We start from the raw sequence: 54,897 nt of genomic DNA, 5'->3' as shown, positions 1-54,897 counted from the left end.
TGGCGTTCTCCGCACCGGACGTGGTGCGGGCCGTCCTGGAGGCGGGCCTGGTCAAGGCCAGCGAGCGGAGCGTCACCGCGCCCGGCCTGCTGGTCAAGGAGCTGGAGACGATCAGGCGCGAGGGCGTCGCCTACGACCGGGAGGAGTCGGGCAAGGGGATCGTGTGCGCGGCCAGCCCGGTCCTCGGCCCGGACGGCCTTGCCCTTGGCGCGCTGTCGGTGTCGGGCTGGTCCACGGTGCTGCGTCCGGCGGTGGTCGCGCCCGCCGTGCACACCGCCGCGCTTACCCTCTCCCGCACGCTGATCGGCTGACTTTTTCAGAACACACAGGGCGCACGCCGGGCGGCTGACGCCTTTCAGAAATGCGCAGGGCGCACGCCGCGACGGCGTGCGCCCTGCTTTCGTTCGGCTGACCCTAGAAGGTCACCGGCGGAGGCCGGAGGTCTTCGGGTAGTCCTGGGTCAGCGCGTAGGACTTGCCTCCGAACGTGAGGACGTAGTTGGACGGCGTCGCGATGGGCAGCTGGTAGCTCAACGCGACGGTCGCCGTACTCCCGCTCGGGATGCTCGACCAGCTCGGCACCGTGAGGGTGACCTTCTGGAAGTCGCCCTTGAGGCCACCGGTGTTGTTTCCGGTGTGGCCCGCCTTGACCGAGAGTGTCCAGCCGGTCTGCTGGGTCATCGAGGCCGGAGCGGACGTGCCGTAGTCGAACGTGAAGGTGGCGCCACCCGGAATGGTCTGGCCCGAATTGTTGGTGATCTTCATCTTCGGGCTGATCGGGTAGTTGCTGTCGCCCACCGGGAAGTCGCCCAGGTCGACCTTCACGTCCAGGACGTCGGCCGGCGGCTTCTGGTCGGACTTCTGGTTCCCGTACGGGCTCGCGCCCTTCAGGTTGTCGTAGATCGTGTTGATCAGGGTCTTGCCCATGAAGTACTCGCCCTTGCCGTCATTGCGGGCGGGGTCCCAGGCGTAGTCACCGGCGAGTTCCCAGATCATGATTCCGCCGATGCCCTTGCTGGCGACGTACTGGGCCTTGGCGGCGATCGACTCCTCGTCCTCCGTGGACAGGAACACCTTCTCCTGCGAGTTCCACAGCCACGGGGCCTTCATCGTGCTGTCGTAGTTGCGGGCGTACGTGCCGACGAGACGGTCGTCGGGGTCGTTCGCCGGGTCGAGGCCGTACGCGCCGATGTAGCTTCCCGCGATCCCCTTCTCCAGGTTCTTCGCGTGCCACATCGGGTTGCTGCCCGAACCCATTTCCTTGCCGTTCTCGTCAAGGTCGTGCCAGATGTTGTCGATACCGACACCACCGTCGCCGCAGGGCGTCGTGGAACCCACGTCACCGGCGGTTCCCTTCGGGCACTTCTTCTGGTCGGGCAGTGCGGACTTGCCCCACATGCCGTTCGTGCCGCCCGTCACGTTCTGCCAACCGCGCGTGTAGAAGGGAACGCCGATGTTGATGCGTCCCGACTGCATCGCGCCTCGGAAGTAGTGGTAGGCCCAGTCGGTGTCCAGATACCCCATTCCGTAGGCGCTGTAGACGCCGCCTTCCTGGAGTTCGTTGTCCTTGCCGTTGTCGTACAGCGCGGCGTTCGGACCGACGAAGTGGTTCCACGTTCCGTGCAGGTCGTAGGTCATGAGGTTGGCGTAGTCCAGGTACTGGGTGACCTGGTAGGTGTCGTGCCCGCGCAGGATCCAGCCGGACGCCGACACGGCGGCGGTCAGCATGTAGTACTTGCCGTCGGCGGCGCTCGCCGCGTCCAGCTTCTCGCGCAGGGTCTTCATCAACGCGACGTAACCGGCCATCAGCTTGGCGCGCCGCGGGTTGGAGAAGGTGAAGTCGTCCGGGTGCCCGGCGTACTTCATCGAGGTGGCGTACTCGTAGTCGATGTCGGCGCCGTTGAACCCGTACTTGCGCAGGAACTCGACCACCGAGTCGGCGAACGTGTTCATCTTCGCCTGGTTGTCGGTCAGCGTGTAGAAGCCGCCGGAGGCGACGCGCTTACCGTTGTCGTCGAGGTAGCCGCCGGACTCCGCCCAGCCGCCGATCGAGATCAGCGTCTTGACGTTCGGGTGCTGCTTCTTGAACTTGTTGAGCAGGTTGAAGTGGCCCTTGTACGGGTACGCGGGATCCATTTCCGCGCCCTTCACGTCCGGCCACTCCATGCCGGTCGCCGGGTTGGACGCCGAGTCGCCGCCGACCGAGACCTTGCTCTGGTCGTCGATGTGGGCGAACGCGTAGTTGATGTGGGTGACCTTGTCCCACGGAATGTCGCTGGCGAGGTACCGGGGCGTGTTGTTCGCGCCGGTCCGCCAGCTGGTGAAGTAGCCGATGGTGCGACGGGGGTGGCCCTCGCCCATCTTCTCCCGACCGGCCTCGTCGTAGACCTCGCAGTACGGAGGCGTGACACCGGGGGCCGTGTACAGCCCGTCGGGGCGGCAGTCGGCGTTGGCGAGGGTGGTCGAGCTGGCGGGGGGCAACACGGCCAGGGAGAGGCCGAGTATCAGGGTGAGCGCGGTACACACGGCCAGGAACGGCCGGAGTGGGAGACTGGTGCGCACGGCGGGGGAGTTCCCTTCCATTAATTAGGAAACTATACTAATTGTGAGGAACATAACCGCACTTCAAGCGCTGTGCAAGCCTCAAGTTTCAAGGGTCCCATTCGATGGGAACCGGTCCAGCAAGAAGACCAGACCAGTCCGGCTCGGCCCGTCGACCGATGGTTGCGACCGGTCGGTCAGGCGCCGTCCGGGAGGTGCCGGGCGAGGAGTTCGGCGAGATGCTCGCCGTCGCGGGACGCCAACTCGCGGAGCTGCGTCCGGCAGCTGAACCCATCGGCGAGGACGACGCCGTCCGCCCCCGTCTCCCGCACCGCCGGGAGCAGTTGATGCTCGGCGACCGCGACCGACACGTCGTGATGGCCCTTCTCGACCCCGAAGTTTCCGGCCAGCCCGCAGCAGTTTCCGAGCCTGCGCACCTCGGCCCCGGCCTTCTTGAGAAGGGCGGCGTCCTTCGTCCAGCCCATCACAGCGTGGTGGTGACAGTGGGGCTGCGCGATCCCGGCGACGCCGGACAGGTCGGGCGGCGTCCAACCCGGGGTCTCGGCGAGCAGCTCGGCCAGCGTGCGGGTCGCGGCGGCCACCTCGCGGGCGGCGTCGGCGTCCGCTCCGGTCAGCAGTTCCTCGGCGTCGGACCTCAGCACGCCCGTGCAGGACGGCTCCATGCCGACGACCGTGGCGCCCCGCCGCACATGCGGCAACAGCGCCCGGACAGTGCGCCTGACCTGCGCGCGCGCCCCGTCGAGCTGCCCCGTCGAGATCCACGTGATCCCGCAGCACACGGGACGTTCGGTGACCGTGACGCGATAACCCGCGTGTTCGAGCACCTTCACGGTCGCCTCGCCAACCTTGGGAGAGAAGGCGTCGGTGAAACTGTCGACGAACAGGACGACATCTCCGTGACGCCCCTCGACACTCCGATGGGACGCGAACCAGCGCCGGAACGTCGTGGGCGCGAACGCGGGCAACGTCCGCCGCCGGTCGATGCCCGCGCCCCACGCGACCAGCGGTTTCAGCGCCCTTGACCGCATCGCCGCGTTCATCACCCTGATCGCTGGAGGCACCTTGGCGGCGAACCGCGTCCATCGAGGCAACCAACCCAACGCGTAGTGCGAACGCGGCCGGACCCTTCGGCGATACCGCTGATACAACGCCTCGGCCTTGTAGGACGCCATGTCGATACCGGTCGGGCAGTCGGACGCGCACCCCTTGCACGAAAGGCACAGATCGAGCACGTCATGCACGGCCTTGGACTTCCAACCGACTGGCCCGAGGTCGCCGGTGGCGAGTTCTTGGAGGACCCGCGCACGGCCACGCGTGGAGTCCTTCTCCTCCCTCGTCGCCAGGTAGGACGGGCACATCACCCCGCCCGCGCCGGTGTTGTCGGCACGGCACTTGCCCACGCCCGTACACCGGTGCACGGCGCGGGCGAAATCGCCGCGATCGTCCCGATAGGAGAGCCCCAGCTCCCGCCGTATCGGGACGACCCGCGCCGCCCGCAGCTCGGCGTCCACCGGCGCCGGACGGACGATGACCCCCGGATTGAGCAGATCATCAGGATCGAAGACGTCCTTGACGGCCGAACACAGCGCCAGCGCCTCGGCCGAGTACATGTGCGGCAGCAACTCGCTCCGGGCCCGCCCGTCGCCGTGCTCACCCGACATGGTGCCACCGTGCCGCGCCGCGAGCGTGGCCGCCTCGGTGAGAAAACCCCGGAAAACACGAACGCCGTCGTCCCGCCCCAGCGGAAAGTCGATGCGGACGTGAATACATCCGTCGCCGAAGTGCCCGTACGGCACACCGAACAACCCGAACTCCCCGAGCAACGCCTCAAGCTCCCGCAGATACTGGCCGAGCCGCTCGGGCGGAACCGCCGAGTCCTCCCAACCCGCGTGCGCCTGCTCGCCGCCCGGCGTCCGCGCGACGAGCCCGGACCCGTCCTCCCGGATCCGCCACAGCGCGTCGCCGAGCGCCATGTCCTCGACGAGCATCGAGTCGACGCACCCCGACTCCTTGACGACCTGCCCCGCCGTCGCGCGCAACGCCCCGATCTCCGCCCCGGCCAACTCCACGAGCATCCACCCGGACCCACGCGGCAACGGCGGCACCGCGTCGGCGCCCCGCCGCTCCCGCACGACCCCGGTGATCCGCGAATCCAAGCCCTCACACGCCACTGGCCCGTAAGGCAGGATCGCGGGCACCGCGTCGGCCGCCTCCGCCATCGACCCGTACCCGAGAACCACCAGCAACCGGCACGCGGGCTCCCGCACCATCCGAATCCGCGCCGCCAGCGTCAACGCCAGCGTCCCCTCACTCCCCACGAGGGCCTTCGCGACATCGAACCCGTTTTCGGGCAACAGATGCTCAAGCGAGTAACCGGACACCTGCCGCCCGAACCGCCCGAACTCCGTCCGCACCACCGCGAGATGGTCGCCCACCACTCCCCGAAGCCGCTCAAGAACCGCACTCTCGGTTCCGCTGTCGGGCACATCACCAAGCCGCAGCCGCTCCCCACTCCCGGTCACCACATCGAGCCCCAGCACGTTGTCGCTGGTCCGCCCATACCCGAGCGCCCGCGACCCGCAGGCGTTGTTGCCGATCATCCCGCCGAGCGTGGCCCGCGTCCGCGTCGACGGATCGGGCCCGAACCGGAGCCCGTGCGCCGCCGCGATCTGATGCAGCCTCGCCTGGACGATCCCGGGCTCGACCAGCGCCGTCCCCGCCTCCGGATCGACCTCCAGGACCCGGTTCACATACCTACTGACATCAACGACGACACCCGGCCCGACCGCGTTGCCCGCGATGGACGTCCCGCCGCCCCGCATCGTCAACGGCACCCCGGCGTCCCGGCAAACCCCAAGAACGACGGGCAGTTCGCCCGCCTCCCGAGGCGTCACCACCACCAGCGGCGGCACCCGGTACAACGAGGCGTCCGCCGAGTACATCGACCGAGCGAGCACGGAGTCGTCCACCCCACCGACCCCGGCCCCCCGCAAGGCCGCCACCAACTCACCGCACTCGACACGATCGGTCACCCCACCCACGTTAGGCCACCGGTGAACACCGCTCACAGCCCGTAGGCTGACCAAGCCCCGTCCCCCACCCGAGAGCGTGCCTGTGCGGTGTAACCCGATCACCTGGGAGACGTTCCTGGGACTCGACCAGGACGTCCAGCGAGACCTGGAGATCGTGGACGGTGTCCCAGTACCGCGCGAAGAACGCACCCGCGAACACCAGAAGGTAGGCGCCCGCCTGGCCCAAGCCCTGGAACAGGCAGCCGCGCACCCGACGGAGAACTACGAAACCGACACCCAGGTCGATGTGCTCCTGTGGCAGGCGCCGCCCACGGCCCGGAAACCAGACGTGGTCTTGCATCACCACATCCCGGCGTCCACCCACCTGGCGGCCGAGCACGCGGTCGTCGTCGCCGAGGTGCAGTCGACCTCGTCCAGACGCCGCGACCGCGTCCACAAGATGAGCGACTACGCCGACGCGGGCATACCGCACTACTGGTTGGTGACGTTCGACAAGATCGGGGCATTGTCGATCGAACGCTACGCCTCGCCACTCGGGTCACACCGTTACACGCAAATCGGAACGACGCACCGGGACATGGGCCCGGTCGCTGTCACGGTGACGGACCCGTTTCCCATGGAGATCCTGTGGGAGCACCTTGAGGTGGCGCCCCGCGTGTGATCCGGCGTTCGGGTTAGGGGATGAACTCTATTTCGGGGTATCGGGGGGACGGGCCGGAGAACAGGTGGTTGTCTCGGTGGCGTAGGTGGAGGTCGAAGAAGGCGCGTAGGTAGGCGCGTTGGGCGGGGATGGCGCGGTTCGCGCTGATCGTGCCGATGTTGTTGGTCAGGGCGGCGGTCACCTCGGGCCGCATCGGGACTCTCCTGATCAGCTGCTGGGCTAGCGGGGCGAGGTCGGTGTAGGTCTGGTGTCCCGAGTCGCGGAGGAGCAGTTCGCGGCGCCAACCGCGCAGGCGTGGCCAGAAATCCGCCCAGGTCGGGTCATTGTCACGGCCGTGTCCGGCGCTGGCCATCAACAAGAAGGGACGGTCCAGGCCCGTCTTGGCGACTGGCCCGATGACGCTGCCGTCCAGATTGACACCGGCGAGGATCCGAGGGTCCTGGGCCATTGTTTCGGCGGCTGCGGCACCGCCGAGAGAGTGTCCGAACATGCCAACCCTGGACAGGTCGAGAGAGGCCGACAATCCAGGAGGCAGGCTGCGACGGGCCGAGAGAGTGTCCAGAACGAAGCGGGTGTCGTCTCGGCGGACGCGGAGTGCCAGCGCGTATTCATCATCGGTCGGCTTGGCCGGTTGCCGACTCAGTTCGAGTCGACGTCCGGGGAACTCAACGATTTCAGCTTCATGGGTGTGGTCGATGGTGACGACGACGTAACCGTGGCTTGCCAGATCCTCGACCAGCGAAGTGCCGAATGCACGCATCGTGCGAAAGCCTGGAGAGAAAAGCACCACTGGATGACGCCGTCTGCGCGCGTCGACGGGGCCGTTCTGGCGGGCGTGTGTCTGTGGAAAATCGACATTGTCCAGCGATGTCTGGAGGTCTTGGGCGGTCTGCTGCCTGTAGAGCGCCATCGTCGCGGGTGGGAGCCAGGGAGCGAGCTTGGCGCCGCCGCCGTTCCGAGTCGGGTACCACAGGCTGACCATCAGTTCGCGTGGCGTGGACGGCGACGTCCACGGGTCTCGGCGTGAATGGTCGATCAGGTGGAGTGACGTCGTCCCAATCCGGTGCGGCCCGGTCGGTCTTGGCAACGTCAGCCGAACACGGCGGTCCGCCGCAGCCGTTCCGGTGGTGGCGAACAGCAGCCCGGCTGTTCCGGCCGCGGTCAGGACAGTTCGCCGTGTCGGGCCGGGAGTGAGTGCGCTCATCGGAGCCTTTCATCCGCAGGTGATGAAACACGAGGACGTTCCACCGATGGTGGCGGTGCGGGCGAAGACAGCGATAGGCCCGGACGTGATCTCAGGGTTTAGCCAGGGACATTCCCCTAGCGCTCTCAGGGTCCAAATCCGGCAGATCCCGGAGGCGACAATGAATCGGCGGCCGGAGGTGGTGGGATCGGTGGCTCGGGGTGGGCGAAGAGGTCTAGCCGGTCGCGGCGGGTCCGTTGAGGCCGTGACCGAGGAGGTCGAGGAGGCGGCGCGCCTGGTCGACGTCGGTCTGTGCGGCGGCGACCGCGTTCACGAGTGTCAGGACCTCGGCCACGGTCAGGTCGGCGCGGACGGTGTTGGCCTCCTGGGCTCTGGTGAGCAGTTTCTCGGCGGTCGAGGTCAGCGAGGCGTGCCAGCGGTCGAACAGCCAGGAGGAGCGATGACCTTCACCGCTGATGACCGTGTCGCGGTCACCGACCTGATCTCCATGCACGGCCATCTGTGCGACAGCGGGGAGCTGGATCGGCTGGACGAACTACTCACGCCGGACGTCATCTACGACATCTCCGACGTCGGCCAGGAACCCTTGCGGGGCGTGGCCGCGTGCGTCGCCGCCGGACGCGCGTTGGGCGAGCACAACCCGGTCGGTCATCACGTCACCAACGTCGTCCTCTCCGAGATAACCGACGACCGGGTGCAGGTGCGGTCCAAGGGGATCGCCGTCAACGCCGACGGCACCACCGCGAGCGTGACCTACGAGGACACCGTCCTGCGCACGTCAGCGGGTTGGCGGATAAGCCACCGCAAGTTGCGCGTCCACCGCGCGCCCCTTGGTGGACGAGTCTGAGCCCTGGGGCCGGTGGGACCTACGCGGTCTCGGTTCGCTGCGGGAGTCGCACGCCCAGGGCGGGAGTCTCGGTCCTCTCGGCGAGGAGGGCCTCGCGGGAAATCCGTCCACCCGTCGCGAGGGAGCGGCCGACGGGGTAGGCATGCGCGCTCGCCGGAAGGTCCCCGGCACGCCCGCTGAGCATCACGTCGACACCGCCCACGGTGCCGTCCGACACGACGGGCTGGGGCAGACGCCGCAGAGTCTGACGAGCAACGGCCTCCGCGCTGTCGTAGAGGGTCGCCCCGGCGCGCAGACGCCGCAGGATCTCGGGCGCTACCAGGGGATAGTGCGTGCAACCCAGGACGACGGCGTCGCAGTGAGAAGGCGTCCGCGAGGCCGCGTCGTCGATGGCCTTGGACGCGGCGTCCACATCCCCGTGGTCGATCGCCTCGGCCAGCCCGGGACAGGCGATCTGTTCGACCGGCTTCCCGTTGGCGAAGTCGGCGATCAGACGAGCCTGGTAACTGCTCTCCGTCGTCCGGACGGTCGCCCACACCGCGATGCTCCGTCCCGCCGCCGCAGCGGGTTTCACCGCCGGGACGGTTCCGATCACCGGCACCCCGGGCTCGAACTCCCCGCGCAGGACGTCGATCGCGGTGACGGTGGCGGTGTTGCACGGAACCACGATCGCGTCCGCGTCCTGCTTGAGTGCGCTACGAGCCGCGCTGAACAGCCGATCGGTGATGAAGGGCGTACTCTGCGACCCCCAGGGCGCGCCATCGGGGTCCATGAGGAGCAGCAGATCAAGCTCCGGCGCGAGATGCCGCAGCCAACCGGCAGTGGAAAGCAGACCAAGCCCCGAGTCGATCAATGCCACCTTCACGACAGCCAAGCTATCAAGCCCGCCGATCACCCTCCTGGCGTGAGGTGATGTGTCTGTCACAGTGCTTGCATGGCTTTACCGCTGGGCGACAGGGACAGGTTCGCCGTAGAGGTCGGTGACGAGGCCGACCAGCCGCTACGCCGTGTCGACCTGTGGGCCGCCGGTCACTGGTTGACCCGCGACGACAACATGGCCTTCGTCGAGCAGTTCCGAAGAGCCGTGGCCGACACGGCTGGTTGGGTGCGCTCCGGACAGGCTGAACCGCTCCCGTTCCCTGGAGTGTCTCCTGCGGCCGCCCACCGACGACTCCTTGACGGCATCCGTGACCTTGACGACGACTACCCGCAGTTTCGCCCTTTTGATCGCTGGGGTCCTACTACCGACAACGTTCTGGGCTTCCTGTTTCGGGACGGCGACAGCCTGGTTCTCACCTTCGAGTTCTGGCGTGAAGAGCATTTGCGCAAGCATCCTGAGCACGCCGGGACGGTGCTGGTGGCCGTGCTGTCAGTGGACGAGTTCGCTGGAATTCTTGACCAGCTGGTCGCGGTGCTCGGGCAGGGGCGTAATGCGGAGCCCCCGGGTGCGGAATGGCCTCGTTCAGGTGTTGGTGAGGTGGGCGGTGATGGTGCGGGGTTCGCGGTCCAGTAGTTCGGTTAGGAGGGGGGTGACTTCGGCGAAGTGGCCTGCTCGGGCTGCGTGGAAGAAGCCGAGCAGCATGTGGGCCATGGGTTCGGGGGTTCCGGTTTGCAGTCTTTCGGTGAGCCATTGTTCGTCCGGCACGGTGACTCGCTGAATCTCGCGGCCGGTTATTTTGGAGGCCCGAGTCGCGATGTCGTCGAATGTGACGGCCTCACCGGCGGTGAGTGTGACGGGGCCGTCGAAGGGGCGGTCGCTGAGGAGGATGGTTGCCGCTGCCTCGGCGGCGTCGGCGCGGTCCGTCCAGGAGACTGGGCCGTCGGCGGGGGCGGCGATGACGTCCGTTTCCCGCCAGGGGCCGAGTAGCCACGCGAGGCTGTGGGTGTAGAAGCCGTTTCGGAGTGAGGTCCATTTGACGCCGGATTCGGCGAGGAGTTCCTCGGTGGCGGCGTGGGCGGGGGCGGCGGCGAAGAGGCTGTCGTTGCTGGCCGCCTGATGGCTGGTGTAGAGGATGCGCTGGGCCCCGGCGGCGATCGCGGCCTCGATGCCCGCGCTGTGCAGGGCGGGTGCGTTGGCGTGTGGGTTGTTGGTGGAGACGAGGAGGACCTGTTCGGCGTCCTCGAAGGAGTGGCGCAGTGCGGCTGGGTCCTCGTAGGAGCCTTGGCGGACGCGTACGCCACGGTCGGCGAAGTGCTGTGCCTTCGCGACGTCACGGACGCTGACGCCGATTCGCTCGGCGGGAACGTGCTTGAGGAGATGTTCGACCGTTGCGCCGTTGAGTGCGCCGGTCGCGCCAGTGACGACGATCATGAGGGCGTTCCTTTCGGTGCGGGTCTGTGCAGGAGCGGCAGGAGGATGTCGTCGACGAGGTGCTCGACGAAGCGTTCGTCGCACGGCTCGCCGACGATCACGACGCGGCGCATGATGATGGCCGGGGCGACCTCGGCGAAGAGTTCGGCGGCCTGGGGCGTCAGGTCTTCGCCGACTCGGATCGCTTTGCGCAGCGGCTCGTCGGTCATCGCCGCCGCGTCCTGACGCCGGATGCGGCGCATCTCCTCCGCGAGTCTCGGGTCGCCGCGCATAGCGGCGAACAGGGCGCCGAGGAGACCGATGTCCTGCTCTGAGATCCGTTGCGCCAGCCATGAGACGAGTTGGATGAGGTTCTCGCGGAAGTCGTCCGCTGTGGGCTCCGGGGGAGTGGAGTGCGAGCGGTGCTCGACCGCGGCGGCGACGAGGGCGGCCTTGTCGCGGTGGCGGCGGTAGATCGTGGTCTTCGCCGCCCCGGAACGGCCCGCGACGGCCTCGATGGACAGCCGTTCGTATCCGACCTCGGTCAGCAGGGACAGTGTCGCGTCGAGAATGACCACGTCACGACTCGTGTCACGCGGCCGTCCCATGCCGGACGACCTGCCCCCCTCGCTGGACGCACTTTCCACGAGGACCGCCTACTTTCGCTACGCTACGGACTCGTATCGAAAGTAGCGCCGAGGTGGCGCCACGGTCAAACTTGTTGGTTCTGAACACCGACGACTTTCGTCGGGATTATGAGCGGATGCGGGCGGCCGGGGTTGTGTTTGAAGAGGCGCCACGGGAGGAGATGTACGGCACGGTTGCCGTGTTTCGGGATCTTTACGGGAACCGCTGGGATCTGATCCAGCTAGGCCGTGGCGATGAGGCGTCGTAGGGCGGCCTGGGCGGGTGGGCCCCAGCTGGGCTTGCCGCCTGGACGGCCATGGAGACCGGCGTCTCCGATGAGGATGCCGACGAGGGCGCGGGCCACCGCCCAGCCTCGGGCGCGGCGCAGGGTCGCGGCGTCGGGGGTCGGCTGGTAGGCGGCGTGGAAGCGGTCGGCGGCGCCGTCCGGGAGGAGAAGCCAGGCGGCGGCGAGGTCGAAGGCCGGGTCGCCCGCGAACAGGTCACCGAAGTCGACCACGCCGGAGATGGCGCCGTCCGTGGTGAGGACGTTGGCCGGATGCAGGTCGCCGTGAAGCCAAAGTGCGGGGCCGTCCCAGTCGGGCGCGGCGGTGGCGTCTTCCCAGATCGCGCGGACGGCCTCCGGGTCGGGGACGAGGTCCAGTTCGGTGGCTGAGGTGAGCTGGTCGGCGAATCCGGCGGTGTGGTCGCGCGGCGGTCCTCCTCGACCACGGCCCTCGGGTGCGTTGTTGGGGGCCGGTTGATGAAGGGCCGTCAGGAAGGCGGCCAAGGTGTCGGCGCTCTCCGCGGCACGGGTGGCGGAGGCGCGGTCGGCGGGCTCGCCCGGCACCCAGGTGGTGACGATCCAAGGCCGTGGAAACCGGGCGGACGGTTCGCCCAGGCGTTGCGGGACGGGCACCGGCAACGGAAGCCGCGGGGCGAGGGCGGGCACCCAGGTGTGCTCTTTGCGCAGGAGCGCGTCCGCCGACTGCGTCGCCCAGGGCAACCGGACGGCGAGGTCGTCGCCGAGTCGCCACAGCTGGTTGTCCCAGCCACGCGCGCCGAGACGCACGGGACGATCGGCCAGGTCAGGGTGCTGGTCGCGCAGCAGCTCCCGCACCAACTCGGCGCTGACCTCGGTCTCGGTCTCGGCGTGGGTCATGTGGGATGACGTTAGTCGGTGCCGGTGGTCGCGCCGTCGAGGGCCTGGCGGTGTGCGGCGAGCACGGAGTCGAGCAGGCCGGGGAACAGCGCGTCCAGGTCGTCTCGGCGCAGCCGGACGAGGCGGGACCTCCCTTGCATCGTTGTCCAGGTCACGCCTGCCTCGCGCAGCACCCGGTAGTGATGCGACAGCGTCGTCTGGTGGACGTCGACTCCGGCGCCGATCACGTTGCAGAAGTCCTCGCCCATCCGGTCGAGCCGCAGGACGAGGTCCAGCCGCACCGGATCGCTGAGCGCGCGCAGCACGTCCACCAGCCGGATGGCCTCCGTCGCCGGTTGTGACACCTCACGCATCGCCGCCCCCTCCGTTCCGCACAACCGCAGCCTAGCGACGCATGCATATATGGACAAGCATCCATATATTGCTTAGGGTTTCGCTTCGTACTTCGCGGCTTCCTCCGGAAAGGCGGCACCACCCGGTGTTGAGACGACTTCTTCCGCTGGCCCTGGCGACCTTCGCCGTCGGCACCGACAGCTACGTCATCGCGGGTCTGCTCCCCGCCATGGCCGCCGACCTGGACGTGTCCACTCCCGCCGCCGGGCAGTTGGTGACGGTGTTCGCCCTGGTCATGGCCCTGTCAGCACCCGTCATGGGCGCACTCACCAGCGCGTTGGACAGACGGTCCGCGCTCCTGATCGCGTTGAGCGTCTTCGTGGTCGGCAACGCGGCCACGGCGCTGGCCACCAGCTACGAGGTCGTGATGATCGCCCGCGTCGTCACCGCGATCGGGGCCGGGACGATCAACTCCGCCGCGTCCAGCGCCGCCGGGGCCATCGCGCCCCCCGAACGACGAGGGCGGGCACTCGCCTTCGTGCTGGGCGGCCTCACGTTGGCGACGGCGCTGGGGCTTCCGCTCGGCACGCTGATCGGACGTTCCGACTGGCACATCACCCTGTGGGCCGTCGCCGGAATCGGACTCGTCGCGGCCCTCGGAATCGCCGTCGGCCTGCCCAAGATGACGCTCCCCGCCGCCTCGCTGGGCGACCGGCTGCGTCCGCTCAAGCAAGGCCGGGTTCTCGCGCTGCTGGCCGTCACGACGCTGGCCTTCCTCGGCGCCTACACCCTCTACACCTACATCGGCCCCGCCCTACGGGACGCGACCGGCGGCTCCGAATCGTGGTTCACCGTCGTCCTGCTGGTCTGGGGAATCGGCATCCTGGCCGGGAACATCGTCGCGGGACGGCTCGTCGACCGGCACGATCCCGCGCGCGTGCTGACCGCGCCCCTCGCCCTCGCCGCCCTCGCCCTCGCGTTCACTCCGGTGGCGACGGACACGCTCGCGTCCACCTTGGTATGGGCGGCGATCTGGGGTGTGGCACTGGGCGTCATCGTGGTCCCGCAGCAGCACCGTCTCATCGCGCTCAGCCCGGCCGCCGCGCCGATCCTGCTCGGCCTCAACTCCTCAGCAATATACGTCGGGATAGCCCTCGGAGGCGGCCTCGGGGGAGCGGTGCAGGAGTGGTTCGCCATCGCGCCCGTCACGCTGGGGCTGCCAGCCGCCGGTGTCACGACCCTGGCGCTGCTCTACCACCTGACAACCACCCGCCGCCGCCCACCCGAACCCCGGCCGACCCCGTCCGCCCCGCCCTACGACTTCACCGACTGGCCCGAAGACTGGCAGGCCGCCGTCCGCGCCGAGCACCCCGCCTACGACCCGCGCGTGAGCGAGGCCGACCACAACAACGGCCGGTTGCCCGAGGCGCTGCGCCGCTGGCCGGGCGCGGTACGCAGCCGTCACCCGGACGCCAGCTTCGCCGCCCTCGGCCCGGCCGCCCACGCCCTGATGGACGACCACCCGTGGGACGACCCGCACGGTCCCGACAGTCCGCTCGCCCGGCTGGCCGCCAGAGGCGGCCGGGTGCTGATGTTGGGTGCGCCGCTCGAAGCCCTGACGCTCCTGCACCACGCGGCCACCTTTTCGAGGTGACCGACGTCGTGGCTTTCGGCGTCAGGTGGATGGAGACCAACCTCGCGTGACCCGCCCACCACAGCCGACGCCTTCGCGCGTGGTCGCGCCCAGCCACCGAAAGACGCGCTAGCGCTGCTGTTTGAGCCGTCCCACCAGCTCCGCGAACTCGTCGGCGTTCAGGGTGAGGTGACCCCCGTCCGGGTCCTTCGAGTCACGCACCCCGATCCCGGACGCAAGTCGTCCCAGCTCAACGCACACATCATCGTTCGCCGAGCCGCTGTAGGAACTCTTGCGCCACTGGGTGTTCACGGCTAGTGCTTGCGCTTGATCTCTTCGACCAGTTCCGTGAACTGGGTGCTGGTCAGGGTGAGATAGCCAGAATTTGGTGCCTTCGAGTCACGGACGCCCAACCCGGACGTGAGGCGTCCCAGCTCGACGCAGTGCTCGTCATTTGCTCCGCCGCTGTGAGAGCTCTTACGCCACTGGATGCTCATTCGTAACTCTCCAAGTATCGTTTGATGATCTCGCGAGAGCCCTCCTCGGAGAGCGCCTTCGCGCCGATACGATCGAACATAACCGACAGTTCGCGAACCTCGCCAGGCGTTTCGATCAACCGACCCCCGTTCTGGGCGCCCGAATAGGCGATGTCGCGGCTCTCCAGGCTGAGGAGCCGGAGTGACCCGTCGACGCCAAGGTGAGCGCCTGACTTGAACGGAACGATACGGAGAGTGATCTGCGGCAGGTCGGCCATGACGAGCAGGTGCTCTAGCTGTGCTTTCATCGCCTCCGGGCCGCCTACTTCACGTGCTAGCACGCTCTCATCGAGCGTGGCCCACATCTCGACGTCATCAGCCCTCTCGAAGAATGCCTTCTTCCGTTCGATCCGCCTGGCCATTGTCTCCTCGCGGTCTTTCCGGGTGCTGACCTGGACGTACGCCGAGGTGTAGTCGTCGGTTTGGAGGGCGAGGGGGATCACCTGGCCGTGGTAGGTCTTGATCAGGTTGGCTTCCTGCTCGTACTTGACGAGCTGCCTTCCCCAGTTGGGATCATGAGCCATTCGGGCAAACCACAGCAAGAGCTGAAATAGAAGGCCCGTCCCGTAGTGCCGGTCGAGAGCCCGCGCATGGTCATCTTGCAGGCGTCGTCGTCCCGCCTCGAAGTTGGATACAGTCCCCCGCGTTACCCCCATGATCTCTCCGCACTGAGTAAGTGAGAGGCCCGTCTTCTCGCGCCAAAAGCGCAGGTAGAAGGCCAGGAAGTGCCACATGGAGAGCTTGGGGTTGAGGGGATCGCGAACGATGGGCATTGCTTCCTCCCTGTATCCAGCTTGGGTGACTACAGGCGAAACGTAGAACACCCCGGTGATGCTTGTCACAGGAATTCGGAAATTCGGTCGGGGAGGGAACGATGGTGATGACGGCGACGGGGGAAATGATCGTTCCCCTCATGGGAACGGCGGCTTCGGTGGGGCTCGCGCGGACGCTTGCCGAGGCGCGACTGTGCAATTGGGACTATTCCCACATTCTTGACGATGCGCTTCTTGTCGTCTCCGAACTCGTGACTAATGCCGCACAACGGACGCCGAATCAGGAGATTCGGGTGCAGATCAGCCGGGATGCCGGTGGTGTCATCCTCGCTGTCTGGGACCGTGATCCTCAGTATCCGCGTGCGGTGCCGCAGCGGTTGCTCAGTCTGGATGACCTCGATCTGTCGAGTGAGGCGTTCGACGACAACGGGGGGTGGGGGCTGCATATCGTGCAGGCCCTGTCGGTTCAGTGCGGGGCGACGCGAGATCCGGCCGGGGGCAAATGGGTGTGGGCCAGAATGAACCCGTTCGTTTCCTGATCGCTCGCATCTGAGGAGTCATCATGTCCCCCCGTCCTACGTCCATGCTGTTCGTGCACGGTTTCTGGTTCGGCGCCTGGTGCTGGAGCGAGGTCATCGAGCGGGTGGCCGCTACCGGACGCGCGGCCGTCGCCGTCGACATGGCGGGGCATGGGCTGCGCGCCCGGTGGCCCCGGTGTCTCGCGATGCGTCCGTTCGACCCTGAAGGGCTCGCCACCGAGGTCTCGCCGGTGGCGGGGGTCGATCTTGAGCAGGCGGGGGAGCTGCTGGTGTCGCAGATCCGGCGGCTCGCTCAGGACGGGCCCGTCACCGTCGTCGCGCACAGCATGGGCGGGGCCCCGGTGACGTGGGCGGTGCAGCGGGTGCCGGAGCTGGTGGCGCACGTGGTGTATCTGGCCGCGTTCATGCCGCGTTCGGGCGTTCCGTCCGGCGACTACGCGCAGTCTCCCGAGAACTTCGACAGTCTCATCGGTCCGGCGCTGCGCGGCGACCCGGGGGTGATCGGCGCGCTGCGGCTCGATCTCGCCTCCGCCGACGCCGACTACCGTGAGCTGCTTCGGAACGCGTTCTTCGATGATGTCGCTCCGGAGGCGGCGGAGGGCGTTGTCGGGCTGTTGACGCCTGACAGCCCGGTCGCCATGCAGGTCGTCGGCACTCGGTTGACCGCTGATGGGTGGGGGTCGGTGCCGCGTACGTACATCACGTGCGCGCGGGACTGGGCGCTGCGTCCGGCGGTCCAGCAGCGGTTCATCGCCGAGGCCGACGCGGACTTTCCCGACAACCCGACGTCGGTCGTGTCGCTCGACTCGTCGCACTCGCCGTTCCTGTCGATGCCCGACCGGGTGGCCGAGATCGTGACCAAGCTGGACTGACGTTTCGGGACGCGGATCACGCCGTTCGGGCCGGTTGACCCTCTTGACCAGCAATGCCCGGTCGTGCACACTCGCTTCAACCAGCGCACAATTGTGCGACGGACGAACCTGGTCCGCAGACTATCCGTCCACCCGAATCGAGCCCCATGACCTCAGCAGAGGCGACGCGGGGCGGCAGGAGGGTCGCCGCCCCACCTCACCCCGATCCGAAAGTCCCCGACCTGAGACTGCCGCCGCGAAGCTGCGACGCGCACTGCCATATTTTCGGACCCGGTCACGTCTTCCCCTACCCGGAGGACCGGGCCTATGACCCACCCGATGTGTCGAAGGACGATCTGCGTCGGCGGCACGACCTGCTGGGGTTGGACCGGGCCATCATCGTCCAGTCCGCCGCCCACGGCACCGATCACTCGGCGTTGGTGGACGCGCTGCGCACCTACCCCGACGTGTATCGGGGCGTGGCGCTGCTGACGCCGCGCAGCACGCCCGAAGAAGTCGCCGAGTTGCATGAGGCGGGCGTGCGGGGGGTGCGGGTGCAGTTCATGCCGCATCTGGGGCCCGGGCCCAAGCCGAGTGAGCTGCGGGCGATTCTCGACCTCGTCCGCCCCTATGCGTGGCACGTCTCCTTTCACATCGGGGGGAACTCCGTTGTCGACATGTACGACACGCTCCGGTCGACCGGGCTGCCCGCGGTGATCGACCACATGGCGCGGGTCGATCTGCGGACCGGCCTGGACGGTGACCAGGTGCGGGCGCTGCGCCGCCTGCTCGACACCGGTGACGTGTGGGTGAAGCTCAGCGCGCCTGAGCGGCTGTCGTTCGAGGGGCCGCCCTACGCGGACGCGGTCGAGCTGGCTCGGCTTCTTGCCGTGCAGGCGCCCGAGCGTTGTCTGTGGGGCACCGACTTCCCGCATCCCAACGTGCCGCAGATGCCGGACGACGGTCTGTTGGTCGATCTCATCGAGCGGATCGTCCCGGACGAGAGCGCCCGGCACCGCATCCTCGTCGCCAATCCCGCCGGGATCGCCGACTTTCCTCCGGAGCCACGATGACCAGCTTGCATCCGCGCGGGACCGTCTTCACGCGGGCGCCCCAACCGTCGGAGAAGATTCTGCGGGCCTACGAGACGCTCGCGGTGGCGTCGGTCCATGAGGCCATGGGCCAGCGGAATCTGCTGCGCGGCGTCCGGCCGCTGGCGTCCGGGGCCCACGTGGTCGGACGGGCCGTGACGGCGCTCGACCTGTCCGGCAGCAACCTCACCTTGCACGCGATGTTGGAGGTCGCCGGGCCCGGTGACTTCCTGGTGTGGACGTCCCAGCACGGGCCCGTCGACTCGGCGGTGTGGGGCGCCAACGTGAGCGAGTCGGCCGCAGCGCGGGGGCTGGCGGGCGCCGTGATCGAGGGGCACGCCCGGGACATCGCCGACATCGAACGGGTCGGGTTCCCGCTGTGGGCGCTGGGCGTGACCCCGGCCGCCACCGGCAAGACCCGCACGGGCTGGGGCAATGTGCCCGTCGTGTGCGGCGGCGCCTATGTGCGGCCCGGGGACCTCGTCGTCGCGGACGGCGACGGGGTCGCGGTCGTCCCGTTGGAGGACGCCGAATGGGTCGCCGAGGCGGCCGCCGCCCGGGACCTGCGGGAGACCACGACGCTGACCCCGCGCGTGCGTGAGGGGAAGTCGCTGTTCGCGGTGCGTGAGTGGGCCGGAAACTTCCCTGCCGACGGCGGACACTTCGTCGACGCCGAATGGAACCAGTCGGACACAGAGAGCGGAGAGAAATGAAGGCCGTCGTCGCCCTGGAGACCGGTCCGCCTAGCGTGATGAAGTGGACGGACGCGGAGCCGCCCAAACCCGCGCGCGACGAGTGCGTGGTGAAGGTCGAGGCGTGCGGTGCGTGCATGCACGAGGTGCTCGTCCGGCGGGGCGACCGGACGGGCGGCACCGGGTTCCCGATCATCCCGGGGCACGAGGTCGTCGGAGAGGTCGTCGAGATCGGCGCCGACGTCGTGGACTTCGCGGTCGGCGACCGGGTGGTCTCCAACCAGCGGCAGCGGGTCTGCGGCAAATGCCGGGAGTGTCGGACGGGGCGCGAGACACGGTGCCCGCGCAAGGTGTTCCTCGGCGACATCGGCCTGAACGGCGGCTACGCCGAACTCGTCGCGGTGTCGGACGGAAGCCTGGTGAAGGTCCCGGCGGGCCTCACCTCACCGGACGTCGCGGTGGCGTCCTGCGCGATCGGAACGGTTCTGAACGCGCTGCGCGACGTCGCGCACGTGGAGCTGGGCGAGACGGTGCTGGTCACCGGCGCGGGTGGCGGCATCGGCCTGCACGCCATCCAGCTCGCGAAGGCGTCGGGGGCGCGCGTCGTCGCGCAGACCACCTCGCCCGGCAAGGTCGAGGCCGTTCGGGACGCGGGCGCGGACGAGATCCTGCTGGTCGAGCGGGGCGCCGACTACAGCAAGGACGTCATGGAGGCCACCGGTGGGCGGGGCTGCGACATCGTCCTGGAGAACGTCGGCGCGGCGTCGTTCCTGTCGAGCGTGAAGACCGTCGGCATGCACGGGCGGTTGGTGCTGATCGGCGAGGTGCAGAAGAAGCCGCCGCAGGTCGTGGCGGACCTGGTGGGCTGGCGGGGCCGCGACATCTCGATCCTGTCGGCGGCCAGCACCACCAAGCGGCAGTTGGAGGACGTGCTGACGCTGATGGAACGGGGCGTGGTGAACCCGGTCGTGACCGACACGCTGCCGATGTCGGAGGCGTCGCGAGCCCACGAGATCTTGGAGAGCGGCTCGGTGACCGGACGGATCCTGCTCGTCCCCGACATCGCCGGATGACCCCGCCATATGAAACGGCCATATGACACCGCCGGACGACACTGGGAGAGGAAACGAAGATGGGACCTCGTAGACCGGGCTCATTGGCATTCCGCGTCGTGGCCGGGGCCCTTGTCGTCGCGCTCGCGGCGGCCGGGTGCGGTGACGGCGGCGGCAATTCGCAGGAGGACGGGAAGAATCTGCGGACCGTGAAGGTCGCGCTGTCCATCAAGGCGATGAACTCCAGTTTCGCCGCCATTCCGGTGGCCCGTTACCTCGGTTATTTCAAGGAGGAGGGCCTGAAGGTCGAGACGACGTTCACGCCCGGTTCCACGCAGGCGATCCAGGCGGTGGCGGCCGGGCAGATGGACATGGCCGCGCCGGTCCCGCAGGCGTTGATTCCGGACGCGGTGAAGAACAAGTCCGACCAGCGGATGTTCTTCAACTGGGCGCGGTCGCAGGTGGCGAGCTTCGCCGTCGAGTCCAGCAGCCCGATCAAGAGCTGGGCCGACTTCAGGGGCAAGAAGATCGGGGCGCAGAGCCTCGGCAGCGGGACGATCCCGCTGGCCAAGGCCCTGCTGCGCGAACAGGGCCTGAACCCGGACACCGACGTCAAGTTCGTGTCGGTCGGTCTGGAGGCCGGTGCGTACCACGCGCTCCAGAGCAAGCGGGTGGACGCGCTGATGCTGTTCGACTCGCAGTACGCGGCGATGGAGAACATCGGCGCCAAGCTCCGCTACTTCAAGTCGTCGCTGTCCGAACAGCTGTTCTCGACCGGGTTCTCGGCGAAGCAGTCGTTCATGAAGGCCAACCCCAAGGTGATCGAGGGGTTCGGGCGGGCGATGGCGAAGGCGAACGTCTTCACCACCGCCAATCCGGAGGCGGCCATCAAGATGATGTACGACATCTATCCGAAGACGAACATCCCGGGCGTCCCGGAAGACAAGAAGATGGAAGACAACAAGCGCATCCTCGCGTTGCGCACGACGTACGTCACCAGCGGGAACCCGGACGCCAACAAGACCTGGGGCGCGTTCCCCGATTCGGGTGTGAAGGCGTGGAGTGACTTCTCCGTCGCCACGAAACTGACGTCCACGTCGTTCAAGCCCGACCAGATCGTGAACAACCAGTTCGTGACGGCGTTCAACAATTTCGACACCCAGAAGATCAAGAACACGGCGAAGAACTACAAGTTCGAGGACTGACATGGCGACGACAGAGCACGCGGTCGAACTGGCCGGTCTGCGTCACGTGTTCGCCGGACGGGGCCGGGGCCGCCGCGCCGTGCACGGCGTCGAGGCCGTCAAGGGCGTGGACCTCACCGTCGCGCCCGGCGAGTTCGTGAGCATCGTCGGCCCGAGCGGCTGCGGCAAGAGCACGATCCTGAAGATGATCGCGGGGCTGCTGCGTCCCACCGAGGGCGCGGTGCGGGTCTGGGGGGAGCCCGTCACCGGCCCGCGCCGCGACATCGGCATCGCGTTGCAGGACGCGACGCTGCTGCCGTGGCGGGACGTGATGTCCAACTGCCTGTTCCCCGTCGAGCTGCACGGCAAGGTGACCGACGCGGCCCGCGAGCGGGTGACGGGGCTGCTGGAGCGGGCCGGTTTGTCGGGGTTCGAGGCGCGGCGTCCGAAGGAACTGTCGGGCGGGATGCGGCAGCGCGTCGCGATCTGCCGGGCGCTGGCCGACGACCCCCGGCTGCTGCTGCTCGACGAGCCGTTCGGCTCCCTGGACGCGCTGACCAGGGAACAGATGAACATCGACCTCAACCGCATCTGGCGGGAGACGGAGAAGACCGCCATCCTCATCACGCACGGGATCGACGAGGCGGTGCTGCTGTCGACCCGGGTGGTGATCCTCTCGGAGCGTCCCGGGACCGTGGTGGAGGTCGTCACGCCGCCGTTCCCCAAGGTGCGGACCAAGGAGCTGATGGCCACCCCGGAGTTCGCCGAGGTCTGCGGGCAGGTGCGGGACCGGTTGTTCGCGTCCGAGTCGAAGGTCGGCGGATGACCGCCGCGCCCAAGCACGCGCCCTCCGCGGGCGCGCTGCCGACGGGTCCACCACCGCCGCGGGGTGGGGTCGTGGTGCGGTGGGGCGGGCTGGCCTTGGTGACTGTCGTCCTGCTCGCCGCCTGGCAGATCCTGCCGTCCGGGGTGCAGGGCAACGGCAGTTCCGTGCCGAAGCTGGACGCGGTGCTGAAAGCGCTCGGACCTTCCGGCGAATGGGGCAACTACCTGAAAGCGCTGCGCGTCACGCTCGGCGAAGCGTTCTTCGGGCTGATCGTCGGTTTCGTCGCGGGTGTGGTGCTCGGGGTGCTGCTCGGCGAGTCCAGGATCCTGCGGCAGGGCTTCTACCCGTACGCGGTCGCGTTGCAGGCGCTGCCGCCGATCGCGCTCGCCCCGATCTTCGTGATCTGGTTCGGGCTCGGCATGGAGTCCAAGATCGGGCTGGTCGGCGCGGCGACGCTGTTCCCCATCCTGGTGAGCACGATGGCGGGCGTCGCCGAGACGGACCGGGGCCGGATCGAGATGGCCACGGCGTTCGGGGCGTCCAAGGCGCAGATCCGGCGCAAGATCGTGTTTCCGGGGCTGGTGGTGCCGATCTTCTCCGGGCTGGAGATCTCGGTGGTGCTGTCGTTCCTCGCCGCCATCGCCGGTGAGCTGATCAGCGCCAACTCCGGCATCGGCGTGATTCTTCAGGTCTACCAGCGCGACTTCCGGCTGGCGGAGGAGTTCGCCGTCCTGACGATCCTGGTCGTGGTCGGGCTGGTACTGGCGCTGCTGGTGCGGCTCGCCCGGCACGTCGTCCTGGAGCGCATGCCCAATGAATGAGGTGGCCGATGAGAAGGGTGGCCGATGAATAAGGTGACGGCGGCGTCGCCGCGCGCGCGCCGCCGGGAACCCGCCGCTCCGCGCGGGCCGCTGCTCGGCGACGGTCTCCTGGCCAGGGCGGCGTTCCTGATCGTGCCGCCCGTGGTGGTCGGGCTGCTCGGCGTCCTGCTGATCCAGCTGGTGATCTCCCGCTTCGAGATCAGCGGCGTGGTCATCCCCAAGCCGACCGACGTGTACGAGGTGATGAGCTCCGACCTCTTCCTGGAACAGGTCGGGCAGAGCACCTGGGAGACGTGGAAGGCGACACTGATCGGGTTCGTGCTGGGCGCCGGGTCGGGCGTCGTGCTCGGCGCGCTGATGGCGGAGTCGCGGGTCGCGCGGTTCGTCCTCTACCCGTACGTCGTCGCGTTCCAGTCGCTGCCCAAGATCGCGCTGGCGCCGGTGTGCGCGCTGTGGCTCGGCTTCGGCCTGACGATGAAGTTCAGCTTCTCCGGGATGCTGGCGTTCTTCCCCGCCGTGATCGCGACGCTGGCCGCGCTGTCCACGGTTCCGGAGACGCGGGTCGAGATGGCGACGGCGTTCTGCGCGAGCCGCCGCCAGCGGTTCTTCCGGATCTCGTTGCCGTCCGCGATGCCCGGGATCGTGTCCGGGCTGGAGATCAGCATGGCGTTCGCGCTGATCGGCGCGATCGTCGGCGAGTTCGTCGCGCCCTCGGCGGGCGGGCTCGGACAACTGCTGCTCACCTACAGCGAGGCGATCAACGTGGCCGCCGAGTTCTCCGTGCTGGTCGTGCTGATGGTGCTCGGCGTCCTCCAGAACAAGATCCTTTTCGGTGTCGTGCGGGCGGGCACGGAAAGGTTCTTCGAGTCGTCGCGGTGACGGACGGCGGCGTCACCACCGTGGCGGACGGCGGCAGCAGCGGCACCGACACGTTCGCGGGCTTCCACCGGTGGATCGTCGGCGGCTCGCGCACGCGTGTCCTGTGCCATCTCAACCTCGCGCGCATCGGTCTGACCGGTCTGCTCGGCGAGTTGCGTCCCGAGCTGGTCGACCCGGAGGGTGTGGCGCGCCTGATCCGTGAGCATCCGGACGTCATCGTCGGGATCAAGCTGCGGCTGTCCGAACGGATCACGGGTGGGCCGTGCCGTCCGATGCTGGAACTGGGCGCGCGGGTGTCGGCGGAGACCGGTCGGCCGCTGCACGTCCACATCGGTGGCACTGCCGAGAACCTGACGGAACTGCTCCCGCTGCTGTCGCCCGGCGACACGGTGACGCATTTCCAGACCCCGCAGCCGAATGGCCTGCTGGACGAACACGGAATTCTGCTTCCTGCCGCTCGGGAAGCTCGGGAGCGCGGTGTTCTGTTCGACTGCGGCCATGGGATGAGCCATTTCAGTTTCGCCGTCGCCGAGGCGCTCCTCGGCCAGGGTTTTCCGCCGGACACCATTGGGAGTGACCTCAGCCGCCGCTCCTTCGCCGACCTCGCGCCCGGCCTGCTGACCGTGATGAACAAGTGGCTGGCGCTCGGGATGCCGCTTCCCGACGTGATCGCGGCGACCACGGTCGCCCCGGCGTCCGCTCTTGGGATGTCCGGGCGGATCGGCGCGCTCCGTCCCGGCGTTGAGGCCGATCTGGCGGTGCTGACCTGGGAGGACGGCGAGTTCGCCTACGGCGACGCGGTGGGGGGTCGTCGCGTCGCGCGCGGTCGGCTCGTGCCGGTGGCGACCGTGCGCGCGGGCGACGTCCGGTAGAACCCGATCATGGTTTCTGGTCCGGGGCGAGGGGAACGTCCCCGGCGACTGACCTGACGGTGTGGACGGGACGGCACGGTGACGAGGACGCAGCGGGAGACCGGGCCCGGACCGGCGGATCCGGGAGACGCCCTGACCGGCGCGCGTCCCATGGTCATGCTGGTGACGGCCACGGTCGGGTTCGCGGTGAACTTCTGGGCGTGGGCGTTGCTGAGCCCGCTGGGCCCCCGCTTTCAGGACACGCTCGACCTGTCGTCGTTCGAGCAGGCGTTGCTGGTGGCGGTGCCCGTGGTGGTCGGGTCGCTGGGCCGGATCCCGGTCGGGGCGCTCACCGACCGTTTCGGTGGACGGGTCATGTTCCCGCTGGTTTCGCTCATCACGATCGTGCCGGTGCTGTATCTGGGGTTGTGGGGGCATTCGTCGTTGGCGGCTTTGCTGGTGGGCGGGTTCTTTCTGGGCGTCGGCGGGACGACGTTCGCGGTCGGCGTCCCGTTCGTCAACGCCTGGTTCCCGCCGGAGCGGCGCGGGTTCGCGGTCGGCGTGTTCGGGATGGGGATGGGCGGCACCGCGATCAGCGCCCTGACCACGGTCAAGGAGGTCGACCACTACGGGATGGAGGTCCCGTTCGAGGTGATGGCGGTGCTGCTCGCCGTGTACGCCGTGGTCGCCTGGTTCGTCCTCCAGGAGGCGCCGGGACGGACCGCGCCGAGCGAACCGCTGCTGAACCGGCTGGCGGCGACGGCGCGAATGAGCGTCACCTGGCAGATGTCGGCGCTGTACGCGGTGGCCTTCGGCGGTTACGTGGCGTTCTCGGTATATCTGCCGACCTATCTGAAAACCGAGTACGGCCTGTCGCAGTCGGACGCGGCGAACCGCATGGCGGGGTTCGTGCTGCTGGCCGTGGTGATGCGCCCGGTAGGCGGATGGCTGTCGGACCGGGTCGGCGCGGTACGGGTCATGGAGGTCTCCCTCGTCGTGACGGTCGCGGGCGCCGTCGCACAGGCGTTCACTCCGCCGTTGATGCCCGGTGGAACGATCGCGTTCCTGGCGATGGCCGCCGCGCTCGGCGCGGGCAGCGGCGCGACGTTCGCGCTGGTGGCGCGGCTCGCCCCGCCGAACAAGGTCGGCGCCGTCACCGGCGTGGTGGGTGCGGCCGGAGGGCTCGGCGGGTTCATCCCGCCGCTGGTGATGGGCTCCATCTACGGAAGCCTCGGCTCGTACGCGCTCGGGCTCGCACTGCTGGCGGTCGTGGCCGCGGCCGCCGCCGTCTTCACCGCCACGGTCGTCCGGCGGGCGGCGGACCGGCGGGCGCCCGGCACCTGACACCCGGGGTGGTGCGGGGATCCGGCGAGGGGGGCGATAGCGTCCGGTCGACCGGTTCAGACCACCTCACCGACGCCGGAGGCCCTTCGTGCTCGCCGTCACCACCGCCGATCTGCGGATCTTCCTGCACATCCTCGCCGCGACGATCTGGGTCGGCGGGCAGATCACGCTCGGCGCGCTGGTGCCGGTGCTGCGCGGGTACGAGGGCGTCACCAAACTCGCCGCCCAGCGCTTCAACATGGTCGCCTGGCCCGCGTTCGCCGTCCTCGTGCTCACGGGCATCTGGAACATGACGTCCGGCGACCTCAGCGACCCCGCGCAGCGGACGCTCCAGGTGAAACTGGTGTTCGTGGTGCTGTCCGGTGTCGCGGCGTTCCTGCACACGCTCGCCAAGTCCAAGGCGGGGCTCGCCGTCTGGGGCGCGCTCGGCGCGGTCGGGGCGCTCGCCGCGTTGTTCTTCGGCGTCCAACTCGGCTGAGGTTCGGTTGACGCTCGGGCGTTCGGTTGAGGTGGAGACGGCCGGTTCCCGGGGCCGGTGCAAGGGAGTGATCATCCACCTCGGGACCCGGCCGTCCCACTCCCTCGCGGTGCTGGGTCGCCGTGTCGGAACGACCGGGGGCGTACGGCCGGAATCCTCCTGGACGAACGCGAGGAAGTAGAGCGTAACTCTGCCCATCAGCGCGACATAATGACACGACGCTTACAGTTGTTTCCCACTGGTGTATAGGGCGCGCCGTGGCAAAATCACCCTCCCGCGACGGCTGGGCCACGCCGTACGAAACAATGGGCCATGTGAGAGTGGTGGCCATCTCCGACACGCACGCGCCCAGGCGCTGGACGTCGTGCCCGCCGCGTGTGGCCGAGCACCTACGTGGCGCGGACGTCATCCTGCACGCCGGGGACGTGTGCACCGCCGCCGTCCTCGACGAACTGGCGGGGTACGCGCCCGTCCACGCCGTCCTCGGCAACAACGACGGCCCGGACGTCGCCGAATGGGGCGCGCCCGAACGTCTCGAACTCGACCTGGACGGCCTCGCCGTCGCGATGGTCCACGACAGCGGCCAGGCCCGTGGCCGCACCGCCCGGATGCGCCGCTGGTTCCCCACCGCCGACCTCGTCGTCTTCGGGCACTCGCACATCCCCCTGGACGAGACCGGCGACGGCGTCCGGATCTTCAACCCCGGATCGCCCACCGACCGGCGCCGCCAGCCCCACGGCACCCTCGGCCTCCTCGACATCCGGGACGGCCGCCTCACCGGTGCGCGGATCGTCTCCGTCACCTGACCGAACCGACAAAGGGGGGCCCGGCATGGCCGACCGCGTGACCGTGCACGTCGACGGGGGAGTCGCCGACGTGCGGCTCGACCGTCCCGACAAGCTCAACGCCCTCGACGCGGCCATGTTCGACGCGCTCGCCGAGGCCGGGGAGGGGCTTGCCGCCGATCCGTCCGTCCGGGCCGTCGTCCTGTCGGGGGAGGGCCGCGCGTTCTGCGCCGGGCTGGACGTCTCCGTGGCCATCGCGCTGGGCGGAGACTCCCCACCGCCCGGCGCGAGCGCCCGCTTCAGCCGCCTGTTGGACGACCTCACCGCACGCGAACCCGGCCGCATCACCAACCTCGTGCAGCAGGTGGCGCACGTGTGGCGGGAACTGCCGCAACCCGTCATCGCCGCCGTCCACGGACACGCCCTCGGCGGCGGCCTCCAGATCGCGCTCGGCGCCGACATCCGGATCGTCGCCCCCGACGCGACGCTGTCCGTCCTGGAGATCCGCTGGGGCCTGGTGCCCGACATGACCGGGACGGCGGCGCTGATCCGCCTCGTCGGCGAGGACGTCGCCAAGGACCTCACCTTCACCGGACGCATGATCACCGGCACGGAGGCCGCCCGCATCGGCCTCGCGACCCGCGTCGCGGACGACCCGCGCGCCGCCGCCGCCGACCTCGCCCGCGAGATCGCCGGGAACAGCCCGGACGCCGTCCGCGCCGCGAAACGCCTGTTCAACCGGGTGGCGGACGTCGATCTGGCCGGTCAGTTCCGGGCTGAGTCCCGGGCGCTCGCCGGGCTGCGCGGCACCCCCAACCAGATCGAGGCCGCCACCGCGCACCTCGAACGGCGTCCACCCGTATTCACCGACCCCGCCTGACGGCCTTTTGCGGAAAAGGAATTCTGGTAAGGGCCGTGATTCCCGCGTCGCGCCGGAGACTCGCGCGGGGGAGTAAGATACGGCTGACTCGAATTCGTTGAGGGCCGTCCCGATTTCGGACGGCCCTCGACGCATGTCGTGCGGCCGCAACGTAGGCTGCGAGGGTCCACGGAACCATCTTCGAGAACAGCGACGGACGTGATGAGCGCGGAAGAGGACGGTCGCGGCGGCGACGACCGCGAGCGGCGGGGCGGCAACGGGGGACGGAACACTCCTCCCCGTCGTGGCGGCGGGCCCAAGAGCGGCCCCGGAGGCCCTGGAGCTCGCAAGGGCGGCGGTCCTCGAGGAGGCGCACCGCGCGGCGGCGGGCCGAAGGGCGCCCGCGGCGGCGGCAAGGACAGAGACTGGAAGCCACGCGGCAAACGCGACGACGACCGCCGCGGCAACCCGTCCAGCGCCCCACGCGGAGACCGCAAGGAGAACCGCCCCGGCGACCGCCGCGAATGGCGCCCCACCGACCGCCGCGACGGCCGTCCGGGTGAGCGTCGCGACGCCCGCTCCGGCGAGCGTCGAGAGGGCCGTCCGGGCGAGCGCCGCGAGTGGCGCCCCAAGGAGCGCCGCGACGGCCGCCCCGGCGAACGTCGCGACAACCGTCCGGGCGAGCGTCGAGACGGTCGCGCTGGTGAACGACGTGAGTGGCGCCCCAGCGAGCGCCGCGACAGCCGCCCCGGCGAGCGCCGTGACGGGCGTCCGGGCGAGCGCCGTGACTGGCGCCCCACGGACCGCCGCGATGGCCGCCCCGGGGAGCGCCGTGACGGCCGTCCCACCGAGCGGCGTGACGGGCGTCCGGGTGAGCGCCGTGAGTGGCGTCCTGCGGAGCGCCGTGAGGGTCGTCCGGGTGAGCGCCGTGACGGCCGTCCTGCCGAGCGGCGTGACGCTCGGTCTGGGGGGCAGCGTGACGGGCGTTCGGGTGAGCGCCGTGAGTGGCGTCCCGCGGATCGCCGTGACGGCCGTCCGGGTGAGCGCCGTGACGGGCGTCCGGGGGAACGGCGTGATGGGCGTCCTGCGGATCGTCGTGATGGACGGCCCGGGGAGCGGCGTGATGCTCGGTCTGGCGGGCGGCGTGACGGGCGCCAGGGTGAGCGGCGTGAGTGGGGGGCCAAGGGGTCTGGTGGTGGGCCGCGGCGTGATGGGCGGTCGGCTGGAGGCCGGAAGTTCGACGACAGGCGGGGAGGGCGTCCGGGGGACAAGCGGTCGTACGGGCCGCCTCGTGAGCGGTCCGCGCGGGACGAGGAGCGGCCCGCGCCCAAGCATGATGATCCGCTGCTGCCCGATGACGTCACGGGCGACGAGCTGGACGCCGAGGCGCGTGCCGAGTTGCGGTCGCTTCCCAAGGATCTGGCCGTGCGGGTCGCCCGGCACCTGGTGATGGCGGGACGGCTCGCCGAGGACGAGCCCGAGCAGTCCTACAAGCACGCGCGGGCCGCGCGCAGGGTCGCGTCCCGGGTCGGGATCGTCCGGGAGGCGGCGGGGATCGCGGCGTACAACACCGGCGAATGGGCCGAGGCGCTCGCGGAGCTGCGGGCGGCGCGGCGGCTGATGCTGGGCGATGACGCCTACCTGCCGCTGATGGCCGACTGCGAGCGCGGGCTGGGCCGTCCCGAGCGCGCCCTGGACCTGATCAAGTCGCCGGAGGCGAAGAACCTCGACGTGATGGGACGGGTCGAGCTGCGCATCGTCGAGTCGGGCGTCCGGCGCGACCTCGGGCAGCTCGACGCGGCCGTGGTCACGCTCCAGATCCCCGAGCTTCGCGACCGGCGCCTACGGCCCTGGTCGGTGCGGCTGTTCTACGCCTACGCGGACGTGCTGGAGGAGGCCGGACGCGCGAGCGAGGCCGCCGACTGGTTCGCGCGGGCCGCCGCCGCCGACCGGGACGGCGAGACCGACGCCGCCGAACGGTACGCCGAACTCGACGGCCTCCAGATCGTCGACACCGAAGACCTCGAGGAGGACGTCGAGGACAACGCGGTCGCCGAGGTCGGCGCGATGTTCCTGGAGCCGAAGACCGCCGAGGAGCCGCCGTCCGAGGAGGACTGACGTCAGGCGTGCCGGTCCAGGGAGTGCAGGATCCCGGCGACGTTGCTCTCGATGCCGCTGAGCGCCTCGAACTTGGCGACCACGTCCGGGTCGGCGTCCTCGCGGTTGAGGGCGTAGCGGTCCCTGGTGCGGTCGGCGACCATCGCTACCGCGTGGTCGAGGTCGAGGCCCTCGTCCCAGGCGTCCCGGACGGCGTCCACCCAGATCCGCAGCTCCTCCGCGGACCGCTCCAGCGTCCCCTCGACCTCGTCGACGGGCCCGTAGTGCGCGAACAGCAGCCGCTGCGGGCCGAGTGACCGGAACTTCCCGAGCGACGCGAGCGCGGTGTCCAGGTCGAAGTCGGGCGGTGGTGTCGCGGGACGCACGTCGGCGGTCTCGGGGATGTAGACCCCGGCGGCGTCGCCGACGTACAGGTCGCCGGTCAGGGAGTCCAGCAGTCCCACATGGTGTTTGGCGTGGCCGGGGGAGTAGTGGGTCTCCAGGCGCCGCCCGCCGCCGAGGTCGACGGCGCCGGTGTCCTCGACGGCCCTGATCCGCGCCGCGTCCGTCGGTTTCAGCTCGCCGAACAGCGTGTCGAGGCTGTCGCCGTACACCATCCGGGCGCTGCGCATGAGCCGCTCCGGGTTCACCAGGTGCCGGGCGCCCTTCTCGTGGACGACGACTTCCGCGCGCGGGTACATGCGGGCGATGTCGCCGACGCCGCCCGCGTGGTCGAGATGGATGTGGGTCACGACGACGCTCGCCAGGTCGTCCGGGCCGACGCCCAGTTCGTCCAACGCGGCCCGCACGACGGGCGCCGACCCGGACGTGCCGGGCTCCACCAGGCACGGCCGGTCGGAAAGGATCAGATATCCGGCGGTGATCCCGGTGTAGCCCGCCATCCGCGTGTCGATCTCGTAGACGTCCTTGCCGAGCGGCGTGATCGTGGTCTGCATCGGCTGATCATCATCTCCAGCGTCAGGGTTCGAGAAGGCGCAGGACGAGCCCGGTGCGGGGTTTCGGGCCGAACGAGGTGGACTTGCGGGGCACCCGCTCGCCCGCGTCCGCGACGGCCAGGACGTCCTCGACCTTGAGCGGGTTCAGGACGACCGCCGTGCCGCCAGCGTCCCGCGCCCGGGTGATCGCGGCGGACGGGTCGTCGTGCACGATCTGGATCGCGTCCTCGTTCTCCGGGACGTTCCACAGCTTCCCGACGAGCACATGGTCGAGCACGGCGGTGTCGAGCCCCCGCCAGCGCGCGGAGTGCTCGGACGGCACGCACCGCCGCACCGCCTCGGCGTCGGGTTCACTCAGCAGATGAAGGGACGCACCACCGCCGAGGAGGAAGGCGGGACGCGGCGCGGCGGCGAGCGCGCCGAGCGCGGCGCCCTCGTCCTGGAAGTCGGTGACCCGGAACACCGCGCGCGCCCGTTCCACCGCGTCGTCCGGCGCGAGCCCTGGCAGGACGCGGTGAATCGCGGCCAGCTCCGGCGGGTAGCGGGTGGAGTCGACCAGCATGGCCAGGCCGGAGTCCCAGGGGCCGGGGCCGTCCCCGGCGGCACGGCGCCGGGACTGGAGGGCGCGGTAGGTGGCGTACCGGTGGTGGCCGTCGGCGATGAGCGCCCGCCGGTCGCGCAGGTCGGCCGCGACGCGCGCGTGCAGGTCGGGGTCGGTGACGCGCCACAGCCGGTGCGTGAGCCCGTCGTCGGCGTGGAAGTCCAGGAGCGGCGTCGCCGTGGTCGCGTCGTCGACGATCTGGGCCGCGTCGCCGCCGCCCTCGTACACCAGGAAGATCGGCTCCAGATTGGCGTTCGCGGCCGTCATCAGCTCCAGCCGATCGCGCACGGGCCCGGGGAACACGTTCTCGTGCGGCAACACCACACCATCGGACTCGGGACGCAGCCCCAGCGCCCCGACCAGGCCGCGCTGTAAGACCGTCCCGCCGGCCGCGGCCTCGTAGACGTACAGGGCAGGCACCGGATCAATGGTGAGGGCGCCCTCGTCCAACCACCGCCGCAGCCGCCGTCCCGCCGCGTCGTAGCTCTCCCCGGCGGCGCGCGGCAGGTTCAGCCGGACGATGTTGTGCCCGCCGCCCGCCAGCAGCCGCGCCGCCTCAGCGTCGTCGATCAGGTCGTACGGCGGCGTCGTCACCGTCGCGGGATCACCCGCGACCTCGGGAACAAAGCGCACACCGCGAAACGGAGCCAACTCCAAGCCATCGCCGGTCCGGGGCGCCGCCGTCCCGAAGGCCCGGGCGCTGAACTCCTCGGGGCCGAGCCCGAAGGAGAGATCGTCGTCCATCCCGGGCATGCTAATCGTCGGAGGACGTCCAGTGCCCCGGCGGGTACGGTCGATTTCCGAGGGGAGGGTCCATATGGAGGGTCAAGGTCCTGGGCGGCCGGAGGATTCCCCGGGTGCCGTTCCGGCGGAGCCGGTCGGTGGTGTCTACGAGTGGTACACGCGGGGGCTGGAGTTGCTCAGGTCGGGTAGCGCGGCGGCGGCGTTGCAGCTGTTGGCCAGGGCCGCCGAGGCCGAGCCCGGCTCGCACAGCATCCGGGAGGCGCTCGCTCGCGCCCAGTTCGGGACGCGGCGGTTCGACGAGGCCGCCGAGAGCTTCCGGGGCATCGTCGAGGAGGAGCCCGCCGAGGACTACGCGCGGTTCGGCCTCGGGCTGGCCCTCAGCCGGATGGGCGACTTCGAGGGCGCGGTGGAGCATCTGGCGCTCGCCGCGGCCATGCGTCCCGACAACGACGACTACGCGAAGGCGTTGCGGCACGCCAGGGCGACCCTGGAGTCGCGCCGCCGATGACGTCGTCCCCCACGAAAGGCAGCGTTCTTGATGCACGGAAGTGACCGCCCCCTCTGCGAGGCCTACGACGTCGCCCTGCTCGACCTGGACGGGGTCGTCTACGTCGGGCGGCGTCCCGTTCCGGCGGCGGCGGAGTCGCTGGCCAAGGCCCGCGCGGCGGGGCAGCGGCTGGCGTTCGTCACCAACAACGCCTCGCGGACCCCGTCCGCCGTCGTGGCGCTGCTCAGCGAGGTGGGCGTTCCGGCGGATGCCGAGGATGTGGTGACGTCCGCGCAGGCGGCGGCGCGGATGCTCGCGGAGCGGCTGCCCGCCGGGTCTGAAGTGCTTGTCGTGGGCGGTATGGGACTGCGCCATGCCCTGTACGCGCACGGGCTGCGTCCGGTGTCGACGGCCGCCAACCGGCCCGCTGCCGTCGTGCAAGGTTTTCATCCCGAGTTGGGGTACGGGCTGTTGTCCGAGGGGGCGCGGGCCGTCGCGGACGGGGCGTTGTTCGTCGGCTCCAATGCTGATGTGACCATTCCCGGCGGGGACGGCCCGCCGAACCCGGGCAACGGGGCTCTGCTTCGCGTGATCAGCTCCGCGACCGGTGTCGAACCGATCATCGCGGGGAAGCCCGCGCGGCCGCTTCATCATGAGTCGATCCTGCGCACGGGGGCGCGGCGTCCTCTTGTGGTCGGCGATCGTCTCGACACCGACATCGAGGGCGCCCATAACGGTGGTGCCGACAGCCTGCTCGTCTTCACCGGCGTCACCGGGCATTTGGAGGCACTCACCGCGCCCGCGCACCAGCGGCCCACGTATCTGGCGTCCGACCTGACGGGGCTGCTCGTTCCGCATCCGGAGGTCGTCCGGGACGGCGACGGTCATCGCTGCCATGGCTGGACGGCCCGCCGCGACGGCGACACGCTCACCGTGACCGGGTCCGGTGATCCCTACGACGGGCTGCGCGCGCTTGCGTCCGCCGCCTGGGAGACCGATGCCGTCCCGTCTCGGGAGGGGCTCGCGGACGCGCTGAAGGCCGTTGGGCTCTAGTTCACAGCAGTTTGCGGAGGCGGAGGAGGTCGAAGATGCTCGCCTCGATCTTGAGTCTGCCCTCGGCCCACGCCCTGGTGGGGCTCAGCTCGTCGTTCGCCATCGCGACGAGGTCGTCGCCGTCCACGGTGAGCCGGACCTGGGCCAGCCTCGGGTCGCCGTCGGGCTCGAACGGGTCGAGCCCGCCCTGGTGGAGCCGGGTGCGGTAGGCCAGCCCGAGGTCCGCGACGCGGCAGCTGATCGTCCGCTCGACGACGTGCTCGGCGAGCCGGTCGGCGTCCACCTCGGCCAGCCGCGCCGCGATGCGGTCGAGCGCCGCCAGGCACTCCTCCTCGTTCGCCATGGTCAGGCCGTTCCCCGTTCCGTCGACATCGGTGTCGTTCAGGGACGGTAGCGTTCAGCATGAGCCGGAGGCGACTCGTCACGGGCGCCGCGACTCCACTGGGAGGTAAACGTGATGTCCGACGAGGCCGCGCTGGAGCCGGAGGTCCCGGCCGCGCCGCCACCCCCGATCCGGCCCGACCCGACCGGCGACCCGCGCGTGGACGCCGCCGTCGCCCGCCTCGCCGAGCTGGGCGGACGGCCCGTCGCCGAGCATGTGGAGATCTTCGAGGACGTCCACCAGCGGCTCCAGGAGCTCCTGGCCGCCGCCGAGACATGATCGCCCCGGACATGAGCACCGGTCATGGCCACTAGGCGTCGGCTGGACGCGGAGCTGGTCCGGCGCGGGCTGGCGCGCTCGCGGGAGCACGCGGGCACGCTGATCGGCGACGGCCGGGTGCGCGTCGGCGGCCGGACGGCGGCCAAGGCCGCCACGCAGGTGGAGGCCGCTGCCGCCATCGTCGTCGCCGACGCCGGGACGGGCCCCGAGTACGTCTCGCGCGGCGGCCACAAGCTCGCGGGAGCCCTCGGCGCGTTCGACGGCCTGGCGGTGAAGGGCCGCGTCTGTCTGGACGCGGGCGCCTCCACCGGCGGGTTCACCGACGTCCTGCTGCGCGCGGACGCGGCGCACGTGTACGCGGTCGACGTCGGGTACGGGCAGATCGCCTGGTCGTTGCGGACGGACGAGCGCGTCACCGTCCTGGAGCGCACGAACATCCGTGACCTCACGTCCGACATGCTCGGCGACCCGGCCCCCGGGCTCGTCGTCGGCGACCTGTCGTTCATCTCGTTGAAGCTCGTCCTCGGGCCGCTGCTGGCGTGCGCCGAGCCCGGCGCCGACTTCGCGATGATGGTGAAGCCGCAGTTCGAGGTCGGCAAGGACCGGGTCGGCGCGGGCGGCGTCGTCCGCGACCCGGAGCTGCGCGCAGCCGCCGTCGCCGACGTCGCCCGGCATGCCGAGACGCTCGGGCTGGGTGTCCGTGCGGTGGTGGCGAGCCCGCTGCCAGGGCCGTCGGGCAACGTGGAGTACTTTCTGTGGCTGTGCTCGGGAGCCCCGCCCCTGGACGAGACCGCCCTCGCCAAGGCCATCGCGGACGGCCCACAATGAGCGGCCGCGACCCCGGGCCCGTACAGCTCGGGCAGAAGGCGTCCGAGGCGCGAAGAGGGGCGAGAGCATGAGCGAGAGATCGGTGCTGGTCGTGGCGCACACCGGGCGTCCCGAGGCGATCCGCAGCGCGCAGCTCGTCATCGAGCGGCTCAGCGCGGCGGGCATCGGCGTGCGGGTCCTGGACGGCGAGGCCGCCGACATCGGCGCCTCCGGTGTGGCGGTCATGCCGAGCACCGCCGCGGCGGCCGAGGACGCCGAGGTCGTCATGGTCCTCGGCGGCGACGGGACGCTCCTTCGCGCCGCCGACCTGACCCGCGGCGTCGGGACCCCGCTGCTCGGCGTCAACCTCGGCCACGTCGGGTTCCTCGCCGAGGCCGAGCGCGACGACCTCGCCGCCACCGTCGACCGCGTGGTGACCTGCCGCTACGACGTCGAGGAGCGGATGACCGTCGACGTCGTCGTCCGGCTCAACGGCTCGGTCAGCGGCACGACGTGGGCGCTCAACGAGGCGAGCATCGAGAAGGCCGAACGTGAGCGGATGCTGGAGGTCGTCGCCGAGATCGACGGCCGCCCGCTCTCGAACTGGGGCTGCGACGGCGTCGTGTGCGCTACGCCGACCGGATCGACCGCGTACGCGTTCTCCGCGGGCGGCCCGGTCGTGTGGCCGGAGGTCGAGGCGATGCTGGTCGTGCCGATCAGCGCGCACTCGCTGTTCGCGCGCCCGCTGATGGTGTCGCCGAGGTCGCTCGTCGCGGTGGAGGTCCTGCCGGGCACGCCGCGCGCCGTGCTGTGGTGCGACGGCCGCCGCACCATCGACGTGCCGCCCGGCGCGCGCGTGGAGGTCCGGCGCGGCACCGAGCCGGTGCGGCTGGCGCGGCTGCACCTCACCCCGTTCACCGACCGGCTCGTCACGAAGTTCGGGCTGCCCGTCACGGGGTGGCGCGGCCGGGTCCGCCAGCCCGTCCAGCCGTCGCCGCCGCTGAAGGATTCGCAGGTCGGGAACGACGGGGGAGCAACCGGCGAGCAGAGGAGATAACCTCCACTGGCGCGAACCGGGATCTGTTTGCGGAGGGTTGTGACGCTGGTGCGCCCGATGGTGGACGAGGTGCGGATCGAGGGCCTCGGAGTGATCGACGAGGCCGTGCTCGACCTGTCCCCGGGTTTCAACGTCGTGACCGGCGAGACCGGGGCGGGCAAGACGATGGTGGTCACGAGCCTCGGACTGATGTTCGGTGGCCGCGCCGACCCGCAGCGGGTCAGGCCCGGCGCGGGCCGCGCGACCGTCGAGGGCCGGATCGTCGTCGACCCCGGCGGCCGCGTCGTGGAACGCGTCGAGGAGGCCGGCGGAGAGTTGGACGACGGCGCGCTGATCGTGACGCGGTCGGTGTCGGCGGAGGGCCGGTCCCGCGCGTTCCTCGGCGGCCGGTCCGTCCCCGTCAACGTGCTGATCACGATCGCCGACGACCTGGTCGCCGTGCACGGGCAGTCCGACCAGCAGCGGCTGCTCCAGGCGTCGCGGCAGCGCGGCGCCCTCGACCGGTACGCGGGCGCGGCGCTCACCAAGCCGATGCGCGCCTACACCAAGGCGTACCAGCGGCACCGGCAGGTCACCGCGCTGCTCGACGAGCTGACCGCGCGGGCCCGCGAACGCGCGCAGGAGGCCGACGCGCTCCGCTTCGGCCTGGAGGAGGTCGAGAAGGTCGACCCGAAGGACGGCGAGGACGTCGACCTCGCCGCCGAGGAGGAGCGGCTCGGGCACGCCGACGCGCTGCGCGGCGCCGCCGACACCGCGCACGAGGCGCTGCTCGGCGACGCGGCCGCCGCGTTCGAGGCCGCGAACGTGACGAGCCTGCTCGGCCAGGCCCGCAACGCGCTGGATGTCGTCCGCGATCACGACCCGGAGCTGGCGGGGCTCGCCGACCGGCTCGCCGAGGCCGGGTACCTGGTGTCCGACGTCGGCACCGACCTCGCGTCCTACGCCCAGTCCGTGGACGCCGACCCGGCGCGGCTCGCGGTCGTCCAGGAGCGGCGCGCCGAGGTGACCTCGCTGATCCGCAAGTACGGCGGGCCGGACGGCACCGCCGTCGCCGTCCTGGAGTGGGCGCGTACGTCGGCGGCCCGGCTCACCGAGCTGGACGGCGACGACGACCGCATCGAGGAGCTGCGCGCCGAGCACGCCGAGCTGGCCGAGCGCCTCGCCGCCGAGGCGGGGGAGCTGACCGCGGTCCGCGCCCGCGCCGCCGAGCGGTTCTCCGCCGCCGTCACCGAGGAGCTGACCGCGCTGGCGATGCCGCACGCCCGCGTCACCGTCACCGTCGCGCCGACCGGCGACTACGGCCCGCACGGCGTCGACGAGGTCGAGGTGCTGCTCGCGCCGCATCCCGGTTCCCGCCCGCTGCCGCTGCACAAGGGCGCGTCCGGCGGCGAGCTGTCCCGCGTGATGCTGGCGATCGAGGTCGTGTTCGCGGGCGCCGACCCCGTTCCGACGTTCGTCTTCGACGAGGTCGACGCGGGCGTCGGCGGCAAGGCCGCCGTGGAGATCGGGCGGCGGCTGGCGCGGCTCGCCCGCAACGCCCAGGTGATCGTCGTCACACACCTGCCGCAGGTCGCCGCGTTCGCCGACCGGCACCTGCTCGTGGAGAAGTCCGACGACGGGTCCGTGACCAGCAGCGGCGTCACCGCGCTGGACAGGGAGGGTCGGGTACGGGAACTGTCCAGGATGCTCGCCGGTCTGGAGGACTCCGAGCTCGGCCGCGCCCACGCCGAGGAACTCCTCGCCATGGCGTCCGCGGAACGGTAACAGAGCCCGAAAAATTACAGAGGGTACACGAACGGACACGCCTGGACACTCGCCGTTTCCAGTGCGCGGTCGCCTGCTCTGGCAGGATGGCTACTGATGAACGAGCCGTCACCCACCAGCGAACGGCGCCTCCGGCTGACGCAGCGGCTGCCGCGGCGCGTGCTGTCGCTCGGCCTGGCCCGCGACGACGGCCTGCCCGGCGTCAGCGGCACGGTGCGGCTCGACCGCCGCACCAAGGACCTCACCAAGCGCCTGCAACCGGGCGACGTCGCGGTGATCGACCACGTCGACCTCGACCGGGTCAGCGCCGAGGCGCTGGTGGCGTGCGAGGTCGGGGCCGTCGTCAACGTCGCGCCGAGCATCTCGGGCCGCTACCCGAACCTCGGCCCGCAGATCCTGCTGGACGCCGACATCCCGCTGGTGGACGACATCGGCCCGGAGATCTTCACCAAGCTCCGCGAGGGCGACCAGGTCCGTGTCGAGGGCCCGGCGGTCCACCGTGTCGGCGGCAGGGACGAGGACGTCGTCGCCAAGGGCACCGAGCAGACGCCCGAGACCGTCCTCGCGGCGCTGACCGAGGCCAAGGCGGGGCTCGCGACGCAGCTTGAGGCGTTCGTCGCCAACACGATGGAGTACGTCAAGCGCGAGCGCGACCTGCTCATCGACGGCGTCGGCGTCCCCGAGGTGCGCACCAAGCTGGCCGGGCGGCACGCGCTGATCGTCGTGCGGGGCTACCACTACCGCGAGGACATCGCGACCCTGCGGCCCTACATCCGCGAGTACCGTCCCGTCCTCATCGGCGTGGACGGCGGCGCGGACGCGCTGATGGAGGCCGGGTACCGCCCCGACATGATCGTCGGGGACATGGACTCGGTGTCCGACGACGCGCTGACCTGCGGCGCGGAGATCGTCGTGCACGCCTACCGCGACGGCCGGGCACCCGGCCTGAAACGGGTGCACGAGCTCGGCCAGGAGGCCGTGACGTTCCCCGCCACCGCCACCAGCGAGGACATCGCGATGCTCCTCGCCGACGACAAGGGCGCCACGCTCATCGTCGCGGTCGGCACCCACGCCAACATGGTGGAGTTCCTCGACAAGGGCCGCGCGGGCATGGCCAGCACGTTCCTCACCCGCCTTCGGGTCGGCAGCAAGCTGGTCGACGCCAAGGGCGTCAGCCGCCTGTACCGCAGCCGGATCTCCACCTGGTCGCTGCTGTTCCTCGTCCTCGGCGCGTTCGTCGCGATCGTCACCGCCGTCGCCATGTCACCGGCGGGGGACGTCATCAGTCCCCTGCTCGCCGACCGCTGGCACGCCTTCGTCTTCTGGCTGACCGGACTCTTCACGTGATCGATTTCCGTTACCACCTCGTCTCCATCGTCGCGATCTTCCTCGCGCTGGCGCTCGGCATCGTGCTGGGCTCCACCACCCTGTCCGACTCGGTGAGCGACACGCTGCGCCAGCAGGCCAACTCGGCGGCCAAGACCGCCCAGCAGGCCCGCACCCAGCAGCGGCAGCTCCAGCACCAGATGAACGGGCAGGAGCAGCTCGCGCGGGGCCTCGCGCCGCAGATCGTGATGAACCGCCTCAAGGGCCAGTCCCTGGTGCTCGTCGAGATGCCCGGCGCGGGCGAGGACGGCATCGAGCGGATCGGCGAGCTGGCCAAGGACGCGGGCGCCGCCGTCACCGGGCGCGTCACCGTCCAGAAGAAGATCCTGAACGACGACCAGCGCGCCACCGTCGACGAGCTCGCCACCCGGCTGCGGCCGGACGGCGTCGAGTACCCGGACGGCGCCAGCGCCTACGACAAGGCGGGCACGGTCCTCGCGAGTTCCATCGTCACCAAGGACCCCGCCAAGTCGGGCCGGGAGGACGCGGCGGGCGGCGCCGTCCTGAACGCCTTCGCCCAGGCCGGATACATCACCACCAGCGGCAAGCCGGGCCAGCACGCCACCCTCGCCGTCGTGCTCGCCCCCGCCAGCGCCTACGCCTACGACGGCGGCGGCGACGACAACAAGGCACTGATCTCGCTGGCCGCCGCACTCGACGGCGCCGGGCGCGGTACCGTCGTCGGTGGCCCGCCGACCTCGGCGCAGGAGGGCGGGTTCATCGCGGCGCTGCGTGACTCCGACACCAAGGACTCGGTCTCCGCCGTCGACGTCGTGGACACGGCGTCCGGTCAGATCGTGACGATCCTGGCGCTGCAGAACGAGATGAGCGGCAAGTCCGGCCAGTACGGCACGGGCGCCGGGGCGAGCGGCTTCCTGCCGTCGCCCGCGCCCGAGGCGGGGAAGAACGGGTGACCTGATGAAGCGACGCATCGCCCAAAAGTCCTTCCGGGGGGCGTGGGGGGTCGCCCCCCCACAAGGGAGGGGTTCGCGGATGCTGGTGGGGGTGGGGCTCGGCGCGGTCGCCGCGCGGGCCGCCTACACCGCGCTGCGGCAGCGCCCGCCCGGCCTGAACGGGCTGCCGGGCGAGGAGGTGTGGGGGCGCACCAACCATCGCGGCGAGCCCGTCACGCTGCTGGAGGGCCCGGCGGTCGTCGCGGGCGCCGTCGCGGGCGGGTTGCTCGCGCCCGGAGCGGACGGCCGGACGCGCGCCGCCGCGCTGCTCGCGGGCACCGGGTCCGCGCTGCTCGGCGGGTACGACGACCTCGCGGGGTCGGCGTCGTCGCGGGGCTTCAAGGGCCATCTGGCCGCGCTGGCCAAGGGTGAGGTCACCAGTGGCGCGGTCAAGATCCTCGGCATCGGCGCGACCGGCCTCGTGGCCGCCGCCGTCGCCGGGTCGCCCGCCCCGTCCCGGACGGGACGCGCGTTCGACACGCTCCTCAACGGCGCGATCATCGCCGGGAGCGCGAACCTGATGAACCTGTTCGACCTGCGCCCGGGGCGCGCCGTCAAGGTCGGGCTGATCACCGGCGCGCCGCTGGCGCTGTCGCGGTCCGGGGCGGCCGTCGTGGCCGCGCCGCTCGGCGCCGCCGCCGCGCTGCTGCCCGAAGACCTCGGCGAGCGCGCGATGCTCGGCGACACCGGCGCCAACGCGCTCGGCGCGCTGCTCGGCCTCACCGCCACCCGGCTCGGACGCGGGCCGCGCCTGGCCGTCTTCGCCGGGCTCGCCGGGCTGAACGCCGCCAGCGAGTTCGTCAGCTTCACCAAGGTCATCGCGGGGAACCCGGTGCTGAACCGAATCGACATGCTGGGCCGCCGACCCGTCGCCGTCCCGGCCCCGGTGCCCGCCGCCGAAGCGAATGGCAAGCCCGACACGGGCGACGCCTTCCGTCCGCCCGTCCCGCCGCGGGCCGGGCCCGCGGGCAACGGCGTCGCCGCCGACCCCGCCTAGCCGTCCCGCCCCCTTCCCCCGCGGACCTTCACGAGCGTGCCACCGTCGAACCGTGTTCCTTCGCCGCGCCGCCTGACCGGCGGCCTCGCCGGAGCCGCAGTCGTCATCGCCGTCATCACGGTGCTGGCGCGGCTGGCCGGGTTCGGGCGCACCTACGCGTTCTCCCAGACGGTCACCACATCGTGCCTCAGCCAGGCGTACTTCACCTCGACGCAGTTCCCCAGCATCGTCTACGAGATCGTCGCGGGCGGCGCGCTCGCCAGCATGGTCGTGCCGGTCCTCGCGGGCCCCGCCGAACGCGGCGACCGCGAGGAGGTCCGGCGGATCGGGTCGGCGCTGCTGACCTGGATCGTCGTGCTGATGGTGCCGCTGTCGGCGCTGATGGCGGTCGGCTCCCGTCCGATCATGGAGCTGCTGGTCGGCGACGACCTGAAGGGCTGCTCGCGCGGCGACATCGTCGACGTCGGCGCCTCGATGCTCCAGGTCATGTCGGCGCAGATGGTGATGTACGGGCTGGCGGTCGTACTGTACGGGCTGCTCCAGTCGCACCGCCGGTTCGTGGCGCCCGCGCTGGCGCCGCTGATGTCGAGCCTCGTGGTCGTCGCCGCCTACGTCGTGTACGCGCCGCTCGGCGACGGCTTCGAGAACGACCTGGCGGGCCTGCCGCTGGACGCGGAGCTGACCCTGTCGATCGGGACGGCGCTCGGCGGTGTCGCGATGGCCGTCACCGCCGGGATCGCGGCGTGGCGGCTGAGGCTGGGGCTGCGTCCGACGCTGCGGTTCCCGGACGGGGTGGCGCGGCAAGTGCGGCGGCTCGCGCTCGCCGGGCTCGCGACCGTCGCGGCGCAGCAGTTGTCGGCGTTGCTGGTCGTCCGGCTCAGCTACGAGGGGACGGGCGGCGCCCTCGCCAACTACCAGTACGCCTGGGCGGTGTACCTGCTGCCGTGGGCGATCCTGGCCGTGCCGATCGCGACCAGCGCGTTCCCGCTGCTGTCGGCGCGGATCAGCGCGGGTGAGCACGACCGGTTCGACCAGGTCACGGCGTCCACGACCCGCGCGGTGATCCTGGTGTCGTGCGCGGGCGCGGCGGCGCTGGCGGCGGTCGCCGTGCCGATCGGCGCGGTGTTCAACCCCGGTCATCCTGACCAGCAGGACGTGCTGTCACGAGCGGTGCTGGCGTTCGCGCCTGGGCTGCTCGGCTACGGTCTCGTCGCGCACCTCGGCCGCGTCCTGTACGCCTGCCACCGTGGACGGATGGGGGCGATGGCGGTCGTCACGGGCTGGGCCGTCGTGATGGTCGCGGACGTCGCGCTCGTGCTGACGGCCGACCGGCAGTGGGTCGTCGCGGCCCTCGGCGCGGGCAACGCGGCCGGGATGACGGTGGCGGGCGCGCTGCTGCTGGGAACGCTCCTGCGGGCCAGGGGCGCCGCGTCCGTGGCGGGCATCCCGCGCGCGCTCGTCGCGGGGCTGGCGGGCGGCGCGGCGGGCGGCGCCGCCGGATACGCCACGGCCGCGCTGCTCGGGTCGGGCGGGACCGGCCCGGCCGGGGAGCTGCGCAACGTCGGGACCGGGCTGCTCGCAGCGCTCGCCGCCGCCGCGGTCTTCGTGGTCATCGCATTCGTGGTCGACGGCCGTGATCTGCGCGCCGTCCTGAGCCGGAAGGTCACACGCCATGGTTGACGAGACGGCCGACGACAGGGGTCTGGACGGGTTGCGCGTCGCGCTCGTCCTCGGCACCGCCGCCGGTGGCGTCGGGAAGCACGTCCGGTCCGTCGCGGAGCGGCTGGCCGGGCGCGGCGCGCGCGTGGTGGTGTGCGGACCGGCGTCGGCGGACGAGCTGTTCGGGTTCGCGGGCGGCGGCGTCCAGTTCGCCGAGGTCGATCTCGGCGACCGGCCCCGCCCGGTGCACGACGCCAAGGCCGTGCGGCGGTTGAGATCGCTGCTGCGCGGGGCCGACGTCGTCCACGCGCACGGGCTGCGGGCCGGTGCCCTCACGGTGGCGGCGTGCGCGCGGATCGCCCCCGGGCCGCTGCGCCTGTCGCGGGGCGGGCCGCCGCTGGTCGTCACCCTGCACAACGCGGTCATCACCGGCGGCCGCACGGCCGCGATCTACGGGACGCTGGAACGGGTCGTGGCGCGCGGCGCGACCCGTGTTCTAGGCGTGTCGCCCGACCTGGAGCAGCGGATGCGCGACCTCGGCGCCCGGTCGGTGGGGCGCGCGATCATCCCGGCGCCCGCGCCGCGCGCGCAGCCCGGCCCGGCCGTCCGCGCGGACCTGCGGGCCGAGCTGGGCGTGGGGGACCGGCCGCTGCTCCTCACGGTCGGCCGCCTCGCCGACCAGAAGGGCCTGCCGACGCTGCTGGACGCCGCGCGGGCCTGGGCGGGCCGCACCCCGCCGCCGCTCGTCGCGATCGCGGGCGACGGGCCCCTGGAGGACGAGCTGCGCGCCCGGATCGAGGCGGAGGACCTGCCGGTCCGGCTGCTCGGCCGCCGCTCGGACGTCCCGGCCCTGCTCGCCGCGTGCGACGTGGCGGTCGTGCCCAGCGTGTGGGAGGGGCAGCCGCTGGTCGTGCAGGAGATCCTGCGCGCGGGACGGCCGCTCGTCGCGACGCGCGTCGGCGGCATCCCCGGCATGGTGGGCGCGGACCGGCGTCCCGCCGACGGAACCCTGCTCCAGGGGCCGGAGAGCGAGGCGGCGCTGCTCGTTCCGCCGTCCGACCCGGACGCCCTGGAACGCGCGGTGAGCCGGGTCCTTGACGACCCGGCGCTCGCCGCCCGGCTCGCCACGGCCGCCGCCCACCGGTCGGCGCTGCTGCCCGGCGAGGACGACGCCGTCGACCAGCTCGCGGATCTCTACCGGGACCTCGTGGGCGCCCGCCGCTGACGAGTTTCCCAGGTCGGGAACCATCTCGGGCCGAGGCGCGTTGGGGTAGGTAATTGGAGGGGAGTATCCCCGCGCACGGTTCCCGTCAATACGGTCGGTCCATACCGGCCCGGGTTCCGAGGCCCCGTTCACGTGACCGTCGAGGTCGTTCAGGGGCGGGAGAGACCTCCAGCGCTCGTTGACGTCCGCTGGAGGCTGTCGCCGTGTCTGTTACACCATTGGTGTGGGGGCTCACCCTCGCCGGGATCTTCGCCGTCATCGCGGCGGACCTGTTCCTGATCCACCGCAACGACACGCGGGAGTTCACGACTCGCCGCGCCGCGTTCTGGTCGGTCGTCTACATCGGCCTCGCCGCGCTGTTCGGCGTAGGCGTCTGGCTGTTCGCCGGTGGACGGTACGCCGGGGAGTACTTCGGCGGGTTCGTCACCGAGAAGAGCCTCAGCGTCGACAACCTGTTCGTGTTCATGGTGATCCTGACGCGGTTCGCCGTGCCGAAGCACGCCCAGCACACGGTGCTGATGGCGGGCATCGTGATCGCGCTGGTGCTGCGCGGCATCTTCATCGCGGTCGGCGCGGCGGCGATCTCCACGTTCACCTGGGTCTTCTTCATCTTCGGCACGTTCCTGATCTGGACGGCGATCGGCCTCGTCCGGGGCGGCGACGAGGACGAGTTCAAGGAGAACGCCCTCCTGCGGTGGGCCAAGCGCATCATCCCCACGTCCGACGAGTACGACGGGTCGCGGTTCGTCACCCGGCGGGGCGGGCGCCGGTACCTCACCCCGATGGCCATCGTCATGATCGCGATCGGGTCCACCGACGTGCTGTTCGCGCTGGACTCCATCCCGGCGATCTTCGGGCTGACGACCGAGCCGTACCTGGTCTTCACCGCCAACGCGTTCGCGCTGATGGGCCTCGTCCAGCTGTACTTCCTGCTCGGCGGGCTCGCCGACCGGCTGGTCTACCTCGGGCACGGGCTGGCGTTCATCCTCGGCTTCATCGGCGTCAAGCTGATCTTCCACGCGCTGCACGAGTACGGCGTGTCCTGGGCGCCGGAGATCCCGATCTGGCTGTCCCTCGCGGTGATCGCCGGGACGCTGGTCGCCACGACCGTCGCCAGCCTCGCCGTCGGCGTCGGCAAGGCCGGGGGCGGCACGTCGGGCACGTCGGGCGAGGAGCGTTCCGAGGCGCTCGCCCCTGCCGACCCGGACGCCGCCACGACACGCGACCCCTGAGCCGCGAGGCGATCATCGCCAATAGACCGAACCCTGTTCTAGAATCTCGGTCAACAGCGGTGTGAGAGAGGGTTCGACGCATGGCCATCGGGCTGACCGAGGAGCACGACGCGCTCGCCGATTCGGTGCGCCGATTCGCCGAGCGCACCATCCCGGCGGCGGCCGTGCGGGCCGCGCTGGACGCCGCCGACGAGACCCGGCCCGGGTTCTGGCCGTCGCTGGCGGACCAGGGCCTGCTCGGCCTGCACCTCGACGAGGAGTACGGCGGCCAGGGCTACGGCCTGCTCGAACTGTCGGTCGCGCTGGAGGAGCTGGGGCGGGTCGCCGCGCCCGGTCCGTTCCTGCCGACCGTCCTGGCCAGCGCGGTGATCGAGAGGTCCGGCAACGCCAAGGCGCGCGCCGAGCTGCTGCCCGCCCTCGCCGCCGGGTTAAGGATCGGCGCCGTCGCGCTCGACGGCGACCTGACCGCCCGCCGCGACGGCGGCTCGCTCGTCGTGTCCGGCGTGTCGAGAACGGTGCTCGGCGCCGCGCTCGCCGACGTGATCGTCCTGCCGGTGGACGGCGGTGCGCGCTGGGTCGCGGTCGACGCCGCCGACGTCGCGGTCACGCCCGTCCCGAGCCTGGACCGCACCCGCCGCGTCGCCGTCGTCGAGGCCGACCGCGTCGCCGTCGACCCCGGCCGCGTGCTGGACGGCGTCACCGCCGGTCGCGTCCGGGACGTCGCCGCCGCCCTGTTCGCCGCCGAGGCCGCGGGCCTGGGCGCCTGGCTGGTGACGACGGCGGCCGACCACGCGAAGGTCCGCGAGCAGTTCGGCCGCCCGATCGGCCAGTTCCAGGGCGTCAAGCACAAGGCCGCCGGCGCCCTGATCGCGCTGGAACAGGCCCGCGCCGCCGCCTGGGACGCCGCCCGCGCCCTCGATGACCACGCCGCCGAGGCCGGATTCGCCGCCGCGGTCGCCGCCGTCAGCGCCGTCGACGCGGGCGTGCGGATCGCCCGCGACGCCGTCCAGATCCTCGGCGGCGTCGGCTTCACCTGGGAGCACGCCGCCCACGTCTACCTGCGCCGCGCCATGACGCTGCGGGCGCTGCTCGGCCCGTCCCGGGAGTGGGCGGCCAGGGTCGCGGCGCTCGCGCTGGACGGCGGTCGCCGCGAGATCGTCCTTGAACTCGACGACGCCGCCCGGCCGCTGCGCGAACGGATCCGCGCCGAGGTCGCCGAGCTGGCCGCCGTCCAGGACAGGGCCGAGCTGCACCGGAGAATGGGCGACGACGGTTGGACCGCTCCGCACCTGCCCCGCCCCTGGGGCCGCGCGGCCGGGCCCGTCGAGCAGATCCTGATCCAGCAGGAGCTGAAGGCGGCCGGGGTCAGGCGGCCCAGCCTGACGATCGGCGCGTGGCTGGTGCCGTCGCTCGTCCGGTACGGGACGGACGGCCAGAAGCGGACGTTCCTGCGCCCGACGCTGCGCGGCCGGATCACCTGGTGCCAGCTGTTCTCCGAGCCTGGCGCCGGGTCCGACCTGGCGTCGCTGTCGACGCGGGCCGAGCGCGTCGAGGGCGGCTGGCGGCTCACCGGCCAGAAGATCTGGACGTCCTTCGCCCAGGACTCCGAGTGGGGTTTCTGCATCGCCCGAACCGACCCCGCCGCGCCCAAGCACGACGGCATCACCTACTTCCTGGTCGACATGCGGTCGCCGGGCGTGGAGGTTCGGCCGCTGCGCGAGATGACCGGGGACGCCCTGTTCAACGAGGTGTTCCTCGACGGCGTGTTCGTCCCGGACGACCGCGTCGTCGGCGAGGTGAACGAGGGCTGGCAGGTCGCGCGGTACACGCTGTCCAACGAGCGGGTGACGCTGTCGTCCGGCGGCCAGCTCGGCATGGGCGTCCCCGAACTGCTGAGGTTCCTGAAAGGGCGCGACCTGGACCCCGTCGCCCTGGCCGAGGCGGGCACGCTCGTCGCGCGGGGCCAGTCGGTCGACCTGCTCGGCCTGCGGCACACCCTCAAGCAGCTGAACGGCGTCGAGCCGGGCGCGGAGGCCAGCGTCCGCAAGCTGCTCGGCGTCCAGTTCAACCAGGACGTCGCCGACCACTGCTGGGCCGCGCAGGGCACCGCCGCCGTCACCGAGGTGCCGCTGGCCGAGAGCGGCGTGCTGGCCCGCGCCACGCTGTGGGCCCGCGCGATGACGATCTACGGCGGCACCACGGAGGTCCAGCTCAACATCATCGCCGAACGCCTCCTCGGCCTCCCCCGAGACCCCGAACCCGGCACCTGACCCGACTACGGCCGACCGTCGGCGGCAGACGTCAACGGCAGACCCGTCAACGGCAGACCGGTCGGCGGCAGGCCCGTCAGTGGCAGGCCCGTCAGCGGCGCGGGCGCTGGGTGTAGGCGACGTTCACCAGCACGATCGCGGCCATCGTGACGAACAGGCCCGCGAGACCGGCGTTGACGACCGCGATGGCGCTGAGCGGGATCGCCGCCAGCAGCGACAGCACCGCCAGGGCCAGGCCGTGGTCCCGGTCACCGGACCCCCGGTCACCGGGCCAGGGTTCCGTTCCCGGACGCTGCCGCCCCCGGGGCAGCGTCCGGGAACGGACATCGGGGGCGGTGGCCGAGCGGGCGTCCAGGGCTGCCTCGATGCGGTCCACGACGGTCTCGACGAAGGCGTCGTCATAGTCGGGCCCGAGCTCGCGCCGGGCGGAGATCGCCGCCGTCAGGTCCTCGCGCGGCAGTCCTGGACTGGTCATGTCTCAGTTATAGGCAGCGGCGGGCCCGTCCAGCTTCACCCCGCAGGACGAATCACCCCGTACCCCGCAGGTAGCACGCGCCTACCTGGGTCTCCTAGTCGACCCTGATCACGGCCGCGAGGACCGCGCCCGCGAACGTCACGACGGCCGAGACGAGCATCGCGATGTTCGCGCCGTGCGCGAGGCCGGACGGCCCCCCGCCGGGCCCGGTCGCGATGGCGCCGACGACCGCGACGCCCACCGACGCGCCGAGGTAGCGGGCGGTGTTGTTGGCGCCCGACCCCATGCTCGCGCGGTCGGTGGGGACGCTTCCCACGGCGAGCCGGGCGAGCATCGCGTTGGCGAGGCCGCTGCCGACCCCCGACACGGCGAGGCCGGGGACGAGCCGCCACCAGTGCGAGTCCGTGTGCAGCCCGAGCATCGCCACCTCCCCGGCGGCGCTGAGCACGAGCCCGGCGGCCAGGAGCCGTCCGGCGGGCAGCCGCGCCGGGAGCCGCCTGGCCTGCAACGCCGCGACGAACGACACCCCGGACCAGACCGCCAGCACCAGCGCGGACGCCATGATGGACAGGCCCATGACCACCGCCATCACGGCCGCCAGATAGCTCGTGATCCCGATGACGCCGAGCCCGGTGACCAGGGCCCCGGTGATCGACAGCAGGAACGCGGGCCGCCGGAACAGCCCGAGGTCGAGCAGCGGCAGCCGCCGCCGCGCCTCCACCGCGACGAACGCCGCGAGCAGCACGGCCGCCGCCGCGAACAGCGCCGTGACGCCCGGCTTCGTCCACCCGGTGCGCCCCCAGGTGATCGCGGCGACGAGGGCGCCGATGCCGAGGCTCAGCGTGAGCAGGCCGGGCAGGTCGAGGCCGCGCGGCCGTTCGGCGCGCGACTCCCGCAGGGCGAGCGCCGCCACGCCGAGCGGCACCGACGCCGCCGCCGACGCCCAGTACCACAGCCGCCAGCCGCCGGTCTCGGCCAGCGCGGCGGCCGCGATCGGGCCGAGCGCGACGCCGAGGCCGAGCATCGCGCCCCAGACACCGGTGGCGTGCGCGCGGTGCGGGCCCGGCGCGAACGTCGCGGCGATGATGCCGAGGCCGGTCGCCAGCAGTGCCGCGCTCGCCGCGCCCTGCACGATCCGGCCGGTGATGAAGACCAGGGCGTCCGGCGCCACCGCGCAGGCCACGCTGGACACGGCGAGCACCACGGTGCCGATCAGGAACACGCGCCTGCGGCCGTGGTCGTCGGCCAGCGCGCCCACGGCCAGCAGCGCCGCCGCGAGGCCGAGGCTGATCGAGCTCATCAGCCAGATCTGCGCCGTCCCGCCCGCGTGCAGCCCGCGCGCCGTGTCGGACAGCGCGGCCATCGGCGCCGTGTAGTTCATCAGGGCGAGCAGCGTCGCGGCGGCGGGCACGACCAGCGCGGCGGTGGTGCCGGACGGACGGTGCGCGGCCCGTGGTGGCGCCAGAGCGGTCATACGATCCCCAAGGTTCAGTGAACGAACTGAATAGGGGCGACGGTAGCACGATCTGGTTCGGTCATTGAACCGCAGGGGCTGTAGTGTGATGCGTATGGCACTCGGCAAGGACTACGCGCGCCAGGACTGCTCGGTCGCCCGCGCCCTGGAGGTCGTGGGAGAACGCTGGACGCTGCTGATCGTCCGGGACGCGTTCTACGGCGTGCGCCGTTTCAGCGACTTCCTCGTCCACCTCGACATCCCGCGCGCCGTGCTGTCGGCGCGCCTCCAGTCGCTCGTCGAGTCCGGGCTGCTCCTCAAGGACGGGCAGGACTACGTGCTGACGGAGATGGGCAGGGACCTGTGGTCCGTCGTCCACGGCCTCGCCCGCTGGGCCGAGTCGCACCTGATGTCCGAGCCGAGTCGCGTGTTCGTCCACATCGCGTGCGGCGCCGGGGTCCGGGCGGACGGCTTGTGTCCCGCCTGCGAGCGTGTCATCCCGCCGGAGGACCTGGAGGTCCACGTGGGCCCGGGCCTGCTGCGCCGCGACGACCCGGTCAGCGTGGCCCTGCGTTCCCCGCACCGCCTGCTGGAGCCGATTCGCACCTAGCGCCCGGACGAGACGTCAGTGGCCGCGCGCCACCCATTCGTCCAGGTGGGGGGCCTCCGCGCCGATGGTGGTGGAGTCGCCGTGGCCCGTTCGAACGATGGTGCCGGAGGGCAGCGTCAGGAGCCGGTCGCGGATCGACGCGATGATCGTCGGGAAGTCGGAGAACGAGCGGCCCGTCGCTCCGGGACCGCCGTTGAACAGCGTGTCGCCGGAGAAGACCGTCCCGAGCGCGGGCGCGTACAGGCAGACCGCGCCGGGGCTGTGGCCGGGCGTGTGCAGGACGGTCAGGTCCGTGCCCGCGACCGTGACGACCTGGCCGTCCGCCAGCTCGCCGTCGGGGGAGGCGTCCGGGTGCTTGCGCTTCCAGAGCATCAGGTCGTCGGGGTGCAGCAGGACGGGCGCGCCGGTACGGGCGCGCAGCGCGGGCGCCGCGTCGATGTGGTCGTCGTGGCCGTGCGTGGACACGATCGCCGTGAGCCGCCGGTCGCCGAGCGCCGCCGCGATGGCGTCGGCGTCGTGCGCGGCGTCGATGACGATGGCCTCGCTGTCGTCGCCGACGATCCAGACGTTGTTGTCGACGTCCCAGGTGCCGCCGTCCAGGGAGAACGTTCCGGACGTGACGACGTGATCGACGCGCGCGGTCATCAGAGCACCACCACCGAGCGCAGCACGTCGCCCGATGTGCCAGAAGGGTGCATCTTCTCGAACGCGGCCTCGATGTCGTCCAGCCCGATCGTCTCGGACACGAACGCGTCCAGGTCGAGACGGCCCTGGAGGTAGAGGTCGATGAGCATCGGGAAGTCGCGCGAGGGCAGGCAGTCGCCGTACCAGGACGACTTCAGCGCGCCGCCGCGTCCGAACACGTCCAGCAGAGGCAGGTCGAGCCGCATGTCCGGGGTCGGGACGCCGACGAGCACGACCGTCCCGGCCAGGTCGCGGGCGTAGAACGCCTGCTCGTAGGTCTCCGGGCGGCCGACCGCGTCGATGACGACGTCCGCGCCGAACCCGCCGGTCAGCTCCCGCACCGCCTCCACCACGCTGCGGTCCGTGCCGTCGACGGTGTGCGTGGCGCCGAGCGCGGCCGCCGTCGTGAGCTTCCGCTGGTCCAGGTCGACCGCGATGATCGTGGCGGCGCCCGCGAGCCGGGCCCCGAGCACGGCCGCCGAGCCGACCCCGCCGCAGCCGATCACGGCGACCGAGTCGCCCCGTCCGACCCCGCCGGTGTTGATCGCCGCGCCGAGCCCCGCCATCACGCCGCAGCCGAGCAGCCCGGCGACCTCCGCCTTCGCCGCCGGGTCGACCTTCGTGCACTGCCCGGCGGCGACCAGGGTCTTGTCGGCGAACGCGCCGATGCCGAGCGCGGGTGACAGCTCCGTGCCGTCCTCCAAGGTCATCTTCTGCGTGGCGTTGTGGGTGTTGAAGCAGTACCAGGGGCGTCCGCGCAGGCAGGCGCGGCACTGCCCGCACACGGCCCGCCAGTTCAGGATCACGAAGTCGCCGGGCGCCACGTCGCGCACCCCGTCGCCGACGGACTCGACGACCCCGGCCGCCTCGTGCCCGAGCAGGAACGGGAACTCGTCGTTGATGCCGCCCTCGCGGTAGTGCAGGTCGGTGTGGCACACCCCGCACGCCTGGACCCGGACGACCGCCTCCCCGGGCCCGGGGTCCGGAACCGTGATCGTCTCGATCCGCACCGGCTGCCCCTTGCCCGGTGCGACGACCCCGCGTACCTGCTGCGCCATGCTCCGCCTCCGTCGTCTCGCTGTTCCACGACCCTACAGAGGTCGTCCTGCCCAGTACGGCGGACGCGGATCAGGAGAAGTGGATGGTCTTGAGACCGTCGGCGGCGTCGCGGTCGAGGATCGTGACGCCCGCCGCGGGCGGCAGAGTCTCGCCGCCGCGGGCGCGGTCGACCAGGGGATACCAGCGGCGGCAGTGCCGGGCGAACGTGGCCGTGGTGACGACGCGGCCCCGGGCGATCTGGCCCGCGCGGGCGGTGCCCGGGTCGACGTCGAGCAGGATCAGGTGCAGCCGGTTGCCGCGCCACCGGGCCAGCAGCGCGAAGAACCGCAGGATGTGCGGCCAGGTGCCCCGGGTGTGCGCCACGACGCCGTGGCCCGCGAGGATCGCGCGGCCGATCCGCCACACGTGGGTGGCGTGGACGATCGGCGTCCGCAACCGGACGGGCAGCGGCCGCAGGAACCGCGCCCACCAGTTGCGGGACTGGCGGGAGTCGATCACGCGGACGTCGCCCGCCGGGACGGGGGCCGTCTCGTCCCCCCGCATTCCGTACAGGCGGTCGAGCAGGGTCGACTTGCCGGCCCCCGGGAGGCCGGCGAGGAGCACCGTGGAACCCGCCGGGTAGCACAGGACGGGTCCCGGGTCCACCGGTGGGCGTTCGTGGATGGTCGTCTCCTGGTGTCGGCCCCGAAGTGTGGTTGGAGCAACGAACACCCTCGACCGCTTGTTCCGCCGATTACCAGCCTCGGGCCCGCCACTCGGGCAGCGAGGGGCGCTCGCGTCCGAGCGTGGAGTCCTTGCCGTGGCCCGGGTAGAACCAGGTGGCGTCCGGGAGCCGGTCGAACACGCGCTCCTCCACGTCGGCGAGCAGCCGCTTGAAGCGGGACGCGTCGCCCCAGGTGTTGCCGACGCCGCCGGGGAACAGGCTGTCGCCGGTGAACAGGTGCGGACGGTCGGCGAGGGCGCCGCCCGCGTCGTACAGCAGGGCGATCGACCCGGGCGTGTGGCCGCGCAGGTGGATGACGTCGAGGGTCGCCTCGCCCACCCGGACCGTGTCGCCGTCCTCGACGGTCTCGCTGACGGGCTCGGGCAGCGGCTCGGCGTCGCGGGGATGCGCGACGACGAGGGCGCTGGTGGCGCGCACGACCTCGCTCAGCGCCGTCCAGTGGTCCTGGTGGCGGTGCGTGGTGACGACGCGGGCGAGCGGCCCGTCGCCGACCAGTTCCAGCAGCCGGGACGCCTCGGCCGCCGCGTCGACGAGCAGCCGCTCCCCGGTCGCGGTGCAGCGCAGGATGTAGGCGTTGTTGTCGTACGGGCCGACCGCCACCTTCGTGACCGTCAGTCCTGGCAGCTCCCGGACGTCGGGACGGCCGCCGACGTCGACGTTGCCGGTGTAGGTCACAGGGGTCCTCCCGTCGGTGGAATGCGGTGACCATCTTCCACCACGTGGGTACACGATATGAATGGGTCACCAGACGCAGCCGACCTGTGTACCCGTGAACGGAACTTTACGTCTTGTGGCCGCACCATGGTCAATGGAAGATCAGGTGAGTGAGGACGGTGAGGGGTTGGTGACCGACGACGTTCGCGCCGGGGGGAGCGCCCCCCATGCCACCCGGTTCAGCCTGGACGTCCGGCGCGGCAGCTTCTGGGAGCGGCTCGCGCCCACCGACCGGCAGGCCCTGCGCGCGATGGGACGGCGCACCGACATCCCGCCCGGCGGCATGCTGTGCCACCAGGGGTCGGTCGCGCCCGCCGTGTACGTGGTGTTCAAGGCGTCGCCGCGCGCGGCCAGCAACGCCGTCGCCAAGGAGTTCGTCGACTCCAGCGACGGCGACGAGTCGATCATCGACCTGTTCGGCGCCGGTGACCTCGTCGGCGTCCTCGGCCCGTGGGGGCATCCGCAGCGCGGGACGGTCGCCGCGCTCGACCACGTCGCCGCCCTGCGCGTGGACCGCCGCAAGTTCCGCAGCCTGCTCGCCGCCAGCCCGCAGGTCGCCGAGGCGATGATGCACGCGATCTCCGAGAACGTCACGTTCGGCGGGCGGCGGCACGCCGTCCGCGCCGCCGACCATCCGCAGCGGCTCGCCTACCACCTGCTGGAGCTGGCGCACCGGTTCGGCGAGCCCGCCCCCGGGCAGGGGACGCGGATCCCGCTGAAGCTCAGCCAGGCGGAGCTGGCGAACTGGGCGGGCATCTCCCGCGAGACCCTGGTGCGGTGGTTCCGGCTGTGGCGGGCCCGGGGGATCCTCGACCGCAGGCCGCGGCCGCTGACCGTCCTCGACACCGAGCGGCTGCGCCGGGCCGCGAGCCCGTGGGGCGACGAGTGGCCCGCCGCCGAGCCCGAGACCGGACGCGAACGCCCCGAACCCGAGGCCGACGGCGGGATCGCCGCGCGCGAGCCCGTCCGCCTGGAGGGGGCGCCGCAGGTCCTGCTGCCCGCCGACAACCCCTACTTCGCGGGCCGGACCGTCAGCCTCGGCAAGATGGACCTGCTGGTCAGCCAGTCCGAATGGCCGCGCGCCGTGATCGTCCAGGGGATGGCGGGCGTCGGGAAGACGACGCTCGCGCTGCACTGGGCGCACCGGGCCGTCGACCGGTTCCCCGACGGCGTCCTGTTCGCCGACCTGCGCGGCACCCGGCGCGCGCCCGCCACCCCGGCGGAGGCGATGGGGCAGGTGCTGCGCGCGGCGGGCGTGCCCGGCGACCAGCTGCCGCGCGCCACCTCGGAGCTGGAGGCGCAGTGCCGGTCGCTGCTGGCC

57 protein-coding genes and 2 pseudogenes (2 of these 59 cut by a window edge) are annotated in these 54,897 nt (G+C 71.2%); 38 read left to right on the top strand and 21 right to left on the bottom strand.

The window, feature by feature from the left end; translation table 11 throughout:
• Nucleotides 1-311: the final stretch of an IclR family transcriptional regulator gene (locus tag ABD808_RS07710; protein ID WP_344891987.1), read on the top strand. It extends 427 nt beyond the left edge of the window; the window shows 311 of its 738 coding nt (coding positions 428-738); its start codon lies beyond the left edge, outside the window; the stop codon is at nucleotides 309-311.
• Between the two features lie 111 nt (nucleotides 312-422).
• Here ABD808_RS07710 and ABD808_RS07705 read toward each other — a convergent pair whose 3' ends face one another.
• Nucleotides 423-2,582: a glycosyl hydrolase family 18 protein gene (locus tag ABD808_RS07705; RefSeq protein ID WP_344891984.1), complete on the bottom strand. Its 2,160-nt coding sequence runs from the start codon at nucleotides 2,580-2,582 to the stop codon at nucleotides 423-425.
• 155 nt (nucleotides 2,583-2,737) lie between these two features.
• On the bottom strand, nucleotides 2,738-5,503 hold the full coding sequence (locus ABD808_RS07700; RefSeq protein ID WP_425548902.1) for an FAD-binding and (Fe-S)-binding domain-containing protein: 2,766 nt from the start codon (nucleotides 5,501-5,503) through the stop codon (nucleotides 2,738-2,740).
• A 172-nt stretch (nucleotides 5,504-5,675) separates the two neighbouring features.
• Between ABD808_RS07700 and ABD808_RS07695 the strand changes: the two genes are divergently transcribed.
• Nucleotides 5,676-6,254: a Uma2 family endonuclease gene (locus ABD808_RS07695; RefSeq protein ID WP_344891978.1), complete on the top strand. Its 579-nt coding sequence runs from the start codon at nucleotides 5,676-5,678 to the stop codon at nucleotides 6,252-6,254.
• A gap of 13 nt (nucleotides 6,255-6,267) precedes the next feature.
• On the opposite strand, the gene ABD808_RS07690 is transcribed toward ABD808_RS07695, so the two are convergent.
• Entirely contained in the window at nucleotides 6,268-7,458 is a 1,191-nt protein-coding gene (locus ABD808_RS07690; protein WP_344891975.1) for an alpha/beta hydrolase family protein, read from the bottom strand.
• 214 nt (nucleotides 7,459-7,672) lie between these two features.
• Nucleotides 7,673-7,957, bottom strand: coding sequence for an SbtR family transcriptional regulator (locus ABD808_RS07685; protein ID WP_344891972.1), 285 nt, complete (start codon nucleotides 7,955-7,957; stop codon nucleotides 7,673-7,675).
• Between ABD808_RS07685 and ABD808_RS07680 the strand changes: the two genes are divergently transcribed.
• A complete protein-coding gene (locus ABD808_RS07680; protein ID WP_344891969.1) occupies nucleotides 7,946-8,305 on the top strand; it encodes a nuclear transport factor 2 family protein in 360 nt (119 codons plus the stop codon). The genes ABD808_RS07685 and ABD808_RS07680 overlap by 12 nt on opposite strands.
• 19 nt (nucleotides 8,306-8,324) lie before the next feature.
• Here the strand turns inward: ABD808_RS07680 and ABD808_RS07675 are convergent, their stop codons facing one another.
• Nucleotides 8,325-9,170, bottom strand: a complete 846-nt coding sequence (locus ABD808_RS07675; RefSeq protein WP_344891965.1) for a glutamate racemase — start codon at nucleotides 9,168-9,170, stop codon at nucleotides 8,325-8,327.
• A 69-nt stretch (nucleotides 9,171-9,239) separates the two neighbouring features.
• Between ABD808_RS07675 and ABD808_RS07670 the strand changes: the two genes are divergently transcribed.
• A complete protein-coding gene (locus tag ABD808_RS07670) occupies nucleotides 9,240-9,818 on the top strand; it encodes a hypothetical protein (RefSeq protein WP_344891962.1) in 579 nt (192 codons plus the stop codon).
• Here the strand turns inward: ABD808_RS07670 and ABD808_RS07665 are convergent.
• The gene (locus tag ABD808_RS07665; RefSeq protein WP_344891959.1) at nucleotides 9,768-10,616 is read right to left on the bottom strand and encodes an NmrA family NAD(P)-binding protein; all 849 of its coding nucleotides are present in this window, start codon (nucleotides 10,614-10,616) and stop codon (nucleotides 9,768-9,770) included. The genes ABD808_RS07670 and ABD808_RS07665 overlap by 51 nt on opposite strands.
• Nucleotides 10,613-11,173: a TetR/AcrR family transcriptional regulator gene (locus tag ABD808_RS07660; protein ID WP_344891956.1), complete on the bottom strand. Its 561-nt coding sequence runs from the start codon at nucleotides 11,171-11,173 to the stop codon at nucleotides 10,613-10,615. Before ABD808_RS07660 ends, ABD808_RS07665 begins: the two co-directional genes overlap by 4 nt.
• A 122-nt stretch (nucleotides 11,174-11,295) precedes the next feature.
• Here ABD808_RS07660 and ABD808_RS07655 point away from each other — a divergent pair, with 122 nt between their 5' ends.
• Nucleotides 11,296-11,490 (top strand): VOC family protein, encoded by a 195-nt coding sequence (locus ABD808_RS07655; RefSeq protein ID WP_425548896.1) that lies wholly within the window; start codon nucleotides 11,296-11,298, stop codon nucleotides 11,488-11,490.
• Here ABD808_RS07655 and ABD808_RS07650 read toward each other — a convergent pair.
• Together ABD808_RS07650 and ABD808_RS07645 are read right to left on the bottom strand one after the other, a co-directional pair.
• Nucleotides 11,464-12,381: an aminoglycoside phosphotransferase family protein gene (locus tag ABD808_RS07650; protein ID WP_344891953.1), complete on the bottom strand. Its 918-nt coding sequence runs from the start codon at nucleotides 12,379-12,381 to the stop codon at nucleotides 11,464-11,466. The two genes, ABD808_RS07655 and ABD808_RS07650, sit on opposite strands and share 27 nt — an antisense overlap.
• 11 nt (nucleotides 12,382-12,392) lie before the next feature.
• On the bottom strand, nucleotides 12,393-12,734 hold the full coding sequence (locus ABD808_RS07645) for an ArsR/SmtB family transcription factor (RefSeq protein WP_344891950.1): 342 nt from the start codon (nucleotides 12,732-12,734) through the stop codon (nucleotides 12,393-12,395).
• Nucleotides 12,735-12,775: 41 nt separating this feature from the next.
• Between ABD808_RS07645 and ABD808_RS07640 the strand changes: the two are divergent.
• Nucleotides 12,776-14,008 (top strand): annotated as a pseudogene (locus ABD808_RS07640) (MFS transporter); the annotation flags it as partial.
• A gap of 12 nt (nucleotides 14,009-14,020) precedes the next feature.
• Nucleotides 14,021-14,350 (top strand): annotated as a pseudogene (locus ABD808_RS07635) (AAC(3) family N-acetyltransferase); the annotation flags it as partial.
• 126 nt (nucleotides 14,351-14,476) lie between these two features.
• Here ABD808_RS07635 and ABD808_RS07630 read toward each other — a convergent pair.
• Genes ABD808_RS07630 through ABD808_RS07620 form a run of 3 tightly spaced genes read right to left on the bottom strand, consistent with a single transcriptional unit; the run spans nucleotide 14,477 to nucleotide 15,725 of the window.
• On the bottom strand, nucleotides 14,477-14,659 hold the full coding sequence (locus ABD808_RS07630) for a DUF397 domain-containing protein (protein ID WP_344891947.1): 183 nt from the start codon (nucleotides 14,657-14,659) through the stop codon (nucleotides 14,477-14,479).
• Between the two features lie 2 nt (nucleotides 14,660-14,661).
• Nucleotides 14,662-14,844, bottom strand: a complete 183-nt coding sequence (locus ABD808_RS07625; protein WP_344891944.1) for a DUF397 domain-containing protein — start codon at nucleotides 14,842-14,844, stop codon at nucleotides 14,662-14,664.
• Entirely contained in the window at nucleotides 14,841-15,725 is an 885-nt protein-coding gene (locus ABD808_RS07620) for a helix-turn-helix domain-containing protein (protein WP_344891941.1), read from the bottom strand. The genes ABD808_RS07625 and ABD808_RS07620 overlap by 4 nt, the downstream gene beginning before the upstream one ends.
• 32 nt (nucleotides 15,726-15,757) lie before the next feature.
• Between ABD808_RS07620 and ABD808_RS07615 the strand changes: the two genes are divergently transcribed.
• The 16 genes from ABD808_RS07615 (at nucleotide 15,758) to ABD808_RS07540 (ending at nucleotide 30,026) form a co-directional block, all read left to right on the top strand.
• Nucleotides 15,758-16,195: an ATP-binding protein gene (locus tag ABD808_RS07615; protein WP_344891938.1), complete on the top strand. Its 438-nt coding sequence runs from the start codon at nucleotides 15,758-15,760 to the stop codon at nucleotides 16,193-16,195.
• Nucleotides 16,196-16,218: 23 nt separating this feature from the next.
• A complete protein-coding gene (locus tag ABD808_RS07610; protein ID WP_344891935.1) occupies nucleotides 16,219-17,067 on the top strand; it encodes an alpha/beta fold hydrolase in 849 nt (282 codons plus the stop codon).
• A gap of 146 nt (nucleotides 17,068-17,213) precedes the next feature.
• The gene (locus ABD808_RS07605) at nucleotides 17,214-18,119 is read left to right on the top strand and encodes an amidohydrolase family protein (RefSeq protein WP_344891932.1); all 906 of its coding nucleotides are present in this window, start codon (nucleotides 17,214-17,216) and stop codon (nucleotides 18,117-18,119) included.
• Entirely contained in the window at nucleotides 18,116-18,850 is a 735-nt protein-coding gene (locus tag ABD808_RS07600) for an RraA family protein (protein ID WP_344891929.1), read from the top strand. The genes ABD808_RS07605 and ABD808_RS07600 overlap by 4 nt, the downstream gene beginning before the upstream one ends.
• The gene (locus tag ABD808_RS07595) at nucleotides 18,847-19,902 is read left to right on the top strand and encodes an alcohol dehydrogenase catalytic domain-containing protein (RefSeq protein WP_344891926.1); all 1,056 of its coding nucleotides are present in this window, start codon (nucleotides 18,847-18,849) and stop codon (nucleotides 19,900-19,902) included. The genes ABD808_RS07600 and ABD808_RS07595 overlap by 4 nt, the downstream gene beginning before the upstream one ends.
• A gap of 59 nt (nucleotides 19,903-19,961) precedes the next feature.
• Nucleotides 19,962-21,086, top strand: a complete 1,125-nt coding sequence (locus ABD808_RS07590; RefSeq protein WP_344891923.1) for an ABC transporter substrate-binding protein — start codon at nucleotides 19,962-19,964, stop codon at nucleotides 21,084-21,086.
• A 1-nt stretch (nucleotide 21,087) separates the two neighbouring features.
• Nucleotides 21,088-21,891 (top strand): ABC transporter ATP-binding protein, encoded by an 804-nt coding sequence (locus tag ABD808_RS07585; RefSeq protein WP_344891920.1) that lies wholly within the window; start codon nucleotides 21,088-21,090, stop codon nucleotides 21,889-21,891.
• Nucleotides 21,888-22,712: an ABC transporter permease gene (locus ABD808_RS07580; RefSeq protein WP_344891917.1), complete on the top strand. Its 825-nt coding sequence runs from the start codon at nucleotides 21,888-21,890 to the stop codon at nucleotides 22,710-22,712. The genes ABD808_RS07585 and ABD808_RS07580 overlap by 4 nt, the downstream gene beginning before the upstream one ends.
• Nucleotides 22,713-22,736: 24 nt before the next feature.
• Nucleotides 22,737-23,591: an ABC transporter permease gene (locus tag ABD808_RS07575; protein ID WP_344891914.1), complete on the top strand. Its 855-nt coding sequence runs from the start codon at nucleotides 22,737-22,739 to the stop codon at nucleotides 23,589-23,591.
• The gene (locus ABD808_RS07570; RefSeq protein WP_344891911.1) at nucleotides 23,588-24,463 is read left to right on the top strand and encodes an amidohydrolase family protein; all 876 of its coding nucleotides are present in this window, start codon (nucleotides 23,588-23,590) and stop codon (nucleotides 24,461-24,463) included. Before ABD808_RS07575 ends, ABD808_RS07570 begins: the two co-directional genes overlap by 4 nt.
• A 78-nt stretch (nucleotides 24,464-24,541) precedes the next feature.
• Nucleotides 24,542-25,786, top strand: a complete 1,245-nt coding sequence (locus ABD808_RS07565) for an MFS transporter (RefSeq protein ID WP_344891908.1) — start codon at nucleotides 24,542-24,544, stop codon at nucleotides 25,784-25,786.
• An 88-nt stretch (nucleotides 25,787-25,874) separates the two neighbouring features.
• Complete coding sequence (locus tag ABD808_RS07560) at nucleotides 25,875-26,264, top strand: hypothetical protein (RefSeq protein ID WP_344891905.1); 390 nt, start codon at nucleotides 25,875-25,877, stop codon at nucleotides 26,262-26,264.
• Nucleotides 26,265-26,578: 314 nt separating this feature from the next.
• On the top strand, nucleotides 26,579-27,070 hold the full coding sequence (locus tag ABD808_RS07555; RefSeq protein WP_425548895.1) for a metallophosphoesterase family protein: 492 nt from the start codon (nucleotides 26,579-26,581) through the stop codon (nucleotides 27,068-27,070).
• 25 nt (nucleotides 27,071-27,095) lie between these two features.
• Complete coding sequence (locus ABD808_RS07550; protein ID WP_344891902.1) at nucleotides 27,096-27,929, top strand: crotonase/enoyl-CoA hydratase family protein; 834 nt, start codon at nucleotides 27,096-27,098, stop codon at nucleotides 27,927-27,929.
• A 538-nt stretch (nucleotides 27,930-28,467) separates the two neighbouring features.
• Nucleotides 28,468-29,358, top strand: a complete 891-nt coding sequence (locus ABD808_RS07545) for a hypothetical protein (RefSeq protein ID WP_344891899.1) — start codon at nucleotides 28,468-28,470, stop codon at nucleotides 29,356-29,358.
• The gene (locus ABD808_RS07540; protein ID WP_344891896.1) at nucleotides 29,334-30,026 is read left to right on the top strand and encodes a tetratricopeptide repeat protein; all 693 of its coding nucleotides are present in this window, start codon (nucleotides 29,334-29,336) and stop codon (nucleotides 30,024-30,026) included. The genes ABD808_RS07545 and ABD808_RS07540 overlap by 25 nt, the downstream gene beginning before the upstream one ends.
• Before the next feature lie 2 nt (nucleotides 30,027-30,028).
• On the opposite strand, the gene ABD808_RS07535 is transcribed toward ABD808_RS07540, so the two are convergent.
• On the bottom strand, nucleotides 30,029-30,961 hold the full coding sequence (locus tag ABD808_RS07535) for an MBL fold metallo-hydrolase (protein WP_344891893.1): 933 nt from the start codon (nucleotides 30,959-30,961) through the stop codon (nucleotides 30,029-30,031).
• Between the two features lie 22 nt (nucleotides 30,962-30,983).
• A complete protein-coding gene (locus tag ABD808_RS07530; protein ID WP_344891890.1) occupies nucleotides 30,984-32,306 on the bottom strand; it encodes a DUF1015 family protein in 1,323 nt (440 codons plus the stop codon).
• Nucleotides 32,307-32,379: 73 nt separating this feature from the next.
• Between ABD808_RS07530 and ABD808_RS07525 the strand changes: the two genes are divergently transcribed.
• Entirely contained in the window at nucleotides 32,380-32,814 is a 435-nt protein-coding gene (locus ABD808_RS07525) for a tetratricopeptide repeat protein (RefSeq protein WP_344891887.1), read from the top strand.
• A gap of 30 nt (nucleotides 32,815-32,844) precedes the next feature.
• Complete coding sequence (locus tag ABD808_RS07520; protein WP_344891884.1) at nucleotides 32,845-33,846, top strand: HAD-IIA family hydrolase; 1,002 nt, start codon at nucleotides 32,845-32,847, stop codon at nucleotides 33,844-33,846.
• A 1-nt stretch (nucleotide 33,847) separates the two neighbouring features.
• On the opposite strand, the gene ABD808_RS07515 is transcribed toward ABD808_RS07520, so the two are convergent.
• A complete protein-coding gene (locus tag ABD808_RS07515) occupies nucleotides 33,848-34,189 on the bottom strand; it encodes an SCP2 sterol-binding domain-containing protein (protein ID WP_344891881.1) in 342 nt (113 codons plus the stop codon).
• Between the two features lie 111 nt (nucleotides 34,190-34,300).
• On the opposite strand from ABD808_RS07515, the gene ABD808_RS07510 reads away from it, so the two are divergent.
• The 11 genes from ABD808_RS07510 to ABD808_RS07460 all read left to right on the top strand — a co-directional run bounded on the left by ABD808_RS07510 (nucleotide 34,301) and on the right by ABD808_RS07460 (nucleotide 47,857).
• Nucleotides 34,301-34,507: a hypothetical protein gene (locus tag ABD808_RS07510; RefSeq protein ID WP_344891878.1), complete on the top strand. Its 207-nt coding sequence runs from the start codon at nucleotides 34,301-34,303 to the stop codon at nucleotides 34,505-34,507.
• A gap of 24 nt (nucleotides 34,508-34,531) precedes the next feature.
• Complete coding sequence (locus tag ABD808_RS07505; protein ID WP_344891876.1) at nucleotides 34,532-35,335, top strand: TlyA family RNA methyltransferase; 804 nt, start codon at nucleotides 34,532-34,534, stop codon at nucleotides 35,333-35,335.
• Between the two features lie 67 nt (nucleotides 35,336-35,402).
• Nucleotides 35,403-36,371 carry an NAD kinase gene (locus ABD808_RS07500; RefSeq protein ID WP_344891873.1) on the top strand — a complete coding sequence of 323 codons (969 nt, stop codon included), beginning with the start codon at nucleotides 35,403-35,405 and terminating at the stop codon, nucleotides 36,369-36,371.
• Between the two features lie 57 nt (nucleotides 36,372-36,428).
• Complete coding sequence (recN, locus tag ABD808_RS07495) at nucleotides 36,429-38,135, top strand: DNA repair protein RecN (RefSeq protein WP_344892893.1); 1,707 nt, start codon at nucleotides 36,429-36,431, stop codon at nucleotides 38,133-38,135.
• Between the two features lie 96 nt (nucleotides 38,136-38,231).
• Entirely contained in the window at nucleotides 38,232-39,482 is a 1,251-nt protein-coding gene (gene steA / locus ABD808_RS07490) for a putative cytokinetic ring protein SteA (RefSeq protein WP_344891870.1), read from the top strand.
• Nucleotides 39,479-40,435, top strand: a complete 957-nt coding sequence (locus ABD808_RS07485; protein WP_344891867.1) for a copper transporter — start codon at nucleotides 39,479-39,481, stop codon at nucleotides 40,433-40,435. The genes steA and ABD808_RS07485 overlap by 4 nt, the downstream gene beginning before the upstream one ends.
• A gap of 79 nt (nucleotides 40,436-40,514) precedes the next feature.
• A complete protein-coding gene (locus ABD808_RS07480; RefSeq protein ID WP_344891864.1) occupies nucleotides 40,515-41,471 on the top strand; it encodes a hypothetical protein in 957 nt (318 codons plus the stop codon).
• A 36-nt stretch (nucleotides 41,472-41,507) separates the two neighbouring features.
• Nucleotides 41,508-43,151, top strand: coding sequence for a murein biosynthesis integral membrane protein MurJ (gene murJ / locus ABD808_RS07475; RefSeq protein WP_344891861.1), 1,644 nt, complete (start codon nucleotides 41,508-41,510; stop codon nucleotides 43,149-43,151).
• Nucleotides 43,144-44,355: a glycosyltransferase family 4 protein gene (locus ABD808_RS07470; protein ID WP_344891857.1), complete on the top strand. Its 1,212-nt coding sequence runs from the start codon at nucleotides 43,144-43,146 to the stop codon at nucleotides 44,353-44,355. The genes murJ and ABD808_RS07470 overlap by 8 nt, the downstream gene beginning before the upstream one ends.
• A gap of 203 nt (nucleotides 44,356-44,558) precedes the next feature.
• Nucleotides 44,559-45,587: a TerC family protein gene (locus ABD808_RS07465; protein ID WP_344891854.1), complete on the top strand. Its 1,029-nt coding sequence runs from the start codon at nucleotides 44,559-44,561 to the stop codon at nucleotides 45,585-45,587.
• Between the two features lie 80 nt (nucleotides 45,588-45,667).
• Entirely contained in the window at nucleotides 45,668-47,857 is a 2,190-nt protein-coding gene (locus ABD808_RS07460) for an acyl-CoA dehydrogenase family protein (protein WP_344891851.1), read from the top strand.
• Between the two features lie 91 nt (nucleotides 47,858-47,948).
• On the opposite strand, the gene ABD808_RS07455 is transcribed toward ABD808_RS07460, so the two are convergent.
• Nucleotides 47,949-48,332 carry a hypothetical protein gene (locus ABD808_RS07455; protein ID WP_344891848.1) on the bottom strand — a complete coding sequence of 128 codons (384 nt, stop codon included), beginning with the start codon at nucleotides 48,330-48,332 and terminating at the stop codon, nucleotides 47,949-47,951.
• A gap of 94 nt (nucleotides 48,333-48,426) precedes the next feature.
• Nucleotides 48,427-49,806, bottom strand: a complete 1,380-nt coding sequence (locus tag ABD808_RS07450) for an MFS transporter (protein WP_344891845.1) — start codon at nucleotides 49,804-49,806, stop codon at nucleotides 48,427-48,429.
• Nucleotides 49,807-49,900: 94 nt separating this feature from the next.
• On the opposite strand from ABD808_RS07450, the gene ABD808_RS07445 reads away from it, so the two are divergent.
• Nucleotides 49,901-50,395, top strand: a complete 495-nt coding sequence (locus tag ABD808_RS07445; RefSeq protein ID WP_344891842.1) for a winged helix-turn-helix transcriptional regulator — start codon at nucleotides 49,901-49,903, stop codon at nucleotides 50,393-50,395.
• A 15-nt stretch (nucleotides 50,396-50,410) separates the two neighbouring features.
• Here ABD808_RS07445 and ABD808_RS07440 read toward each other — a convergent pair whose 3' ends face one another.
• The 4 genes from ABD808_RS07440 to ABD808_RS07425 all read right to left on the bottom strand — a co-directional run bounded on the left by ABD808_RS07440 (nucleotide 50,411) and on the right by ABD808_RS07425 (nucleotide 53,537).
• Nucleotides 50,411-51,043: an MBL fold metallo-hydrolase gene (locus ABD808_RS07440; RefSeq protein ID WP_344892890.1), complete on the bottom strand. Its 633-nt coding sequence runs from the start codon at nucleotides 51,041-51,043 to the stop codon at nucleotides 50,411-50,413.
• Nucleotides 51,040-52,137: an S-(hydroxymethyl)mycothiol dehydrogenase gene (locus ABD808_RS07435; protein WP_344891839.1), complete on the bottom strand. Its 1,098-nt coding sequence runs from the start codon at nucleotides 52,135-52,137 to the stop codon at nucleotides 51,040-51,042. The genes ABD808_RS07440 and ABD808_RS07435 overlap by 4 nt, the downstream gene beginning before the upstream one ends.
• A gap of 70 nt (nucleotides 52,138-52,207) precedes the next feature.
• Nucleotides 52,208-52,783 carry an ATP-binding protein gene (locus ABD808_RS07430; protein WP_344891836.1) on the bottom strand — a complete coding sequence of 192 codons (576 nt, stop codon included), beginning with the start codon at nucleotides 52,781-52,783 and terminating at the stop codon, nucleotides 52,208-52,210.
• An 88-nt stretch (nucleotides 52,784-52,871) separates the two neighbouring features.
• Nucleotides 52,872-53,537 (bottom strand): MBL fold metallo-hydrolase, encoded by a 666-nt coding sequence (locus ABD808_RS07425; RefSeq protein ID WP_344891833.1) that lies wholly within the window; start codon nucleotides 53,535-53,537, stop codon nucleotides 52,872-52,874.
• A 145-nt stretch (nucleotides 53,538-53,682) separates the two neighbouring features.
• Between ABD808_RS07425 and ABD808_RS07420 the strand changes: the two genes are divergently transcribed.
• A protein-coding gene (locus tag ABD808_RS07420; protein ID WP_344891830.1) for a tetratricopeptide repeat protein crosses the window boundary here: on the top strand, nucleotides 53,683-54,897 show its 5' end (the start). 2,652 nt of this gene lie beyond the right edge of the window; the window shows 1,215 of its 3,867 coding nt (coding positions 1-1,215); the start codon lies at nucleotides 53,683-53,685; its stop codon lies beyond the right edge, outside the window.

This window comes from Actinomadura meridiana (assembly GCF_039537545.1).
Classification (GTDB): Bacteria; Actinomycetota; Actinomycetes; order Streptosporangiales; family Streptosporangiaceae; genus Spirillospora; species Spirillospora meridiana.
Note: the sequence above shows the minus strand (reverse complement) of the source record. Positions and strands in the feature narration are given on the sequence as shown.

What these genes read in the sequence shown, in the direction of transcription:
- ABD808_RS07705 (WP_344891984.1), bottom strand. Translation starts at nt 2,582, where the DNA reads ATGGAAGGGAACTCCCCCGCCGTGCGCACCAGTCTCCCACTCCGGCCG.
- ABD808_RS07700 (WP_425548902.1), bottom strand. Translation starts at nt 5,503, where the DNA reads ATGTACTCGGCGGACGCCTCGTTGTACCGGGTGCCGCCGCTGGTGGTG.
- ABD808_RS07690 (WP_344891975.1), bottom strand. Translation starts at nt 7,458, where the DNA reads ATGAGCGCACTCACTCCCGGCCCGACACGGCGAACTGTCCTGACCGCG.
- ABD808_RS07680 (WP_344891969.1), top strand. Translation starts at nt 7,946, where the DNA reads ATGCACGGCCATCTGTGCGACAGCGGGGAGCTGGATCGGCTGGACGAA.
- ABD808_RS07685 (WP_344891972.1), bottom strand. Translation starts at nt 7,957, where the DNA reads ATGGCCGTGCATGGAGATCAGGTCGGTGACCGCGACACGGTCATCAGC.
- ABD808_RS07670 (WP_344891962.1), top strand. Translation starts at nt 9,240, where the DNA reads ATGGCTTTACCGCTGGGCGACAGGGACAGGTTCGCCGTAGAGGTCGGT.
- ABD808_RS07665 (WP_344891959.1), bottom strand. Translation starts at nt 10,616, where the DNA reads ATGATCGTCGTCACTGGCGCGACCGGCGCACTCAACGGCGCAACGGTC.
- ABD808_RS07650 (WP_344891953.1), bottom strand. Translation starts at nt 12,381, where the DNA reads ATGACCCACGCCGAGACCGAGACCGAGGTCAGCGCCGAGTTGGTGCGG.
- ABD808_RS07645 (WP_344891950.1), bottom strand. Translation starts at nt 12,734, where the DNA reads ATGCGTGAGGTGTCACAACCGGCGACGGAGGCCATCCGGCTGGTGGAC.
- ABD808_RS07625 (WP_344891944.1), bottom strand. Translation starts at nt 14,844, where the DNA reads ATGAGCATCCAGTGGCGTAAGAGCTCTCACAGCGGCGGAGCAAATGAC.
- ABD808_RS07615 (WP_344891938.1), top strand. Translation starts at nt 15,758, where the DNA reads ATGGTGATGACGGCGACGGGGGAAATGATCGTTCCCCTCATGGGAACG.
- ABD808_RS07610 (WP_344891935.1), top strand. Translation starts at nt 16,219, where the DNA reads ATGTCCCCCCGTCCTACGTCCATGCTGTTCGTGCACGGTTTCTGGTTC.
- ABD808_RS07605 (WP_344891932.1), top strand. Translation starts at nt 17,214, where the DNA reads ATGACCTCAGCAGAGGCGACGCGGGGCGGCAGGAGGGTCGCCGCCCCA.
- ABD808_RS07600 (WP_344891929.1), top strand. Translation starts at nt 18,116, where the DNA reads ATGACCAGCTTGCATCCGCGCGGGACCGTCTTCACGCGGGCGCCCCAA.
- ABD808_RS07595 (WP_344891926.1), top strand. Translation starts at nt 18,847, where the DNA reads ATGAAGGCCGTCGTCGCCCTGGAGACCGGTCCGCCTAGCGTGATGAAG.
- ABD808_RS07590 (WP_344891923.1), top strand. Translation starts at nt 19,962, where the DNA reads ATGGGACCTCGTAGACCGGGCTCATTGGCATTCCGCGTCGTGGCCGGG.
- ABD808_RS07585 (WP_344891920.1), top strand. Translation starts at nt 21,088, where the DNA reads ATGGCGACGACAGAGCACGCGGTCGAACTGGCCGGTCTGCGTCACGTG.
- ABD808_RS07580 (WP_344891917.1), top strand. Translation starts at nt 21,888, where the DNA reads ATGACCGCCGCGCCCAAGCACGCGCCCTCCGCGGGCGCGCTGCCGACG.
- ABD808_RS07575 (WP_344891914.1), top strand. Translation starts at nt 22,737, where the DNA reads ATGAATAAGGTGACGGCGGCGTCGCCGCGCGCGCGCCGCCGGGAACCC.
- ABD808_RS07550 (WP_344891902.1), top strand. Translation starts at nt 27,096, where the DNA reads ATGGCCGACCGCGTGACCGTGCACGTCGACGGGGGAGTCGCCGACGTG.
- ABD808_RS07535 (WP_344891893.1), bottom strand. Translation starts at nt 30,961, where the DNA reads ATGCAGACCACGATCACGCCGCTCGGCAAGGACGTCTACGAGATCGAC.
- ABD808_RS07530 (WP_344891890.1), bottom strand. Translation starts at nt 32,306, where the DNA reads ATGGACGACGATCTCTCCTTCGGGCTCGGCCCCGAGGAGTTCAGCGCC.
- ABD808_RS07525 (WP_344891887.1), top strand. Translation starts at nt 32,380, where the DNA reads ATGGAGGGTCAAGGTCCTGGGCGGCCGGAGGATTCCCCGGGTGCCGTT.
- ABD808_RS07520 (WP_344891884.1), top strand. Translation starts at nt 32,845, where the DNA reads ATGCACGGAAGTGACCGCCCCCTCTGCGAGGCCTACGACGTCGCCCTG.
- ABD808_RS07515 (WP_344891881.1), bottom strand. Translation starts at nt 34,189, where the DNA reads ATGGCGAACGAGGAGGAGTGCCTGGCGGCGCTCGACCGCATCGCGGCG.
- ABD808_RS07505 (WP_344891876.1), top strand. Translation starts at nt 34,532, where the DNA reads ATGGCCACTAGGCGTCGGCTGGACGCGGAGCTGGTCCGGCGCGGGCTG.
- ABD808_RS07500 (WP_344891873.1), top strand. Translation starts at nt 35,403, where the DNA reads ATGAGCGAGAGATCGGTGCTGGTCGTGGCGCACACCGGGCGTCCCGAG.
- recN (WP_344892893.1), top strand. Translation starts at nt 36,429, where the DNA reads ATGGTGGACGAGGTGCGGATCGAGGGCCTCGGAGTGATCGACGAGGCC.
- steA (WP_344891870.1), top strand. Translation starts at nt 38,232, where the DNA reads ATGAACGAGCCGTCACCCACCAGCGAACGGCGCCTCCGGCTGACGCAG.
- ABD808_RS07480 (WP_344891864.1), top strand. Translation starts at nt 40,515, where the DNA reads ATGCTGGTGGGGGTGGGGCTCGGCGCGGTCGCCGCGCGGGCCGCCTAC.
- ABD808_RS07470 (WP_344891857.1), top strand. Translation starts at nt 43,144, where the DNA reads ATGGTTGACGAGACGGCCGACGACAGGGGTCTGGACGGGTTGCGCGTC.
- ABD808_RS07460 (WP_344891851.1), top strand. Translation starts at nt 45,668, where the DNA reads ATGGCCATCGGGCTGACCGAGGAGCACGACGCGCTCGCCGATTCGGTG.
- ABD808_RS07455 (WP_344891848.1), bottom strand. Translation starts at nt 48,332, where the DNA reads ATGACCAGTCCAGGACTGCCGCGCGAGGACCTGACGGCGGCGATCTCC.
- ABD808_RS07450 (WP_344891845.1), bottom strand. Translation starts at nt 49,806, where the DNA reads ATGACCGCTCTGGCGCCACCACGGGCCGCGCACCGTCCGTCCGGCACC.
- ABD808_RS07445 (WP_344891842.1), top strand. Translation starts at nt 49,901, where the DNA reads ATGGCACTCGGCAAGGACTACGCGCGCCAGGACTGCTCGGTCGCCCGC.
- ABD808_RS07435 (WP_344891839.1), bottom strand. Translation starts at nt 52,137, where the DNA reads ATGGCGCAGCAGGTACGCGGGGTCGTCGCACCGGGCAAGGGGCAGCCG.